At 54.7% G+C, this 55,799-nt stretch carries 57 protein-coding genes (1 of these 57 running past the window's edge); 31 read left to right on the top strand and 26 right to left on the bottom strand.

The window, feature by feature from the left end:
- Positions 1–588: the 5' portion of an NAD(P)H-quinone oxidoreductase gene (locus tag ACN0VD_RS13040; protein ID WP_417594936.1), read on the bottom strand. 423 nt of this gene lie to the left of the window's left edge; the window shows 588 of its 1,011 coding nt (coding positions 1–588); it begins with the start codon at positions 586–588; the stop codon falls past the left edge of the window.
- Between the two features lie 99 nt (positions 589–687).
- Between ACN0VD_RS13040 and ACN0VD_RS13035 the strand changes: the two genes are divergently transcribed.
- From ACN0VD_RS13035 to ACN0VD_RS12975, 13 genes are all read left to right on the top strand, one after another.
- Positions 688–885, top strand: coding sequence for a DUF1192 domain-containing protein (locus ACN0VD_RS13035; protein ID WP_417594934.1), 198 nt, complete (start codon positions 688–690; stop codon positions 883–885).
- Between the two features lie 269 nt (positions 886–1,154).
- Positions 1,155–3,473, top strand: a complete 2,319-nt coding sequence (clpA, locus tag ACN0VD_RS13030) for an ATP-dependent Clp protease ATP-binding subunit ClpA (protein ID WP_417594932.1) — start codon at positions 1,155–1,157, stop codon at positions 3,471–3,473.
- 155 nt (positions 3,474–3,628) lie between these two features.
- The gene (locus ACN0VD_RS13025; protein ID WP_417594930.1) at positions 3,629–4,246 is read left to right on the top strand and encodes a TetR/AcrR family transcriptional regulator; all 618 of its coding nucleotides are present in this window, start codon (positions 3,629–3,631) and stop codon (positions 4,244–4,246) included.
- A 27-nt stretch (positions 4,247–4,273) separates the two neighbouring features.
- Positions 4,274–4,759, top strand: coding sequence for a VOC family protein (locus ACN0VD_RS13020; RefSeq protein WP_417594928.1), 486 nt, complete (start codon positions 4,274–4,276; stop codon positions 4,757–4,759).
- The gene (locus ACN0VD_RS13015; protein WP_417594926.1) at positions 4,756–5,394 is read left to right on the top strand and encodes a glutathione S-transferase family protein; all 639 of its coding nucleotides are present in this window, start codon (positions 4,756–4,758) and stop codon (positions 5,392–5,394) included. Before ACN0VD_RS13020 ends, ACN0VD_RS13015 begins: the two co-directional genes overlap by 4 nt.
- Before the next feature lie 15 nt (positions 5,395–5,409).
- The gene (locus tag ACN0VD_RS13010) at positions 5,410–5,868 is read left to right on the top strand and encodes an SRPBCC family protein (RefSeq protein WP_417594924.1); all 459 of its coding nucleotides are present in this window, start codon (positions 5,410–5,412) and stop codon (positions 5,866–5,868) included.
- A gap of 69 nt (positions 5,869–5,937) precedes the next feature.
- On the top strand, positions 5,938–6,609 hold the full coding sequence (locus tag ACN0VD_RS13005; protein ID WP_417594922.1) for a glutathione S-transferase family protein: 672 nt from the start codon (positions 5,938–5,940) through the stop codon (positions 6,607–6,609).
- A gap of 13 nt (positions 6,610–6,622) precedes the next feature.
- Positions 6,623–7,297: a glutathione S-transferase family protein gene (locus ACN0VD_RS13000; protein WP_417594920.1), complete on the top strand. Its 675-nt coding sequence runs from the start codon at positions 6,623–6,625 to the stop codon at positions 7,295–7,297.
- A 23-nt stretch (positions 7,298–7,320) separates the two neighbouring features.
- Positions 7,321–7,704, top strand: coding sequence for a DUF1428 domain-containing protein (locus tag ACN0VD_RS12995; protein ID WP_417594918.1), 384 nt, complete (start codon positions 7,321–7,323; stop codon positions 7,702–7,704).
- Between the two features lie 12 nt (positions 7,705–7,716).
- A complete protein-coding gene (locus ACN0VD_RS12990; RefSeq protein ID WP_417594916.1) occupies positions 7,717–8,508 on the top strand; it encodes a VOC family protein in 792 nt (263 codons plus the stop codon).
- Between the two features lie 105 nt (positions 8,509–8,613).
- Positions 8,614–8,988: a VOC family protein gene (locus ACN0VD_RS12985; protein WP_417594914.1), complete on the top strand. Its 375-nt coding sequence runs from the start codon at positions 8,614–8,616 to the stop codon at positions 8,986–8,988.
- Complete coding sequence (locus ACN0VD_RS12980; protein ID WP_417594912.1) at positions 8,988–9,707, top strand: helix-turn-helix transcriptional regulator; 720 nt, start codon at positions 8,988–8,990, stop codon at positions 9,705–9,707. The genes ACN0VD_RS12985 and ACN0VD_RS12980 overlap by 1 nt, the downstream gene beginning before the upstream one ends.
- A 1-nt stretch (position 9,708) precedes the next feature.
- Complete coding sequence (locus tag ACN0VD_RS12975) at positions 9,709–10,323, top strand: glutathione S-transferase family protein (protein ID WP_417594910.1); 615 nt, start codon at positions 9,709–9,711, stop codon at positions 10,321–10,323.
- 77 nt (positions 10,324–10,400) lie between these two features.
- On the opposite strand, the gene ACN0VD_RS12970 is transcribed toward ACN0VD_RS12975, so the two are convergent.
- The 4 genes from ACN0VD_RS12970 to ACN0VD_RS12955 all read right to left on the bottom strand — a co-directional run bounded on the left by ACN0VD_RS12970 (position 10,401) and on the right by ACN0VD_RS12955 (position 13,327).
- A complete protein-coding gene (locus tag ACN0VD_RS12970) occupies positions 10,401–11,120 on the bottom strand; it encodes a hypothetical protein (protein ID WP_417594908.1) in 720 nt (239 codons plus the stop codon).
- 135 nt (positions 11,121–11,255) lie between these two features.
- Entirely contained in the window at positions 11,256–11,999 is a 744-nt protein-coding gene (locus ACN0VD_RS12965; RefSeq protein WP_417594906.1) for a Bax inhibitor-1/YccA family protein, read from the bottom strand.
- Positions 12,000–12,244: 245 nt separating this feature from the next.
- Positions 12,245–12,739 (bottom strand): low molecular weight protein-tyrosine-phosphatase, encoded by a 495-nt coding sequence (locus ACN0VD_RS12960; RefSeq protein WP_417594904.1) that lies wholly within the window; start codon positions 12,737–12,739, stop codon positions 12,245–12,247.
- Between the two features lie 36 nt (positions 12,740–12,775).
- The gene (locus ACN0VD_RS12955; RefSeq protein ID WP_417594902.1) at positions 12,776–13,327 is read right to left on the bottom strand and encodes a superoxide dismutase family protein; all 552 of its coding nucleotides are present in this window, start codon (positions 13,325–13,327) and stop codon (positions 12,776–12,778) included.
- Between the two features lie 118 nt (positions 13,328–13,445).
- Here ACN0VD_RS12955 and folK point away from each other — a divergent pair, with 118 nt between their 5' ends.
- On the top strand, positions 13,446–13,934 hold the full coding sequence (folK, locus tag ACN0VD_RS12950) for a 2-amino-4-hydroxy-6-hydroxymethyldihydropteridine diphosphokinase (RefSeq protein ID WP_417594998.1): 489 nt from the start codon (positions 13,446–13,448) through the stop codon (positions 13,932–13,934).
- An 842-nt stretch (positions 13,935–14,776) separates the two neighbouring features.
- On the opposite strand, the gene ACN0VD_RS12945 is transcribed toward folK, so the two are convergent.
- From ACN0VD_RS12945 to ACN0VD_RS12920, 6 genes are all read right to left on the bottom strand, one after another.
- The gene (locus ACN0VD_RS12945; RefSeq protein WP_417594900.1) at positions 14,777–15,466 is read right to left on the bottom strand and encodes a lipoyl protein ligase domain-containing protein; all 690 of its coding nucleotides are present in this window, start codon (positions 15,464–15,466) and stop codon (positions 14,777–14,779) included.
- Positions 15,466–15,696 carry a biotin/lipoyl-containing protein gene (locus ACN0VD_RS12940; protein ID WP_417594898.1) on the bottom strand — a complete coding sequence of 77 codons (231 nt, stop codon included), beginning with the start codon at positions 15,694–15,696 and terminating at the stop codon, positions 15,466–15,468. Before ACN0VD_RS12940 ends, ACN0VD_RS12945 begins: the two co-directional genes overlap by 1 nt.
- Positions 15,693–16,742 carry an alpha-ketoacid dehydrogenase subunit beta gene (locus tag ACN0VD_RS12935; RefSeq protein WP_417594896.1) on the bottom strand — a complete coding sequence of 350 codons (1,050 nt, stop codon included), beginning with the start codon at positions 16,740–16,742 and terminating at the stop codon, positions 15,693–15,695. Before ACN0VD_RS12935 ends, ACN0VD_RS12940 begins: the two co-directional genes overlap by 4 nt.
- The gene (locus tag ACN0VD_RS12930; protein ID WP_417594894.1) at positions 16,729–17,712 is read right to left on the bottom strand and encodes a thiamine pyrophosphate-dependent dehydrogenase E1 component subunit alpha; all 984 of its coding nucleotides are present in this window, start codon (positions 17,710–17,712) and stop codon (positions 16,729–16,731) included. Before ACN0VD_RS12930 ends, ACN0VD_RS12935 begins: the two co-directional genes overlap by 14 nt.
- Positions 17,709–18,494, bottom strand: a complete 786-nt coding sequence (locus ACN0VD_RS12925; protein WP_417594892.1) for a glucose 1-dehydrogenase — start codon at positions 18,492–18,494, stop codon at positions 17,709–17,711. Before ACN0VD_RS12925 ends, ACN0VD_RS12930 begins: the two co-directional genes overlap by 4 nt.
- Before the next feature lie 111 nt (positions 18,495–18,605).
- Positions 18,606–19,580, bottom strand: coding sequence for a helix-turn-helix domain-containing protein (locus ACN0VD_RS12920; RefSeq protein ID WP_417594890.1), 975 nt, complete (start codon positions 19,578–19,580; stop codon positions 18,606–18,608).
- 240 nt (positions 19,581–19,820) lie between these two features.
- Between ACN0VD_RS12920 and ACN0VD_RS12915 the strand changes: the two genes are divergently transcribed.
- The 4 genes from ACN0VD_RS12915 to ACN0VD_RS12900 all read left to right on the top strand — a co-directional run bounded on the left by ACN0VD_RS12915 (position 19,821) and on the right by ACN0VD_RS12900 (position 24,999).
- Positions 19,821–22,052 (top strand): TonB-dependent receptor, encoded by a 2,232-nt coding sequence (locus tag ACN0VD_RS12915; RefSeq protein WP_417594888.1) that lies wholly within the window; start codon positions 19,821–19,823, stop codon positions 22,050–22,052.
- A gap of 26 nt (positions 22,053–22,078) precedes the next feature.
- Entirely contained in the window at positions 22,079–22,474 is a 396-nt protein-coding gene (locus ACN0VD_RS12910; protein WP_417594886.1) for a 2,4'-dihydroxyacetophenone dioxygenase family protein, read from the top strand.
- A 10-nt stretch (positions 22,475–22,484) separates the two neighbouring features.
- Entirely contained in the window at positions 22,485–24,353 is a 1,869-nt protein-coding gene (locus ACN0VD_RS12905; RefSeq protein ID WP_417594884.1) for an AMP-binding protein, read from the top strand.
- A 319-nt stretch (positions 24,354–24,672) separates the two neighbouring features.
- The gene (locus ACN0VD_RS12900) at positions 24,673–24,999 is read left to right on the top strand and encodes a DUF423 domain-containing protein (RefSeq protein ID WP_417594996.1); all 327 of its coding nucleotides are present in this window, start codon (positions 24,673–24,675) and stop codon (positions 24,997–24,999) included.
- A 216-nt stretch (positions 25,000–25,215) separates the two neighbouring features.
- On the opposite strand, the gene ACN0VD_RS12895 is transcribed toward ACN0VD_RS12900, so the two are convergent.
- From ACN0VD_RS12895 to ACN0VD_RS12885, 3 genes are all read right to left on the bottom strand, one after another.
- A complete protein-coding gene (locus ACN0VD_RS12895; RefSeq protein WP_417594882.1) occupies positions 25,216–25,989 on the bottom strand; it encodes an SDR family NAD(P)-dependent oxidoreductase in 774 nt (257 codons plus the stop codon).
- A gap of 430 nt (positions 25,990–26,419) precedes the next feature.
- On the bottom strand, positions 26,420–27,490 hold the full coding sequence (locus tag ACN0VD_RS12890; RefSeq protein WP_417594880.1) for an AI-2E family transporter: 1,071 nt from the start codon (positions 27,488–27,490) through the stop codon (positions 26,420–26,422).
- Between the two features lie 9 nt (positions 27,491–27,499).
- Complete coding sequence (locus ACN0VD_RS12885) at positions 27,500–28,669, bottom strand: L,D-transpeptidase family protein (protein WP_417594878.1); 1,170 nt, start codon at positions 28,667–28,669, stop codon at positions 27,500–27,502.
- An 87-nt stretch (positions 28,670–28,756) separates the two neighbouring features.
- Between ACN0VD_RS12885 and ACN0VD_RS12880 the strand changes: the two genes are divergently transcribed.
- On the top strand, positions 28,757–29,398 hold the full coding sequence (locus ACN0VD_RS12880) for a murein L,D-transpeptidase catalytic domain family protein (protein WP_417594876.1): 642 nt from the start codon (positions 28,757–28,759) through the stop codon (positions 29,396–29,398).
- A gap of 130 nt (positions 29,399–29,528) precedes the next feature.
- Here ACN0VD_RS12880 and ACN0VD_RS12875 read toward each other — a convergent pair whose 3' ends face one another.
- The gene (locus tag ACN0VD_RS12875; protein WP_417594874.1) at positions 29,529–30,122 is read right to left on the bottom strand and encodes a CC0125/CC1285 family lipoprotein; all 594 of its coding nucleotides are present in this window, start codon (positions 30,120–30,122) and stop codon (positions 29,529–29,531) included.
- 223 nt (positions 30,123–30,345) lie between these two features.
- Between ACN0VD_RS12875 and ACN0VD_RS12870 the strand changes: the two genes are divergently transcribed.
- Both ACN0VD_RS12870 and ACN0VD_RS12865 read left to right on the top strand, forming a co-directional pair.
- Positions 30,346–30,789, top strand: coding sequence for a host attachment protein (locus ACN0VD_RS12870; protein WP_417594872.1), 444 nt, complete (start codon positions 30,346–30,348; stop codon positions 30,787–30,789).
- A 33-nt stretch (positions 30,790–30,822) separates the two neighbouring features.
- Complete coding sequence (locus ACN0VD_RS12865; RefSeq protein WP_417594870.1) at positions 30,823–32,121, top strand: acetyl-CoA hydrolase/transferase family protein; 1,299 nt, start codon at positions 30,823–30,825, stop codon at positions 32,119–32,121.
- A gap of 43 nt (positions 32,122–32,164) precedes the next feature.
- Here ACN0VD_RS12865 and ACN0VD_RS12860 read toward each other — a convergent pair whose 3' ends face one another.
- Positions 32,165–32,611, bottom strand: a complete 447-nt coding sequence (locus ACN0VD_RS12860; RefSeq protein ID WP_417594868.1) for a hypothetical protein — start codon at positions 32,609–32,611, stop codon at positions 32,165–32,167.
- Positions 32,612–32,687: 76 nt separating this feature from the next.
- On the opposite strand from ACN0VD_RS12860, the gene lptB reads away from it, so the two are divergent.
- From lptB to ACN0VD_RS12845, 3 genes are all read left to right on the top strand, one after another.
- Entirely contained in the window at positions 32,688–33,467 is a 780-nt protein-coding gene (gene lptB, locus ACN0VD_RS12855; RefSeq protein WP_417594866.1) for an LPS export ABC transporter ATP-binding protein, read from the top strand.
- 227 nt (positions 33,468–33,694) lie between these two features.
- Positions 33,695–34,507: a universal stress protein gene (locus ACN0VD_RS12850; protein ID WP_417594864.1), complete on the top strand. Its 813-nt coding sequence runs from the start codon at positions 33,695–33,697 to the stop codon at positions 34,505–34,507.
- A 34-nt stretch (positions 34,508–34,541) separates the two neighbouring features.
- Positions 34,542–36,092 carry an MBL fold metallo-hydrolase gene (locus tag ACN0VD_RS12845; protein ID WP_417594862.1) on the top strand — a complete coding sequence of 517 codons (1,551 nt, stop codon included), beginning with the start codon at positions 34,542–34,544 and terminating at the stop codon, positions 36,090–36,092.
- Between the two features lie 383 nt (positions 36,093–36,475).
- Here the strand turns inward: ACN0VD_RS12845 and ACN0VD_RS12840 are convergent, their stop codons facing one another.
- The 7 genes from ACN0VD_RS12840 to ACN0VD_RS12810 all read right to left on the bottom strand — a co-directional run bounded on the left by ACN0VD_RS12840 (position 36,476) and on the right by ACN0VD_RS12810 (position 43,784).
- Positions 36,476–36,991 (bottom strand): Hsp20/alpha crystallin family protein, encoded by a 516-nt coding sequence (locus ACN0VD_RS12840; RefSeq protein WP_417594860.1) that lies wholly within the window; start codon positions 36,989–36,991, stop codon positions 36,476–36,478.
- Positions 36,992–37,236: 245 nt separating this feature from the next.
- A complete protein-coding gene (locus ACN0VD_RS12835; protein ID WP_417594858.1) occupies positions 37,237–38,925 on the bottom strand; it encodes a hypothetical protein in 1,689 nt (562 codons plus the stop codon).
- A gap of 117 nt (positions 38,926–39,042) precedes the next feature.
- Entirely contained in the window at positions 39,043–39,543 is a 501-nt protein-coding gene (locus ACN0VD_RS12830) for a PAS domain-containing protein (RefSeq protein WP_417594856.1), read from the bottom strand.
- A gap of 328 nt (positions 39,544–39,871) precedes the next feature.
- Complete coding sequence (locus ACN0VD_RS12825) at positions 39,872–40,804, bottom strand: PilZ domain-containing protein (protein WP_417594854.1); 933 nt, start codon at positions 40,802–40,804, stop codon at positions 39,872–39,874.
- Complete coding sequence (locus tag ACN0VD_RS12820; protein WP_417594852.1) at positions 40,804–41,421, bottom strand: hypothetical protein; 618 nt, start codon at positions 41,419–41,421, stop codon at positions 40,804–40,806. Before ACN0VD_RS12820 ends, ACN0VD_RS12825 begins: the two co-directional genes overlap by 1 nt.
- A gap of 14 nt (positions 41,422–41,435) precedes the next feature.
- Positions 41,436–41,810, bottom strand: coding sequence for a hypothetical protein (locus tag ACN0VD_RS12815; protein ID WP_417594850.1), 375 nt, complete (start codon positions 41,808–41,810; stop codon positions 41,436–41,438).
- Between the two features lie 570 nt (positions 41,811–42,380).
- Positions 42,381–43,784 carry a glutamate ligase domain-containing protein gene (locus ACN0VD_RS12810; RefSeq protein WP_417594848.1) on the bottom strand — a complete coding sequence of 468 codons (1,404 nt, stop codon included), beginning with the start codon at positions 43,782–43,784 and terminating at the stop codon, positions 42,381–42,383.
- A 34-nt stretch (positions 43,785–43,818) separates the two neighbouring features.
- Between ACN0VD_RS12810 and ACN0VD_RS12805 the strand changes: the two genes are divergently transcribed.
- A complete protein-coding gene (locus ACN0VD_RS12805) occupies positions 43,819–44,676 on the top strand; it encodes an LD-carboxypeptidase (protein ID WP_417594994.1) in 858 nt (285 codons plus the stop codon).
- A 63-nt stretch (positions 44,677–44,739) separates the two neighbouring features.
- On the opposite strand, the gene ACN0VD_RS12800 is transcribed toward ACN0VD_RS12805, so the two are convergent.
- Positions 44,740–46,650 (bottom strand): polysaccharide biosynthesis protein, encoded by a 1,911-nt coding sequence (locus ACN0VD_RS12800; protein ID WP_417594846.1) that lies wholly within the window; start codon positions 46,648–46,650, stop codon positions 44,740–44,742.
- 309 nt (positions 46,651–46,959) lie between these two features.
- Here ACN0VD_RS12800 and ACN0VD_RS12795 point away from each other — a divergent pair, with 309 nt between their 5' ends.
- The 3 genes from ACN0VD_RS12795 (at position 46,960) to ACN0VD_RS12785 (ending at position 50,165) form a co-directional block, all read left to right on the top strand.
- On the top strand, positions 46,960–48,267 hold the full coding sequence (locus ACN0VD_RS12795; RefSeq protein ID WP_417594844.1) for a UDP-glucose dehydrogenase family protein: 1,308 nt from the start codon (positions 46,960–46,962) through the stop codon (positions 48,265–48,267).
- A gap of 148 nt (positions 48,268–48,415) precedes the next feature.
- The gene (locus ACN0VD_RS12790; protein ID WP_417594842.1) at positions 48,416–49,084 is read left to right on the top strand and encodes a class I mannose-6-phosphate isomerase; all 669 of its coding nucleotides are present in this window, start codon (positions 48,416–48,418) and stop codon (positions 49,082–49,084) included.
- A gap of 13 nt (positions 49,085–49,097) precedes the next feature.
- Positions 49,098–50,165 (top strand): mannose-1-phosphate guanylyltransferase/mannose-6-phosphate isomerase, encoded by a 1,068-nt coding sequence (locus tag ACN0VD_RS12785; RefSeq protein WP_417594840.1) that lies wholly within the window; start codon positions 49,098–49,100, stop codon positions 50,163–50,165.
- Here ACN0VD_RS12785 and ACN0VD_RS12780 read toward each other — a convergent pair.
- Positions 50,162–50,539: a hypothetical protein gene (locus ACN0VD_RS12780; RefSeq protein ID WP_417594838.1), complete on the bottom strand. Its 378-nt coding sequence runs from the start codon at positions 50,537–50,539 to the stop codon at positions 50,162–50,164. The two genes, ACN0VD_RS12785 and ACN0VD_RS12780, sit on opposite strands and share 4 nt — an antisense overlap.
- Positions 50,540–50,689: 150 nt before the next feature.
- Between ACN0VD_RS12780 and ACN0VD_RS12775 the strand changes: the two genes are divergently transcribed.
- The 3 genes from ACN0VD_RS12775 to ACN0VD_RS12765 all read left to right on the top strand — a co-directional run bounded on the left by ACN0VD_RS12775 (position 50,690) and on the right by ACN0VD_RS12765 (position 54,303).
- A complete protein-coding gene (locus ACN0VD_RS12775) occupies positions 50,690–51,568 on the top strand; it encodes an HpcH/HpaI aldolase/citrate lyase family protein (RefSeq protein ID WP_417594836.1) in 879 nt (292 codons plus the stop codon).
- A gap of 98 nt (positions 51,569–51,666) precedes the next feature.
- The gene (locus ACN0VD_RS12770) at positions 51,667–53,121 is read left to right on the top strand and encodes a coniferyl aldehyde dehydrogenase (protein WP_417594834.1); all 1,455 of its coding nucleotides are present in this window, start codon (positions 51,667–51,669) and stop codon (positions 53,119–53,121) included.
- Positions 53,122–53,133: 12 nt separating this feature from the next.
- The gene (locus ACN0VD_RS12765) at positions 53,134–54,303 is read left to right on the top strand and encodes a CaiB/BaiF CoA transferase family protein (protein ID WP_417594832.1); all 1,170 of its coding nucleotides are present in this window, start codon (positions 53,134–53,136) and stop codon (positions 54,301–54,303) included.
- 1 nt (position 54,304) lies between these two features.
- On the opposite strand, the gene ACN0VD_RS12760 is transcribed toward ACN0VD_RS12765, so the two are convergent.
- Positions 54,305–55,678 (bottom strand): DEAD/DEAH box helicase, encoded by a 1,374-nt coding sequence (locus ACN0VD_RS12760; protein ID WP_417594830.1) that lies wholly within the window; start codon positions 55,676–55,678, stop codon positions 54,305–54,307.
- Between the last annotated feature and the right edge of the window lie 121 nt (positions 55,679–55,799).

Raw genomic sequence — 55,799 nt, 5'->3', positions numbered from 1 at the left:
ATCGGCGCCAATCTGCTTGGCAGCGGTGCATTTCTGATCGCTGCCACAGGTCACGACAACGTCCAGGCCAAAGAGCTTGCCGAGCTTGATCGCCATCGTGCCGATGCCGCTGGTGCCGCCGTGGACCAGTACGGTTTCGTCTTCACGGGCAAAGCCGCGGTTGAACAGATTGCCCCAAACCGTAAATAGCGTTTCAGGCAAAGCAGCCGCTTCGGCCATCGTCAGGCATTCCGGAACCGGCAAACATTGCGCCGCGGGCGCGACACAAAATTCGGCATAGCCACCACCATTGGTCAGCGCACAAACCTTGCGTCCGATCCATTCCGGTTCGACGCCGACGCCCAGCGCCACGACGGTGCCGGACACTTCCAGACCGGGCAGAGGTGACGCTCCGGGCGGTGCGGGATAAAGGCCCATGCGCTGGACCACGTCCGGTCGATTCACCCCGGCTGCAGCGACCCGGATCAACACTTCCCCTTCGCCGGCTTGCGGAACCGCGACGGTTTCCGGTTTCAAAACTTCCGGTCCACCCGGCTCGCTGATCACGACAGCGGTCATCTCTTTTTGCAACAGTTCAGATACAGACATTGATTATTCCCCCGGGAGCGAACGCTCCCCTCATTCCTGCCCCTTATTGACACCAAAGCGCGGGCGGTCAACATTACCCTGCAGGAGGAATGTCGATTCATGGATGATGACGAAAATTTACCGCGCAATGCCAATGATCCCGTGGCCTTGTTAGTCAAACAAGATCTTGATCCATTATCCGTGGACGAGCTGGATCAACGAATTTCCATGCTGAAATCTGAAATAAACCGTTGTGAAGCGAAGAAAAACTTCGCCGTAACGCATCGGGCGAGCGCGGAGAATTTGTTTAAAAAGTGATTAGCGCTGGCTTTCGCTAAAGCATTTGTTAACCTTGTTTAACAATAATTGGGTTCAGCCGATCCATATTGGACCGTATAGGAGAAGAGAGACGAAAAATTGGCAACTTTGGCTAATTGACTGCAGATCCATTGCCCACTGCTCTTGACGTTTAGGACATGGCTCACGATCTAGAGTATAAGCAATTAGTTAAAGCCCGAAACCCGATGGTACAGCACCAGGTTCGGCAACTGGGGCGGTGATGCCGTCCCAATATTGGAGTAAAATATATGCCATCATTCGCGGAATCGCTTGAGAAAACCCTGCATCAGGCGTTGAAAAATGCTTCTGACCGCAGCCATGAATATGCGACACTCGAGCATCTACTTCTCGCGTTGATCGACGATGGCGACGCTTCTCAAGTGATGAACGCCTGTGGCGTCGACCTGAGTGAGCTGGAAGATGCGGTCATTCTCTATCTCGACAGCGAATTGGATTCGCTGAAGGTCGAAAAGGCCATGGATCCCTCCCCCACTTCCGGATTCCAGCGGGTTGTCCAGCGGGCGATCCTGCACGTTCAATCCTCTGGCAAAGACGAAGTCACCGGTGCCAATGTACTGGTCGCACTGTTTTCCGAACGGGAAAGCTATGCGGTCTACTTCCTCCAGCAGCAAGATATGAGTCGACTTGATGCGGTCAGCTATATCAGCCACGGTGTCGGCAAGGGCGGTCAGACGATTGAACCGGCAGAATTGTCGGGCCAGGAGGGTGACGAGGAAAAGAAAGAAAAGAACAAGAAGGAGACCGCGCTCGACCAGTTCACTGTCAATCTGAACGCGAAAGCGGCAGAAGGCCGTATTGATCCGTTGATCGGACGGCAGGCGGAAGTTGACCGGACTGTCCAGATTCTGTGCCGGCGGTCAAAGAATAATCCGCTTTATGTCGGCGAACCCGGGGTTGGCAAAACCGCCATTGCCGAAGGACTGGCGCTGCGTATTGTCGAAGAAAATGTCCCCGACGTCCTGAAACCGGCGGTGATCTACTCGCTTGATATGGGCGCGCTGCTGGCCGGAACCCGCTATCGCGGCGATTTCGAGGAACGGCTCAAGCAGGTTGTCTCCGAACTGGAAAAAATGCCCGATGCGATCCTGTTCATCGACGAGATTCACACGGTGATCGGTGCCGGCGCCACCAGCGGCGGCGCAATGGATGCTTCCAACCTGCTGAAACCGGCTCTGTCAGGTGGCGTCATCCGCTGCATCGGTTCGACCACCTACAAGGAATTCCGCAATCATTTCGAGAAGGACCGCGCACTGCTGCGGCGCTTCCAGAAAATCGATATCAACGAGCCCTCGGTCGAGGATACGATCAAGATTCTCGCAGGCCTGCGCGGTGCTTTCGAAGAGCATCACAAGGTTCGCTATGCACCCGATGCGCTGAAATCGGCGGTGGAACTGTCCACCCGCTATATCAACGACCGGAAGCTGCCGGACAAGGCGATCGACGTGATCGACGAAGTTGGTGCCATGCAGATGCTGTTGCCGCCATCGCGCCGCAAGAAAATGATCACGACCAAGGATATCGAAGCCGTGATCGCGACCATGGCGCGCATCCCGCCGAAATCGGTATCCAAGGATGACAAGCAGACACTCGAACATCTGGAAAGAAACCTCAAGCGGGTTGTCTTTGGTCAGGATGAAGCCATCAACAAATTGTCGAGCGCGATCAAACTGTCCCGTGCCGGACTGCGCGATCCCGACAAGCCGATTGGCAATTATCTGTTCAGCGGCCCGACCGGCGTCGGCAAGACCGAAGTCGCCAAGCAGCTGGCATCGATCATGGGCATTCCGCTCAAGCGTTTCGACATGTCCGAATATATGGAACGCCACAGCGTTTCGCGCCTGATCGGCGCGCCTCCGGGCTATGTCGGCTATGACCAGGGCGGTCTGCTGACCGATGCGATTGATCAGAACCCGCATTGCGTGCTTCTGCTCGACGAAATCGAGAAAGCCCATCCCGACCTGTTCAACATATTGCTGCAGGTGATGGATAACGGCAAGCTGACCGACCATCATGGCAAGACGGTCGATTTCCGCAATGTCGTGCTGATCATGACGACCAATGCCGGCGCGTCCGACATGGCCAAGGAAGGCATCGGCTTCGGCAATATGTCCAAGGAAGATGCGGGCGACGAGGCGGTGAAGAAAATGTTCACCCCCGAATTCCGCAACCGTCTGGATGCGATTGTTCCCTTCGCCTATCTGCCGACCGAAGTGGTGTCGCGGGTCGTCGAGAAGTTCATTCTCGAACTCGAGCTGCAGCTGGCCGACCAGAATGTCCATATCACGCTGGATGACGATGCCCAGGCATGGCTCACCGAGCGCGGCTATGACAAGCTTTACGGTGCCCGTCCGATGGGTCGCCTGATCCAGGAGAAGATCAAGCAGCCGCTGGCCGAGGAATTGCTGTTCGGCAAGCTCAAGAACGGCGGCGAGGTCAAGGTGCATCTGAAGGACAATGGCTTGACGTTCGAAGTCACAGCAGCCGCTCCCAAGGCAAAGAAAAAGAAAGCTCCAGCCAAGAAAAAGGCCGACAGCGAAACGAAATAGCTTACCCAAGCCGGGCCTTGAAACCCAGAAAACTGAGAAACGGCGTGGTTGATCCCACGCCGTTTTTTTATGCCCAATCCACAAGGGAATGGGCTGCCAAACGCTATAAGGCCAGATTACCGGATTGACACATACCAACTGGTTGGTATGTTTTGATGATGAACGCGAGTCGATCCCCTGCCCCAGAACGCACAACAGCGAAAACCAAGCTGATTGATGCCGCACATGAACTTGTCCGCCGTCAGGGCTATGCCGCGACATCGGTCGACCAGATTTGCGCGGCTGCCGGAGTGACCAAGGGCGCGTTTTTTCACCATTTTCCATCCAAGGAGGATCTTGGTGTCGCAGCGGCAGCCCAGTGGACCACGCGTGCCGCCCCGCTATTTGAACTCTCGCCATACACCAAGCTGGATGACCCACTCGAAAGACTGCTTGGTCACATCGATATGCGTATGACCATGATCGAAGGCCCTGCAGAAGGTTTCACCTGTTTTGTCGGCACGATGGCACAGGAGACATTTGCGAGTAGCGAGGCACTGCGTGACGCTAGCGGAGCGAGCATTTCTGCCTATTGCGAGGCGCTGGCGGTGGATGTTCAGGCGGCAATCGACAGGCACGGTATAAAGGATGGCGTCACCGCCGAAAGCCTGGCGTGGCATGTTCAAGCTGTCCTGCAGGGTGCGTTTGTCATCGCAAAGGCGTCCGGTGACCCCGAAAAAGCGCGCGAAAGCGTTCGTCATTTGCGCCGATATATCGAGACGATTTTCAACTGAGCAAGCTGGGCGAGGAGGACAGGAAATATGACCGACAGGATTTCAATGTGTATCTGGTACGATTACGCTGCCAGAGAAGCAGCAGAATTTTATGCAAAGACTTTTCCAGACAGCCGGGTCGATGCCGTCCATCGCGCTCCCAGTGATTTTCCCGGTGGCAAGCAAGGCGATGAATTGACGGTTGAATTTACCGTATTGGGTGTTTCCTGCCTCGGCCTGAACGGCGGCCCAGCCTTTCCACAAACCGAGGCTTTCTCCTTCCAGGTCCATACCGACACGCAAGAGGAGACCGACCGTTACTGGAACGCTATTGTCGATAATGGCGGCGCTGAAAGCCAGTGCGGCTGGTGCAAGGATAAATGGGGGATCAACTGGCAGATCACCCCGCGCGCTCTGACCCAAGCGATGGCGCAAGGCGGCGATGTGGCAAAACGCGCGTTCGAGGCGATGATGCCGATGCAGAAAATCGACATAGCGACGATTGAGGTGGCTGTGCGGGGTGAAGTCTCGTGATCGAACTTTTTGGTCATCCCTTCTCCTCTTACACATGGAAAGCGTTGATCTCCTTGTGGGAGAAGGACATCCCGTTTGCATTCCGGCAACTCGACGATGACCATCAAAGCAATGGTGCGGAATTTGCCCGGCGTTCGCCAACCGGCAAGTTTCCGCTGCTGGCGGACGGCGAGCGAACCATCTTCGAAGCGACGGCCGTTATCGAATATCTCGAACTCATCCATCCCGAGCCGACGCTGATCCCGGACGGGATGGCAGGTGTCGAAACACGGATGTTCGACCGGATGTTCGACAATTATGTGATGAACGCGATGCAGCGTGTGGTCGAAGTACGGCTCGGTCGCGCCGATCCGGCAGAAACCGACAAAGGCTGTGCGATTCTCGACAAAAGCTATGCCTGGCTCGACGCGCATCTGGGCGATCAATGGGCGGTCGGGGATGCCTTCACCTTGGCCGATTGTGCCGCCGCACCATCGCTTTTCTATGCCGACTGGGTGCATCCGATCCCGGACGGACTGGAACGGCTCAAGGCCTATCGGTCGCGCCTGCTCGCACGGCCATCGGTCAGGCGAGCGGTGGACGAGGCTCGGCCCTATCGACATTTTTTCCCCGGCGGTGCGCCGGAGCGTGACTAAGCAGGGAGACAGGATATGACCGCGACACAAGAGAGCCATCACGAACTATCGATAACCCGCCATATTGCGGCTCCACCGGACAAGGTCTGGGATATTATGACCAACCATATCGAGCAATGGTGGTGCCCGAAACCCTGGCGGGCGGAGTTCGAGACGCTTGAGCGCCACGCTGGCGGGGCTTCGAACTGCACCATGTATGGCCCCGACGGCGAGGTTCATCCCCATCCCGGTCTGGTATTGGCGTGGGACGAGGGTCGGCGCTTTGCCTTTACCGACGCAATTGTCGGCGACCTCGAACCGGCTGGTCCGTTCATGATCGGGATATGGGAGATCGAAGCGGAGAATGGCGGCACCCGCTACACCGCCACTGCGCGCCACTGGACCAAGGAGGCACAGGCACAGCACAAGGAAATGGGTTTCGAGGAAGGCTGGGGAGCATGCGCAGACCAGCTGGCCAGCCTGTGTCAGAAGTAGGAAACCAATAATGCCCCGCCATCCTGACACAGCCCACGATCCGGTCGTGCAATCGCCCGGGATATTCCGATGATTCCCACCATCACTGCCTTTGAAAGCTCGCCCGACGAAGGCCGCGGACTGGCGCGCGACATGCCGGTTCGCTGGGCCCTCGAAGAAGTCGGCCAGCGATATGATGTGCGGCTTGTTTCATTCGCCGCAATGAAAGAAGCAGCGCATCGCGAACTGCAGCCCTTCGGGCAGATTCCGACCTATCAAGAAGAGGGTCTCGCCCTGTTCGAATCCGGTTCTATCGTGTTCCATATCGCTGAATCCCGTACAGGTTTGCTACCGGAAGATACGAACGCCCGCGCCCGCGCTATCACATGGATGTTTGCCGCGCTCAGCACGATCGAACCGCCGATTGTCGATCGCGAAATTGCTACATATCTGGAAGGCGACGAGATCTGGTTCGAGGATCGTTTGTCTCGCGTCGAAGAACGAATCCGAAACCGCCTGGCAGAGTTGTCCAACCGCCTTGGCGATGCCGACTGGCTCGACGGGGGGTTCAGCGCGGGCGACCTGCTGATGGTGCAGGTACTCCGCAGACTGACCGGATCGGGAATTCTGGAGGAATATCCCCGCATCTCTGCCTATGTCGCCCGTGCCGAAGCGCGGCCCGCCTTCCGGCGTGCCTTTGACGCCCAGTTGGCGGTTTTCAAGGCCAGATCAAACGGTGACGGCAAGAATCCGCAACATTGAAGGGAGAGAAAAAATGCATATCAATTCCGATCCGGACATCAGAATTTCCGCCTTCCAGTGGGTGCCCGATTTTGCCCAGGGCATGGTCCGCGATATCCGGATCCGCTGGGCGCTGGAGGAAATTGAACGGCCCTATGACACCAGCCTGTTCGACGCGACGCAGCCGCGCGATGCCGAATATCGCGAATGGCAACCCTTTGGTCAGGTGCCGGCCTTTGACGACGGCAATGTCCGGATGTTCGAAAGTGGAGCGATCCTGCTCTATCTCGGCGAACAGGACGAACGGCTGCTGCCAGGCAAGCTTCAGGACCGTTGGGAAGCGACGGCATGGCTGATCGCGGCGCTCAACAGCGTCGAGCCGACGTTGTCCACGATTGTCAGCTATGATAGATTTCATGCCGACAAGGATTGGGCCACGGCAGCGCGACCCGCAGCGGTCGAACTTGCTCAGGCGCGCCTGCAAAGCGTCTCCGATGCGCTTGGCGACAAGAACTGGCTGATCGGCCGTTTCACCATCGCAGATATCATGATGGTGACGGTGCTCCGGAACCTGAGGCACACGGACATCGTCGCGGGCTTCCCCACGCTTGCCGCCTATCAGCAACGCGGCGAGCAACGCCCGGCATTCCAGCGCGCTTTGAAGGCACAGACAGAACCCTTTGCCGAATACGAGCCACAGATGGCCTGACCGATCACCAAAGGAGAAGAATAATGAGTTATATTGACGGATTTGTGATCGCGGTTCCCACCGCCAACAAACAAAAATTTATCGACCATGCCAATAATGCGGACAGCATGTTCATCGAAATGGGCGCCACAAAAGTGGTGGAATGCTGGGGCGATGACGTGCCCGATGGCAGCAGCACCGATTTCCGCAAGGCGGTAAAAGCAACCGAAGATGAGAGTATCGCATTCTCATGGATCGAATGGCCGGACAAATCGACACGGGATGCCGGCATGGCGAAACTCGAGGCGATGATGGAAGATCCGGACAACGCCGATCCACGTATGGATCCGGTTAAAAATCCGATGCCCTTTGATGGGAAACGGATGATTTTTGGCGGCTTTCAGCCCGTCGTCACATTGGGACAATAAGGAGCAAGAAATATGTCCAACAAACATGGTGATTTCATCTGGTATGAATTGCTGACCAGCGACGCCGACGGCGCGCAGGATTTTTACGGGCCGCTGCTCGGATGGGATTTTGCCGATAGCGGTCAGGCCGATAAGGATTATCGAGAGATTTCGATGAATGGCAACGGGGTTGGTGGCCTGTTGCCGCTGACGCCGGAAATGACTGCCAATGGCGCCCAGCCCGGCTGGCTCGGCTATATCACGGTCGAGGATGTCGACCGGATGGCGGAGGCAATATCATCGGCGGGCGGGACCGTCCATATGCCAGCGCAGGACGTTGCTGATGTCGGACGGTTCGCGCTGGTCGCCGATCCGCAAGGCGCTCCATTCTATGTGATGAAGGCAGTTCCGCCCGCCGACAAGCCGGACGCCGCCAGCCTCGCCTTTGCAGCGACCGAACCAATGGTCGGTCATTGCGCCTGGAACGAACTTGCCACCAGCGACACGGCGGCCGCACTCAACTTCTATCATGACCTTTTCGGCTGGGAGAAGGACGGAGAGATGGATATGGGGCCGATGGGCACATATCATTTTCTCCGCCATGATTTCATGATCGGCGCGATAATGGACAAGCCCGATGTCATGCCGGTTTCCGCGTGGACCTATTATTTCCGCGTCGCCGACATTGATGAGGCGGTCAAAACCATCAAGGCCAATGGCGGCCAGATCACGCTGGAACCGACGGAGATTCCCGGCGGCGAGTTTCAACTCAACGCAATCGACCCGCAAGGCGCTGCCTTCGCTCTGGTCGGTGCACGGAAGTAGACAATCCGGCCAACTATCTGCAAATGTCGAAACCCTCCTGACATGATGCTGTCAGGAGGGTTATGATATCCGGTGCTTGTTCAATCAACAAGGAGGAGCAAGCAAATGACCGAGACAACACATGACAGACTGGTATGGGTGGAAATTCCCGCAACAGACCTCAACCGCGCCAAAGGCTTTTACGAAGCCGTGCTGGAGACGTCCCTCTTCGAAAATAATGATGGCCCGCAGACCATGCAGATGATCCCCAGCGTCAATGGCGCGATGTGCGGCCATCTCTATGAAGGCAAGCCAGCGACGGCCGGAGACGGCATCACGGCGCATCTTTCCGTTGCTGGCGAACTGGCCGGTGCGATGGACCGGATCAGGGCCAGCGGGGGCGAAGTGGTGTCGGAGGTCATCTCTCTCCCGTCGGGCGCGTTTTTCTACGCGAAGGATACAGAGGGCAACAGCCTCGGTATCTTCAAATATAACGACTGATGCGCAGAGCCGACCGCCTTTTCCAGATTGTGCAATTTCTGCGCGGTGGCCGGCTCGTGACAGCAGCCAGTCTGGCCGAACGCCTGGAGGTTTCGGAGCGCACCATCTATCGTGATATTGCCGATCTCCAGTCGACTGGCGTGCCGATCGATGGAGAGGCGGGTATCGGCTATATCATGCGCAGCGGTTTCGACCTGCCGCCCCTGATGTTCAGTCGCGACGAGATTGTCGCGCTGGTCACCGGCGCGCGGATGGTCAAGGCCTGGGGTGGCACGGCGATGATGGCAGCAGCGGAAGAGGCTTTGGTCAAGATCGAGGCGGTTTTGCCGGAGACCGAGCGAAGCCGCGTTGGCGGCACCAAAATATTCTCGCCCTCGATAGGATTGGCGGGTCAGGCAAGAGAATTGATCGACCGCTGCGAACAGGCCATCGATGCCCGGGAGATTGTGGCCATGGAATATAGTGATGAGGACGGCTCCACCACCAACCGTACCGTCCAGCCGCTCGGACTCTGGTTCTGGGGCAAGGTCTGGACTCTGGTGGGGTGGTGCGAATTGCGCAATGACTTCCGCGCATTCCGGCTCGACCGCATCGCCAGGTTCGCGCCAACCGGCAAACTCTACAAACCGGACCCGAAACGGTCGCTGGAAGAATTTTCGCGTCAACAGCGGGAAAAATATAAAAAATATCTGAACAAATTAAACCAGGAAGGAAAATGAGATGACCCTGAAATTCTACACCAACCCGATGTCACGTGGCCAGACTGCCCGCTGGGCGCTGCACGAAGCCGGCGCGGACTATGAGCAGGTGCTGCTGGAATATGACACCACGATGAAGGCGCCGGACTATCTTGCTATCAATCCCATGGGCAAAGTCCCGGCGATTGACCATGACGGCAAGGTCGTGACCGAAGGGGCTGCGATCTGCGCCTATCTGGCAGATGCCTTTCCCGAAGCCGGGCTCGCGCCGACGGCGGACGAGCGGGCGGATTATTACCGCTGGCTATTCTTTACAGCTGGTCCCCTTGAAGCCGCGATCACCAATCGGTCGATGGGTTTCGAGATTGAACCGGACAAGGAGCGCATGGCTGGTTACGGTAATTATGACCAGGTTGTCGAAGCCCTGGACAGCAAGTTCAAGACTGATGATTATGTCTGCGGCAGTCGTTTCACCATGGCCGATGTTTATGTCGGGGCACAGGTGGTATGGGGCACGCAATTCGACACCCTGCCCAAGCGAGATAGCTTTCTGGCCTATGCGGAACGGCTGACGGCGCGCGCTGCCTATAAAGCGGCCAAGGCAGTCGATGAGGCATTGATTGCCGAGAATGGCTAGGTACTGCGCCTGAACCGGACAGAAAAAAGGCCAGATGGTCCTCCCGTCTGGCCTTTTTCAATGGGTTTAAAGTCGTTTCATTCCCCGGCGGATGGCTCTTCATAACCGAGCGTCGGCTGAGTGACTTCCGTAGCGGGCTGCCCATATTGTGTGCGCCATTTCTCGAGGTCGCGTTCATATTCCTCATACGCGAGATAAAAGTCGGTAAACGGCTTTTCCAGTTCCAGTAAAGCCTGTTCCGCAAACGCGTTGAGGTCGGCAGATTTGGTCACAATGGCACGCTGGCTGATCTGTACGGCCTGATCACAAAAGGGTCGGCGCAGTGGCGAGAAGGACCAGTAATTATAGAGCCGGGTCTGGTGACTATCATGCTCGGCCTTGTAGCCGGCACCGATCTCGCGCTGGAATTTCCGGATGATTGCATTGTTCGCGTTGCGCAGCGTAGCGCTGTTGTTGGTGATGAACGCGTTATAATCATCGACGAGCCGGACATATAATGGGCCGGTGCAGCTCAGCGCCGCTACATTCATCGCTGCCCGGACATGCCACAGGGTTTCCAGCGGTCCCAGATCGCGGTTAATCGTGTCGCGCAGTCCGTCAGCCCGCAGCGATGGTATGATCGAAAGATGACTCGCACCAAAAGGAGGGGTCGGCGCGCGGGGCGTATATTGCGGCTGGACAACCGGAGCGGCCGGCGGCGGAGCCGGTGCCGTCTGACAGGCGGCAAGAAATGCCAGACCGCCAGCAACCAGTAATAGGCGTAAATCCTTCAAACGCGGCATCGTAACAATCTCCATGAACTACTGCCGTTTCTTTAGGATTCACGCCGACGCTTGTCCAGCACTAGCGGCCAAATCTCGACGAACCGTCAAACAAAAAAGCCCGACAGTTTCCTGCCGGGCTTTTACGCTATTCTGATGATGGGCCCGTGCCTAGTCCTGGCTGCCCATGAAGGTTAGCAGGAACTGGAACATGTTGATGAAGTCCAGATACAGGCTGAGCGCGCTCAGCACCACGGTCTTGCCAACCATGTCCGTCCCCGCAACATAAGCATACATGCTCTTGATCCGTTGCGTGTCATAGGCGGTGAGGCCGGCAAAGATCAGTACCCCGATCGCGCTGATGACAAAGTGCATCATCGTTGACTGGAGGAAAATGTTGATGACCATCGCTACCAGCAGACCGACAACACCCATGATCAGGAAGCTGCCCCAGCCGGACAGGTCCTTCTTGGTCGTGTAGCCGTAGAGGCTAAGGCCAAGAAAGGCAGCGGCGGTTGCAAAGAAAGTCTGCGCGATCGATGCGCCGGTGTAGACTAGGAAGATGGTCGACATGGACAAGCCCATCAGCGTCGCAAACCCCCAGAACATCGCCTGCAGCGTGGTGGTCGAAAATTTATTTTGCCCGAAGCTCATCGCGAATACGATTGCCAGCGGCGAGAGAATGATCAGCCATTTCAGCGGTCCGCCGCCGAACATGATATCCTGTGCCATGCCGGAGCCAGCAAACAACATGGCGACAATACCGGTGAGCAATACACCGCTCGCCATATAATTATAGACCTTGAGCATGTACGAACGCAGACCGGCATCAAACGCGACATCCGTCTGTGATGCGGTGCCCACAGGGGCCTGTCCGAAGGTTGTTCTTGGATCCTGCCAAGCCATAATATGCATACTCCTCAATTTAGCGAGCCGATAACAGGCTCTATGGCTACTAATATCGGGTAATAGTGAATATTTTTCAAGGGAAACCGGCAAGGCATATTAAAAATATACTGCAGAATTTGATAGATAAAATCTATTACACCATCTTGTCTCCACTCCAATCGCCCATTCCAAGCCTCATGCAGGTTACCGCCCCGGTCTCCCCGCCTGCATGACGCGATGTTGCGGTCAACCGCAGAAGGAGCGGGACGCGGTCACCTCTGCTTGAGTGGAATTGGTATATTATCTCCGGCTTCCAGCATTTTTCGAATATTTTTGGCTGCCTCGGTCACCACGGTCCAGGTCTCGTCAAAACTGTCATCATCCCCATAATAAGGGTCAAAGACATCCTCGCCCGCCCTGCCCGCAACATGGTCAAACAACAGCGATAAGGTCGCAACCGCATTTTGCGGGCGCCTTGCCATCAAATCCTGCAGATTCTGGTTATCCAACGCAATCATATGATCGAAATGCTGGAAATCCAGTGTTGTCACTTGTCGTCCCCGCAAATGACCGATTTCTACATCATTTTTCGTCGCCACCGCCTGCGCTCGCACGTCGGGCGGATGCCCGGCATGCCAGTCGCCGGTGCCGGCAGAATCGATGATAACATTCAACTCACTGTCAGCACATTCTTTACGCAGAGCGGCTTCGGCCAACGGAGAGCGACAGATATTGCCGAGACAGACAAACAAAACAGACTGGCCCATAAAAATACTCTAACAGCTAACTACAAGAAAATCGGTTCAACGACCGCCAACAAACACGCCGCAGGCTAATCGTCCGCCGCTTTCGCCGGATGGGTCGGTCTTCAGATCATCCGGACCTTCATGCACCACAAAAGCCGCACCATCCGCATCAAGCAGGGCATAGTCCCCGTCTTTGAGCTCCGCACCGGGGATCATGGCCTCCAGCGCACCGGTCCCGTCCTCGCCAATATCGAGATTGAAGAAATCGCCGGCATGCGCGCCTTGCGGATTGTCGAATCCATGTTGCTTCCCGCCGGGATTCCAGTGGCCGCCAGCGGATTTAAAATCGGGACCTTCGCATTTGCCAAATTCGTGAATATGAACGCCATGGGCGCCGGGTGACATGCCTTTCGCCTTTATATTGACGAGCAGGCCATTATCGCCCTGGGCGACGATGACTTCGCCATATTCAGTCTGATCCGCACCAACCAGCGCCGCCCGCGCGACATTGCCGCTTACTTCACCGGGAGACACGCCTTCCGAGCTACATCCGGCAGATATGAGAGATAACAGGACCGCGCCCGATAGAGTGAGATGATGGTGACGCACAAAGCTTCTCCTTGATTTCCTTGACATTCATTGCATGATAGCAGCCGATCCCCCTGCTTGGAACCATTTGTTCCGTTCTCGTCTTTTCCGAACCACACAGGAGCCAGTATTGCCGCATATGCATTACCTGATTGCTCTCGGCTCGAACCAGCGCCATCCGCGCTTTGGTTTGCCGCGTCGCGTTCTTGCTGCGGCAATCGATCGGCTTGCCGGGCAAGATCTGACCATTGCAAAAGCATCCGGCATGATTACCTCGCGGCCAATCGGCCCTTCCCAGCGGTCCTATGCCAACGCCGTCGCGATCATTGAAACGAATCTGCTTCCCCCTCGCCTGCTCGAGCGGCTCAAGCGCATCGAAGCGGAATTTGGTCGCCGGCGGGGTCAGCCCTGGTCCCGCCGCGTCCTCGATCTTGATATCCTGATGTGGAGCGGCGGAGCGTTTGACAGCGACACACCTGCCCTCACAGTCCCTCATCCGCTGATGCGGGAACGCAGCTTTGTCATTGGCCCGGCAGCCGAAATTGCCGGAGATTGGCAGGATCCCCTGACCGGGCTGACGATCGCCCAATTGCACGCTCGCCACCGGCGCCCCAAAAAGCGCCCCTAGAAAGCGCCAAAGCGGCTCGATCATGCAACAAAGCGCTCCCGGAGAAGCGCTTCCCGACTGTTTCTCGGCATGGGATCAGCCGATCAGGATGCCCATAGTTCAATCGGTAAAGCGTCCCACTTTTAATGCCCCGTCCTTTCAATAAATATTATCAATCAGATACTTGTTCCGCGCGGACAATGGATCTGGCCAATTTTCCGCCAGCCACACGAGGCTGAGAATATCATTGGCCTGCGCCCGGCACGCGAGAGCGTGGTAGCTGCGAACAAAAACAATGATCTGTGACAAATCCGTCAGGTTGGATAGCCCCATAAGTTTTACCCCTCCCTCGCCTAAGCGAAGAAGGGGTAATAATGGTGAGCCCTGCTGGGTTCGAACCAGCGACCTACTGATTACATACCCTCTACAGCTTTCGCTGCCGCCATATGGCGTTTGGAGTCTGGACTTTCTCTTCACCATATTGACCGAAGTCAATTTAGGCGGGTGCCGTCAAGTCTCTACACCTTCCGATTTTACTCGGCTTGGCTCGGGATTGCCAACGTCCTGAAACGTAAGGGTTCCCCGAATTTGACACCTTTTCATCAGACAGTTTCCTGTCCGCGCTCCCATCGAAAGTCAGTTGCTCTACCGACTGAGCTAAGGGCCCACAGCGGCGTCCTTATGGGAGGCGAATGCGTTATACAACCCATAGTTTTATTCTGAGGAAAAAAATTTTCATTCGTGCGGATACCTGTCACCTTCTTTAAGCAGAGAAAGCATAAAAGCGGCAAACGGGTCTCATCCACTCGAAGGTTGAGAAAGACCGACCGGCGATAACTGACAGTCGCAACGTCCCAGCCAGTTCATACAGGACTCAAACCCATTATATTCGCAAGACTTGTGTGGCTGGACGTCGCATATACATGATCCAGCCCTACCCCCCGCTCGAATTTGCTTATGAGGGAAATATCCCGCTCGGGCGAGCCATAGATTACTATGGACGCGTGACAGATATGGGCGGTTTGGTTCTTGCGGCGCACAATGCGCGATGCCGTTCCGGCGATTTTCCTGCCATGCAAGCACAAGTTGTAATTGCCGTCACAATAGGCTCCAACCACCGGACCAACAAAAGCCTCGAGATGCAATTTGTGGAAAGCAGTTTGCAATAATGCAGACAAGTCAGAATAGCTCGCATTGGGCTGCACTCGTTCTGCGCCGCCAGCAACTGCCAGCGAAACATTCAATATCCCGGGGCGATGGATCACCGTTGTTCCGCCCGACGACCGGACATGGACGGGCCAGCCAGATCTCGCGCTCAGCTTTGCCGCTTCGGCGAAATTTTCACGCCTGGCAATAGCACGTGTCGTCACCAGGCAGTTCCGATTCTCCCAGATTCTGAGGCGAGATGATCCGGAAGGCAGAGCAGCGACTTTTTCGAGAAGCGCGTCATCATCGTCTATTGCCTGCTGTCCCGAACAGCCTTCGACCCCAGTGTCGGCCGAGATCGCGTGGGCAAGGCGCCGGACCAGATCTCGTTCCTGCGTCGAGGCCATTATTTTATCGAACCAATCACCTGTCCCGGAGTTACGATTTCATCCTCCGCCACCAAAATGGAAAGCGCTCCGCTGGCTGGCGCGGGAATCTCGAAACTGGTTTTTTCGACCATTATTTCGGCGACGGTCACGCCTTCCTGCACGGCTTCTCCTTCGCCATAAAGCCAGGTTGCAAGCGCGGCTTCCTGATCCGGCTCCCACTGACCCTGCGGCACCACTATATCGGTCATTTCTTCTCTCCCAGCATGGCGATGACCCGGCTCTCGATCTTCCCGGCATCGGGCAGCAGAAAATGTTCCATCACCGGTGTGAATGGGATCGGGATATCGGGATGGGCCATGCGTTGCGGCGGACATTTCAGCGGGTCTGGCAACGCTTCGCAGACCGTGGCAATGACTTCTGCTCCGATACCGAAGCTGAGATAATCGTCGTCCACCACCAGCAGCCGTCCGGTTTTGGAAACCGATGCACGGATCGTCTCCCGATCAAGCGGCGCTATGGTCCTTAAATCTATCACTTCTGCGTCGATCCCCGCGTCGTGCAGATTCCGGGCGGCAGCGAGCGCCTGATGGACGGTGGCTCCAAGCCCGACAAGGGTGACATCCCCTCCCTCGCGAACGATCGACGCTTTGCCGATCGGCACGAGATATTCGCTTTCCGGCGTATCATTGATCGAGCCGGCCACCGTGCCGAGCCACCCCATGCCCTGCAACGCCTTGTGAAACATGAAGATGACCGGATTGTCGTCGCGGATGGCCGAAAGCATGAGGCCTTTCGCATCATGGGCATTGGACGGAATCACGACTTTCATGCCCGGAAGATGTCCGAATGTGGCGTAGAGGCACTGGCTGTGCTGGCCGGCATCACCATAGCCGCCACCGACCGATGTCATCAGCACCATCGGACAAGAAACTTTCCCGCCGGAAAAATAGCTTTGTTTGGCGGCCAGATTATAGATCGCGTCCATGCAGACGCCAAAAAAATCGACGAACATCAACTCCACAACCGGACGCATCCCCGATGCGGCCATCCCGACCGCTGCGCCAATGAAAGCGGTTTCGGAGATCGGGGTATCCCTCACCCGGTCCGGCCCGAACGTCTCGAACAGTCCGGTCGTCGTGCCGAAAACGCCGCCCATTTTCCCGATATCCTCGCCCATCACCAGGACGGATGGATCCCGTTCCATCTCCTGACCTATGGCCTCGCTCATTGCTTTGGCGATGGTGAGCCGGCGCTCTGCATTCGGCTTCTCGACGGTTTCATCAGGCAAAGACATGGTCAAAGGCCTCCTTCGGTTCGGGATAATCATTGTTGCGTGCGAACAAAAATGCCTGATCAACAATTTCGCGGGCTTCGCTTTCCGCGCGATTGAGTTCTGCTTCTTCGAACCCGTCTCCGACCAATCGGGCCCGATAGGCGGGAATGGGATCGAGTTCCTGCAATCGCTTGACCTCGCCCTTGGGGCGATAGCCTTCCGGATCGCCCATGAAATGGCCCTCCAGCCGGCTGGTTTCTATCTCGATCAGACTGGGCCCCGAACCGGACCTTGCTCTTTCGATCGCGATGCGCGCGGCTTCATATACCGCATCCGGGTCGTTGCCGCTGACATGATGGCCGGGCATGGCATAGCCAGCCGCTCGATCCGCGTTTTTGGCAACCGCGGTGCAAGCGCTTTTCGGGACGGAAATACCATAGCTATTGTCTTCGATGACGAATACCACCGGCGCTTTCCACACCGACGCGAGATTGAGGCATTCATGAAATGCCCCCTGATTGGCGGCACCTTCCCCCAGAAAAGCAACCGCAATGGCATCGCTTCCCCGCATCCTGGCTGCGATGGCAGCGCCGACCGCCGGGCCCATTCCCTGAGCGATGATTCCCGAACAGGAAAAATTCACCGCCGGATCGAACAGATGCATATGCCCGCCGCGTCCGCCCGCCAGACCGTCTTTCTTGCCAAATATCTCGGCGGCCATGGCATTGAGATCTACGCCCTTGGCGATTGCGATATGATGCGGCCTGTGGGTAGCGGTAACGCTATCGTCGGGACGCAGATGCGCGCACACGCCCACGGCGCAAGGTTCCTGGCCATCGGACAAATGCATCTCGCCCGGCAGCGGTCCTTTCGCCATATTGAACACCGGCGTCTTGCCTTCAAAATAGGCGGGCTTGATCAGATTTTCAAAATGGCGGCTCTTGACCATCTGGGTATACATCCAGAGGCGCGTGCTGTTGCTGCTGCTCATCGGGCCACCCATCCGCCATCAATCACCAGCTCGATGCCGGTGACAAAGCGGGACTCGTCCGATCCCAGATAGACAGCGCCCAAGGCGATATCTTCGGGCGTGCCAACCCTGTTCAGCGGGCATAGCGAGGCAATTGCTCCCCATGGATCATCGGCTGGAACCGAGCCATTCTCGACCCATCCTTCGACCGCCATTTCCAGCATTGGTGTGCGGATACAGCCAGGGTGAATGGAATTGCAGCGGATCGCGTCGCCATGCGCCGCCCATTCGATCGCGAGACTTTTCGACATGTGTCTGACGGCGCCTTTGGACGTATTATAGGCCAGTTGGTCCGGGTAGCCGACAATACCCGCAATCGAGGAAATATTTATAACCGAGGCGGAAGACCCGGATTTCCCTGATTTACTGAGCAAAGCCTCTAGCGTCTTGCAACCGAGGAAAATGCCGTCGACATTGACGGCCATGACGCCGCGCCAGTCTTCCAGACTGTGATCCCGCATCGGTTTGACAAGTTCCAGTCCGGCGTTGTTGACCAGAATATCAAGCTTCCCGAAACGCTCGCTGATATGAGCTGCCAGAGCCTGCCAGTCCTCCTGCGATGAAACATCCAGATGCAGGGCAGTTGTACCAATTTGAGCGGCGAGTGACTTGGCACCGTCGTCATTGACATCGCCAATGATGATCCGCGCGCCTTCCTTCGCCATGGTTTCCGCAATTCCCGCCCCTATTCCTTGGGCCGCCCCGGTGATACACACGACCTTGTCGTGCAGTCGTCCTGTCATAATCCCATCCTCTTTTCCTGATTTTGAGGAATAGTCCAACGCTTGCCAGCCCGCTTGTGTCAGCGGGGCAACAAAGTTGATTCTGGGCGAACTTATGACGGACCGATTGGCTCAGTGGCCGGTGTCGTTGCTCCGGCAGGACTGCTTGAACTGTCGCGGGGACTGTCCAAATTCTTTCTTGAACGCATGGCTGAAGTGCGAGGCGTCCGCAAAACCGCGTTGCATGGCAATCTGGGTCACCGATAACCTGCTTTTTGCCGGTTCGCATAGATCCGCCTTGGCGGCATGCAATCGCCGTTTGCGAATCCAGCTGCCGGCGCTCTCGTCGGATTCCTCGAACAGACGGTGTAAATAGCGCGGACTGAACCTGAAGGCCGCTGCAACCGATGCCGGGGAAAGGTCGGGTTCACCGAGATTTGCTACGATATATTCCTGAACCCTGTTCAGCACGGCCTGCCGAAAAGCTGTGCTCGAACGATTGGCACTTTCCGGCTTAAAAGCGGCCGCAACCAGTTCCACCGTCGCCCGCAACACGGCCGGTCGATCTTCCGGCTCCACCAGTTCGATAGCCTGGTGAATCTGTACAAGATGGGAATGCAGGATCGAACCAAGCCCCTTGGTGCCATCGACACTCAAGCCACACATATCTTCGATTCCGGGGATCATGATTTTGGCATTGTCGCGCGGGATCAATATTGAATATTGCGTCAATTGGCTGGTATTTTGAAATTTTGCCGGACGTGTGCTGTCCCAGATCGCGATTTTGCCATCCGAAACAACCGTTTCATTGGCGCCTTGCGCGAGAAGACATTCACCTTGCGTGAAGAATAGAAGGCAGAAATAGGCTTCATTGCTTTTCTTGATATCGTCCATCGACCGAAATCCGGTCACCGGGTCCGCCACGATATGGGTAAGCATATAGTCATTCACGGCCCGGCGACGCACTTCGGCTATATATTGATCTTTGCGATCCGATTTCAGGTCCCAGTGGAAATGGGTGCGATCGAGCACTTCTTGAAAACCGGGCAATTGCTTTGTCGGAGGCAAGCAGGTCGACTGCCAGCTTTCTTCCTCAATTATTCTCATAATCCCTCTCCTGAGCCAATGCTACGACGGCAAGGCGACATTCGCAAGCTAGTGTAGATTGCGGGCACGGATTGCCAAGTTTGGTGTCCTTCTGGAACAAATGTGGACAGATCGGTTCACCAGAATACAAAAATGACGCCGTTTCCAAGCAAGAAATGCCGAACCGCTCCAAGCTAGTTAGTACCCAGTAAATCGGGAAGCCGCATGCAAGACGGCTCACCGTTCAGGAGGAGGAAAACAATGAAAATTATTTGTCGCGCAACCCTAGTCGGAGCCCTTACATCGGTTTCCTTGCTCGCACACGGAACCGCACTGGCGCAGGCAGTGCCCGCCAATGCAGAGACGGAAGACCAGAGCGGTGGCGTCAATGTCATCGTCGTCACAGCGCAAAAACGGGCGCAGAATCTGCAGGACGTACCGGTGTCCGTCTCTGCATTTGATACCCGGATGATCGCGGATGCGGGTTTTACCAACAGCCTTTCGATCGGCGACCAGGTGCCCAATCTTGAAATCAAGACATTTGGCGGGGTGCCGAACATCTTCATTCGCGGCGTCGGCAACAATGATTTCAACAGTTCGTCAATCGGTCCGATCAGTGTGTACCGGGATGATGTTGTGGTCGCATCGACCGGCAGTCAGATATTTTCACTATTTGATCTGGAGCGCATAGAAGTAGTTCGTGGGCCGCAGGGTACCCTGTTTGGTAAAAACGCCACCGGTGGTGCGATCCAGTTTTTCTCCAAATTGCCTGACGACCGTTTCGAGGGAAATGCTCGGTTCGGCTACGGCCGTTTCAGTCTGTTTGAAGGGGAAGTCGCGGCGTCGCTTCCGATCACGGACGGATTTTCGGTTCGGGTAGCAGGCATGGTCCGCAAGCGGGATGGCGAAAAGTTCAACCGTTTTGACGGCACCGACGCGATCAATGTCGACGAAGCCGCAGCCCGGGCGATTTTCCGGTTGCGCCCCGGCCCCGACACCGATCTCCGGCTGACCGTCGGCGGTGGTCGGGATCGCAGCGACTATCTGGAAAACAAACCGGTGGGTACGATCAACGGAGCCGATCTGTTCGGCTATACGGATCCATTCCCCGACGACGAGCGCTTGCTCAATTTCAATGGTCCTTCGCAGAACCACTCCGACAATGTCTTTGTCAATTTTGTGGCTCAGCATGATTTTGGCAACTGGTCGGTCCGTTCCTTGACCGGTTATGACAAAAGCGACGTCGACAATGGTGTGGATGTCGATGGCGGGCCTTTCCGGATCGACGAAATTACATTTCAGACAAATGCGGAACAATTTACGCAGGAACTTCAACTTTCCTACGATGACGGCACATTGAACGCGATTGCCGGCCTCTATTATTTCTACGAGGATTTCAACGCGCAAAGCAGTGCCGACCTGGTTGGGGAATTGACATTCGCTCAGGGTGCTCTGCCGCTGATCACGCAAGCTACCCGCAAGAACAAGGCCTATGCTGCATTTGGTCAGGCGACCTATGCCGTCGTTCCGGAACTTCGCTTTACCGTCGGCGCCCGGTACACGATCGACAAGGTGCGGGCCACCCATCAAGCGGATTTGATACCCGGATTCTTTGATGCCGATATTGCCAATGGCGCGCCGGTTCCGCTGGTTCCATTCGCCAGACTGCGAGATTCCTACAAGTCTTTCTCGTGGCGGCTCTCGGCGGATTATGACGTTGCCGATGACGTGCTTGCCTATGTCAGCATCGACAAGGGTTTCAAGGCTGGCGGTTTCAACATCGGAATCATCACGAGCGTGGCGGAGCGTACACAGGTTGATCCGGAAACACTGATTTCTTACGAAGTCGGCTTCAAATCGACCTTGTTTGATCGAAATCTAAGGTTGAACGTCGCGGCATTTTATTATGATTATAGTGATCTCCAGGTCTTGTCGGTCAACACCCAGGCGGGCAGCACTGTGCCGACTTTGGGCCTGGACAATGCCGCCGATGCGACAATCAAGGGCGTTGAAGTGGAAGCCTTTGCGACGCCTATCGACTGGCTTGATCTCGGTCTGAATTTTGGCATTCTGGATGCCAAGTTCAAAAATTACCTGTCTGGTGCGATTGATCCTGTTTCGGGTCTGCCGCGGGATTTCTCCGGCAACAGCATGCCGGGAGCACCAAAATTCACTCTCTCGGCCAATGCGCAGGTCACCGTGCCGGTCGGACGCTTCGAAACACGCTGGCGAGCGGAATATAATTATACCGGCAAGAAATATTACAATAATGCCCAGGATCCGCTGATCAGTTCCGGCGAAGGCTATGGCCTGCTCAATCTGCGTGTCTCGCTTTCCGATCCCGACAATGGCTGGGAAGTGGCGGGCTGGGCCAAGAACGTCACCAACAAGGCCTATATCGTCGATGCGACCGATCTCCGCGGTTTCGGTTTCGTGCCCCGTTATTACGGCGAGCGCGCCACTTACGGTGCCGAACTCAGGCTACAATTCTAAACAATGAGCAAAGATAGGATACAAAAATGAATGCAGTACAGGAACGGCTAACAACCCCCGACGACATTGCCTGGTTCGATCTGGTCGAGGGGATCGAGTTCAAGCTTTTCTTTGCCAGCAAGGAGACGGGGCGTTGGACAGTGTTGCTGCGCTGTCAGCCAGGCAGCTCTTTTCCCCGACACCGCCACCTCGGCGCAGGAGAATATTATGTGGTCAAGGGCAAGATGGAATATCGAATGGGCGTAGCGGTTGAGGGGACCTACGGCTATGAGCCGCTCGATGTCATTCACGAACATACGGCCTTTTCTGAATATACAGAATTATATTTTACCAACCACGGAGCCGTTGTTTTTCTGGACGACGAGGATAATGTGACATCAATATTGGATCATTCGCTGTTAACCGAGCTGTCGAACGGGTAAGCTGCTGCCTATGCATGATTATGAAAAGTCGACTGTTGAGAGTCTCGCTGACCCGGATCGTTTCTGGCTGAAAGCTTCGTCGGAGATTGCCTGGATAGAAGCGCCCAGCATTGGCTGGGATGAAGGCAGCAGCAGCTGGTTCCCCGACGGCCAGCTCAACAGCTGTTATAATGCCGTTGATCGCCATGTCGATGGCGGCAGGGCCGATCAGCAAGCTATCATCTATGAAAGTCCGGTCACCGGGCAACGGCAAGTCTTTACTTACCGGGAATTGCAGACAGAGGTCGCAAAAACTGCAGGCATGATCGCGGCTCAAGGCGTGCAGAAGGGTGATCGCGTCATCATCTATATGCCGATGATACCGCAAACCGTGTTTGCGATGCTCGCCTGTGCCCGGATCGGGGCGGTCCACTCCGTCGTCTTCGGCGGTTTTGCTCCGCCTGAACTGGCAAAAAGGATCGACGACGCCGAGCCGAAATTATTGCTGACCGCTTCCTGCGGGATCGAGGGGAAAAAGGTCATTCCTTACCAGCCACTGGTGGCCGATAGCCTTGCGCTGGCCGCGCATCAAGTGCCTGCTGTCATTCTGTTCCAGCGGAAAACTCTACCTGCAGATATTGCGGATGGATGGGCGCAGGACTGGTCGGAACAGCTGGCCAAGGCTGATCCTGCCGATTGCGTCCCCCTGATGTCCTCCGACCCGCTCTATATCCTCTATACGTCGGGCACGACAGGAACGCCAAAAGGGGTGGTACGCGACAATGGCGGGCATGCCGTGGCGCTCAACTGGAGCATGAGGCATGTTTACGGTCTGATGCCCGGCGAATGTTTCTGGGCCGCGTCCGATGTCGGCTGGGTCGTCGGTCACAGCTATATTGTCTATGCTCCGCTTTTTGCTGGTGCCACCCTGATTCTGTATGAAGGCAAGCCGGTAGGCACTCCCGACGCCGGCGAATTTTGGCGGATTATTGATCGCAATCAGGTTGCGGTATTTTTCACGGCTCCGACCGCTATTCGCGCCATCCGAAAGAAAGATGAAAATGGCGAACTTTACCCCGCAAATGATTTGCCATCGCTGAGAGCAATATTCCTCGCCGGTGAACGCGCTGATCCGGACACGATACAATGGCTCGAGAATCGCTTGGGTCGACCGGTCATTGATCATTGGTGGCAAACCGAACTGGGCTGGCCGGCTCTGGCAACCTGCATGGGGCTCGGCGACGTGCGGCGAAAAGCCGGCAGCGCCGGTTTCCCGGTGCCCGGCTACCAGTTTCATGTACTCGATGACGATGGAGAGGCCGTCGCCCAGGGACAAGTAGGAAATATCGCGATAAAATGTCCATTGCCGCCCGGCTGCTATCAGAGCCTCTGGGGCAATAAGGAAGGCTATCAGAAAGCTTTCCTGTCCTATCCCGGATATTATGAAACCGGAGACGCAGGCTTTTGTGATGCGGACGGCTTCATGCATGTGATGGGCCGAACCGACGACATCATCAACGTTGCCGGACACAGATTATCAACCGGCCAGATGGAAGGGGCTCTGGCAGAGGTCGACGGCGTTTCCGAATGTGCCGTGATCGGGGCGGACGATCCGCTCAAGGGGATGATTCCTGTTGCTTTTGTTGTCGCTTCTGCACAGCAAAAAGAAACCGAACTGGCGGCAGAATGCATAGCTCATGTTCGTTCGGAAATCGGGGCAGTCGCATCGGTGCGGACGATCCATATCGTTGCTGCGTTACCCAAAACACGCTCCGGCAAAATCCTGCGTTCTTCCTTGCGCGCGATCGCAAATGGCCATGAAGTAACGATGCCTAACACGATCGAGAATCCGGAATCGATCGCCGCCATTCTTTCTAAAGTGGAAAACACAAACCGATAGCGGTTTGGTCATTTGATCGGCACCAGGCTGAAAACTGCCAGCCCCTCGCATGATCGACAGCATCGCCGGTTGACTGGCCGCGATCAGCGTCGGGTCAGCATCCGCATGCACGGTCGCATTTTGTTCGAGCTTGAGCTTTGATTTGCCCCAAGAGTGTTCCCTTGTCGATATTCGGCTTCTATGGTCGGGGTCTGATGTTTAAGATGGTTCAGAAAATAGGGACGACCGCTTTGGATCAATCAGGCAGCGCCAAAATATACACGCAGCATTTTGGCCGAATTGTGTTTCCATCGTGCGGGACAGAGAAGGAGCAGATATGCTGATCGGATTTTTTGCGGCTGTTTCGGCAGCAGTGGCAGTCGCGGCAGGTGCTTTCGGGGCGCATGCTGCGCCCGGACAACAGGAAGCGGAATGGTTGAGAACGGGCGGGCTATATCAGTTGCTTCATGCCGTCGCCGCATTCGCGATCATGGGCGTCGCCAGAGGTCCCGCGACCGTGCTTCTTGCCGGATCTGCCGTTTTCGCCCTTACATTATATGCGATGGCATTTGGCGCGCCACGATGGCTGGGCGCCGTCACGCCAATAGGAGGAACCCTGCTGATTGGCGGCTGGCTATGGGCCGCATGGATATTTTACCGCGGTTAGATTTACATTCAATATGATGCAGTTTCCAGTTCCCTTGGCACCAGCAAGGCCGAAGCTGACGGACTTAGGATAGCTTCGGCATCTGCCGATGACGCCATCGGTAAAAGCCTGTTGTTGACGTTTCCGACTGGACAAAAATCGATTCTGCGGCGCATCCCTGTTTTCCGATCGGAAACCAGCACCTATCCGCGATATCTGGTCGGCGACTCTATCCCTCTATTGGGCTGTGTAACCGCCATCGATAACCAGTTCGGCGCCGGTCACAAATTTTGACTCGTCCGAGGCAAGGTAGAGAATACCATAAGCGATATCGTCCGGTGCCCCGGTATGGCCGATGGGATGGCGGCTATCGAGCTGTGCCTTGAACGCATCGGGGCCTTCGGGCGAATCGTTCGCCAGCGCCTCGACCAAAGGCGTCCAGATGAAACCCGGATGCACCGAATTCACCCGGATATTATCCTTCGCATAGGTCAGGGCGTCATTCTTGGCCATCAGTCGAACCGCGCCCTTGGAGGCGTGATAGGGCGGTAAATCTGCAGCGCCCACGAGGCCGTAGATGGACGACAGGTTGATGATGCTTCCCCCTGATGCTTTTTGCATGTGCGGAATGGCGTGTTTGGTACAAAGGAAAACACCGGTGACATTTATGTTCATCAGCGTCTCCCACTCCTCTCTGGATATTTCATGGGTGGGCTTGTTGATCCCTGCAATTCCCGCGTTGTTGACGAGAATATCAATCGATCCAAATGCGTCAGCGATTTCAGAGAAAACCGTTTGAACATTATCCTCGTCGGACGTGTCGAGATGCCAGAATTTCGCTGTGCCGCCGGATTGTTCGATTTCATCGACGACTTGCCGGCCATCAGCATCATTCACATCGGTCACAGCGACTTTGGCACCATGCCGAGCCAGAAGCACCGACGTCTCCTTGCCAATTCCATTGGCCGCGCCTGTAACAATTGCTGTTTTCTTATCTACTCGTTTCATCATGACATCCTTTCGATTTGATAGCTGGCCGGATCATTTATGGGTTAGGTCCTTACTCAAACCACGCACGAGCAGCTTGCGGCATGGCTTGCGCTCTCCCGGCATCGGTCCTTTGAGGAAAGGTTTTGGGACTTCCCCGGTAAAGGGGCTGGTAGACGCACAGGGCAAGACCTTCTCCTTTTCTGGACCCACGCTCAATCTTGAAAACGCCAGGCAGATGCGGAACGTGTTGGACGGGCTGAACTGAATGTTAAGCGGAACGGGCCGGGCGGTGAATCCGTAGTCTTGCGGATGTGGATTCTACTTAGGCAGATGTGCCTGTTTCATAGCAGATGAAGTCTTTGCTGCTGCGGGCATCGGCTTCAAACTTCAGAGAGATTTTACGTTGTGAGCGGCAGCGGGAAGCCATGGAGAAAAGCTAGGCTGCCGGAGTTCAAGAGGGGACCCTCTGTTCGTCCATCCGTCGACGCGCAATCAGCAGCAGGCTCTGCGAAATCGCGAAAATAACCGGACCGAGAACAATTCCCGAGGGACCGAACAGTCCCAACCCACCCAGTATCGCGATGAAGGAGACCGCCGAATGAAGACGAAGCCGGCGACCGACCAGGATCGGATAGAGAATATTGTCGATCAGCCCGACAACAATCGTGCCCCACGCCACCAATATGATTGCCGATATCAGATTACCGCTGAACGCGAGAATGATGGCCGTGGGCACCCAGATGACAAACGCGCCCAGAAAGGGAACAACAGCGAGCAAACCCATGATCACGCCCCAGAAAAATGGTGATGGCAGATCGAGCCACCAGAACATCAAGCCCCCGAGCGCGCCCTGGATCATGGCGACAACGATGGTGCCATAGACGGAAGCAAAAACCGTATCGGTTACCCTGCCCCGCAATATCGCGAATTCAGAAGCGGTAAACGGAAGCATCTCCTCCATTTGCGCCATCACTATTTCCCGATCGCGCAAGAAATAGAACAGGAAGAAAAAGGTGATCAGCATCGTGATCAATCCCTTGATCGACCCCTGAATGACATTTCCGCTCCAAGCGGAAAGCGAGGACGCCATATTGTCGAGCAGAAGCGAAAAATCGAGCCAACCGCTGATCTGATCAACCAAAGGCATCAGCGTCTGGTTATCGTCCAGCAGATATGCCCATGTCTCGGGTTTGATAATATTTGCCATCTGAACCGCTCCGTGCATTGCTTCATTGAGCAGCAGCCCGGTTATGATCACCGACGGCACGACCACCACCAATGCCCCCAGAACGACGGACAGACAGGCCGCAAGGCTGGGCGAGCGAACCAGATGTTCGAGACGGACCTGAACCGGTGTGAAGAGCAGTGCCAGTGTAACCGACCAGACGATGGCGGGCAGAAAAGGTGCGGCGATCAGGTAGCAGAGCACCACTCCGACCGTGACCCCGGCAATCAATATGATGGTAGACGCTGTAGGCCGAAACCCGGCCCGTCCGGAACCGCTGTTACCATCCGCAGTCATTGCAAGAGCCTATGCAGCACATGGGGTCGTTGGCTCGCTCTGCGCCAGTTCCAATCTATCCCGTTTATAGACGTCGGGAAAATAGCGGACACTGCCGTCTTCCGCGCCCTCAGCTGTAAAATAGGCGATATAGATCGGGATCGGCTTTTCCATCAGCAATTTGGTGGTTTTCCGGCTGGCCAATATCTGATCGATCTTGTCGGATGTTGCCACCCCCTCGAGCAATGTCTTGTCGAGATCGATAGCACCGCCGACCCGAACACAGCCGTGGCTGAAGGTCCGCACCGTTTCAGAGAACCGGTTCTTGTTCGGCGTGTCGTGCAAATAGATGGAGTAAGGATTCGGCATGACCAGCTTCATCTGGCCAAGTGCATTGCCCGGGCCGGGGCGTTGACGATACCGTCCGCCTTCGAGCACGTAGCCCTTGCGCCGCGCAGCCGCCGGATTGTTGCGCACCATCGATCCGATGCCTTCCGCAACAATCGATGTCGGGATTTCCCACCAGGGGTTCAGGATCACTCCGCTAACCACCGTATCAAAAACCGGTGTCGGCGTTCCGGTCTTGCCGACAATGACCGGCCAGGTTTTGCGCTTTTCGTCATTTTCCCACAGAGTCACTTCGAAACTGGCAGCGTTTACCAGAAGATATTTGGGGCCCATAACCAGCGGCATCCAGCGCCAACGTTCCATATTGATCGCCAATATCGCGCGTTTCTCTGCATCATTTTCTGCAATATAGGCCGTGCGCAGTGCCTGATATTGCGGATTTCTGGGTCGGAGTGCGTCGAAATAGGCCGTAAGATCATTGCGAACCAGCGCCTTGAGCAGCAATTGCTGCGTATCAATATCGCGGTCATCGCTCCTGATCCGCCAGTTCGCCCGCGCCGATGCCGGAGAGCATCCCTCCAGATAAGCCATCATCAGTTCATTCGCGGCAATGGTGGCGAGACGCGACCGGCGGTAGGGATCCGTGGCGGAATTGGGCTGACTAAAATCGGTTATATTGCAATTCTCCAACCCCTCGGATGCTCTCGCATCAACCAGTTGCTGCAATTCGGCCATCTGGCCTTCAGTCCAGATCAAATGGTTTTCAATCTCTGCCGTGACCGGGGAAGAGGCAGAAACAGAGGATGAGGCGGAGAGCAGCATTCCGCCCAAAATAGCTATAAATCTTCTCATCTGATCCCTCTTCAGGCAATTTGCCCACCGGGCAATAAGTATTCATACTTAATCCCGTGTACAGGGTATAGCTGCTATAGATACACGATGAAGAGAAGAAATTTTATCACTGCCAGCCTGCTCGGTATTACGGGTGTTGCTTATGGCCTTGGCTCCCGTTCACGCGCCGCCACCAAAAATGTGATGTCAGTGCCGGCACGCCCAAATAAGGTGGTGCCCCCCGGTCCGCGCGGTCTTATCGACCGCGCCAAGGCGGCGATGGCCACGCATCAGGATATATTGTTGCACACCGACAGAATCGGGATTGCCGATTATTCGCTGCATTCTGCAAAAAAGCGCTTTCATATCGTCGACCTGGCCAACGGGACAAGCCAGTCCTTCCTGGTCGCCCATGGCAAGGGGTCCGATCTCAGACATACTGGCTGGTTGCAGAAATTTTCAAATGTCCCCGGATCGGAAGCCTCTTCGGGCGGCAGCTACATGACCAGCGAAACTTATGTCGGCAAACACGGCACGTCCCGACGTCTGAAAGGTCTCGACCCGAGCAACAATATGGCAGAACCGCGCGCCATCGTGATCCACGGCGCATGGTATGCGGAACCCGAAATGATTGATTCATACGGCAAACTTGGTCGCAGTCAGGGCTGCTTCGCCTTTTCCGAAAGCGATCTCGATATCATATTGGAACGGCTGGGACCCGGGCGCCTGCTCTATGCGGACAAAATATAGTCGCTGAGCCTCCGGGCGGAGGCAACACTTCCCTTCGCAGCAAGACAATCCAGCGATAATCGTTCCCGCATCCTGTCCGCATGCATCCGTGACAATGTGTTTCGCATCCCGCCAGACGCCATCGGTCTGGCTAGCTCTCGTCGGGCCATTTGATCGTAGGACCAAGATCCTCCAGAACCTTTCGTGCATCGAAAGCTCGAGACGCGTCTTCATCCATCGCGCCACTATGCATGACGATTTCCGCTTCCGCCTCGTACCGCTCTACCGTTCGCACGCTTGTGTCATAGGACCAGAAGGGGTCAGGACCATAAGGATGCCATGTTGACCATATGCCACCGCGATAATAGCGCCAGTGCGGACGCCAGTTCAGATAGGCAGAACCATACCAGGGTTCGTATCGCGGATATCGTTCCACATAAGTTTGCCGATCGGCTGCGGTAGTATGGTCGGTAATCTCGAACCAGTCATAGCCGTTCTGAACCGTGAGTTCCGCAGCCCGATAGAGCAAATAACCTTCTACAGTTTCGCGGGAGGTTAGCGTGTTTCCAGCGAAACGGACCCGATATCGCGTGTCATCCAGACGGGTCTCGGAATAACCTCCCGATACACGCTGCCCCGCTATTTCCGGTTGATAGGGAGTGGCCGTGGCACAGGCGAGCAGCAGTAAAGTCATAAGAAGTGCCGCTGTAGTGGACGCGTGTTTGGCAAAAAGGGTCTCGCGCATGATGATCGGTCTCTCGCTTAGGTCGCCGGTATAACGGCTATTCGAAGGGCATTCTCCCGGTTCGCCAATCCTTTGTCGCTACGTAATGATTCGTAGGGCTGGCTGGCACGGCGCAACCGTCATTGGGTCGTCCGGATCGCGGAGTCCGTAACAATACCTATCGCCGCCAGCCTGCTCTCCTATTAAAAAGTCTGCGGGCAAAAAAATATGATGGGAAAATGATATGCTGGTACGCAAGGATAGCAAGGTGATCGCGGTTGACGGTTCCCGCATGGCCATGTTCAAGAATATCGGCGAAGCCTTTGCACCGGTACTGGAACTGATTGAAGAGCATAAAAATCCTGCGTTCCGTACCTCGGAGCTCGGAACCGACAAGCCAGGACGCACTTTCCAGAGCGCTTCTTCACGCAGGGCAGCGCATGAGCTTACAGATTTGCAGCAACTGGAAGAAGATCGCTTTGACACGGAAGTCGCGCAGCGGATCGAAAAAATCGTCTCGGAGACGAAAGCGGGTGTCATCCTCGTTGCAGCTCCGCGGGCGTTGGGTGTTATCCGAAAACATATGGCCCCAGAAACCAGCGCACGATTGCTTGCTGAAATTCCCAAGGCATTTGGAGCGGATGATTCCGTGCCACTCGCAAAAATGCTTGCCAATCATGACGTCTGAGGACCTGATTCCTTACCCGGTTTCAGTTTCGCGGTGACGCATAGAAACGAATATCGTTCCCGGCTTAAAACCGCCGAGGAGGCCGTTCTGGGATTGAAATCCGGCGCGCATATGGCGATGGGCATGGCTACGGCGGAGCCGCCGGCGCTGCTCGGTGCTCTTGCCGATATGGCGGAAAGCGGATGCGTCGACGATCTCAAGCTCTGGTATTTCCACTCGATGGATCATGCGGGCGATACGGTTTTGCGGTCCGATCTTCTGGGGCGCATTCGCCCACGTTGCATGTTTTTGAGTTCGATTGAACGCAGATTGCTGAGCGCCCAGGCGCCGGGTAAAAAAAGCCCGATCGAATTTGTACCGGTCGCTTTCAGCGCTTCTCCGGACTTATTTGCGAAGGAGGTTTCGCTCGACCTTTTCGTGACGACTGTGTCGCCAATGGACAAACATGGCTGGTTCACCTTTGGCACCAGCAATGATTATTCGACCACTGCCGCCCGCAATGCAAAAAAGCTGGTGGTTGAGGTCAATCCCAATATGCCGCGGGTATTCGGAGCTTCCCTGCTCCACATTTCAGAGGTCGATGCGGTTGTCGAGAATACTGTACCCCTGGCCGAGGTTCCCGAGCCGGACATATCCACAGTCGACGCAAAGATTGCAACCACCATCGCCGACATGATCGACGACCGGGCCTGTTTGCAAATGGGTATTGGTGCACTGCCCGGAGCGGTTTGCGCCCTGCTGGAAGACCGCCGGGATCTGGGCATCCATACTGAATTGATGACCCCTGCCCTCGCCCGCCTCGTCCAGTGCGGTGCGGTCACCAATCAGGCCAAGACCACCTATCGCGGTCGCAGCGTCTTCACCTTTGCCATGGGTGATCGGGCTTTCTATGATTTTCTGGATGACAATCCGGCGATCCACAGCGCGCCGGTCAATATTGTCAACGATCCCCGGCACATTGCGAAGAATAATAATGTGGTTTCGGTCAACGCCACGCTCCAAATCGATCTCAGCGGCGCGTGCAATTCGGAACATCTGATGGGCCGCCAGTATAGCGGTTCGGGCGGTCAACTGGACTTCGTGCGCGGTGCCACGGCCTCAAAAGGCGGCAAGTCAATCATCACCTGCCAGTCCACGGCCCGCAACGGCACCGTCTCGCGCATCGTCCCGCGACTGGATGGACCGGTAACGACCCCGCGGAACGACACGCATATCGTGGTCACGGAATATGGTGCGGTTGACCTGAAAGGCAAATCACTCAGCCAGCGCGCTGACGCCCTCATCGGGCTCGCGCATCCCCGGTTCAGGGATGAACTGGCCAATGGCCTGTGATATCCATTTCATGCAACCAGTGACGGGAAAATGTCGTTCGATCTCATCGTTCCGTCCTGCGCTCCGTATAGCATTGTATCACCGGAAACAGAGCAAAAGCGATCTGACCGCCAAGTCCGATACGATTTTCCGGCAAATCAAATGCCATTAAAAAATCTGTCAGGCTTCGCTGTTGCAGGAAGAGTGCGATCAGCATCTCACCTGCCATCAAACAGGCAAAGGCAACCAGCCCCATCACCAGGCGTTCATATGGTTCGGGCGGAATTGCAAATCGTCTGGTCAGCATCCGACAGAAGAACCAGGCAAAAACAAGCATTACAGGGACTTCGATCAGGACCGCCACCACCGGCCCGGCATATGGCACCAGGAAGAGCATGCGCAACGCTCCCAAAACAAACCCCAGCATAAAAACACCGAGACAATAAAAGATACCGGCTTTCAGGACATTGGCCATGTTCCTGTCTACCGCGATGGCAGAAAATGGAAACATACGTAAACTTCCTGATATTATTACGCCGCCTCGCCATTTACCATTTCTATTTTCCAATTGGGGGCAATGTGAGCCATTGAAGCATAACATTCTTCCGATTTTTCAGCGGTTCCCAGAAACAGCAGCGCCGGAACGAACCGGCCTATCTGTTGTCTCGATCAGCAAGAAATTTGGTCGAAGAAAGGTCCTGAAGGACGTTTCACTCGAAGTCGGGCAAGGCGCAGTTGTCGGCCTGCTCGGCCGGGATGGCGCGGGCAAGACGGTGACCTTCTACTCGATACTAGGATTGCTGCGGGTGAGCTCCGGCCATATTTTCCTCGATGGCGAAGATATAACGAATTTGCCCCTCGATCAGCGCGCCCTGCGCGGGCTGGGTTATTTACCGCAAGAAGCCTCGATTTTTCGCGGGCTGACGGTGGAAGAGAATATCATGACCGTGCTCGAACTGTTTGAACCGGATCGGGCTGCACGAACGCAGAAACTGGACGATTTGCTCAAGGAATTTCATATTGATTATGTCCGCAAGACACCGGCGCGCGCATTGTCGGGCGGCGAACGGAGGCGCTGCGAAATTGCCAGAGCAATGGCCGCCAATCCGACTGTCATGCTGTTTGATGAACCGTTTGCCGGCATCGATCCGCTTTCGGTCAGGGATATCAAGGCAATGATTGCAGATCTGGAAAGGCACAATGTGGGCATTTTGATCACCGATCAGAATGTGCGCGAAATGGTTGATTTTCTCGATCAGGTCTATGTTCTCCATGAAGGCCGGATCGTGTTCAGCGGCACACCCGATGCCATGCTGGACGACAAAACCGTGCGCCACCTTTATCTCGGCGAGAAATTCCATCATTGAGTTCTATACGGCTTCTGCGCCCGCTCGATTATTGATTGAGATTCCGCAGCCTGATCCCGACACCGGTCGCCCCCCTTATTTGGCAGGATTAATCGGGCGATCATTTTTCATTAGCGATAATCCGCTGATAATATTGCTCATATCCGTATTATTCCTGATACAGCGCACCGCCATATAAGAGCAAGACGTGGAATTAGCTTGAGAGCTGTTCGAACTGGAGAGACAAGATGAAATCCGTGCTGCTTTATGTAAATGACGATTCCGGGCTTGATGCACGTTATCAGGCGGCGCTGGATTTGACCCGTGCGCTCGAAGGGCATCTCCATTGCCTGCGTCCCAATCCCTATCTTCCGCAAATGGCATTTGATGGCATCACCGGTATGTCGGTCGTTTACGACATGAGCAAATATGCACAGGAATCCGACGTGAAATTGAGGGCGGAACTGGAAAAACGGCTGGCAGTCGAAGATGTGCCATGGGACTATCAGGCAATCAATGCGGACCCAGCAAGAGGATTATCCCGTAATTCGGCATTGGCCGACATAACGGTCCTCAGTTCGTGTAGCGGCATAAAAGACAATACGATGCCCCTCGGCATTTTGGGTGACGTGATTTTTAACACCAATATTCCGGCGGTCGTCCAGCCGGACAACATGAAAAAGTTCGACGTCGCTGGCCCGGCAGTGGTCGCTTGGAACGGCAGTTTCGAAGCGGGCAACGCCTTGCGCGGAGCCGTGCCTCTGCTTCAGTTGGCGAGCGACGTACACATTGTTGTCGTCGAGGAAGACAAGGACCATGACCTCCCTCCCCTCAACGCATCAGAATATCTTTCCAGATATGGCATAAAGTCCGAAATCCATGAGATCGCGGCCAGCAAGTCATCGGTCGAGGCGGTTCTGCTTTCAACCGTTGATACATTGAACGCCAGCTACATCGTAATGGGAGCCTATGGCCACAGCCGGGCCCGGGAATTCTTGTTTGGTGGTGTAACCCGCAACCTGTTCCGCGACTGCCCGGTGCCGCTGGTGGTCTCGCATTGACCTTGGAAATCTGTTTTCCGGGGGGAAGAATTGAATGAGTGGTGTAAATATAACATTTCACGGGGCGGCAGGAACGGTCACCGGATCCTGTTTTGAAATCGAGGCATCCGGTAAGACAATATTGGTCGATTGCGGCATGTTTCAGGGGACGCGTTCGCTCGAAGCCTTGAACCACGAAGACCTGCCTTTTGACCCGAAAAAAATCGATGCGGTGCTGCTGACTCATGCGCATCTCGATCACAGCGGAAGGCTCCCCTATCTTTATGCTTGTGGTTGCAAGGCCAAGACATATTGCACTGCGCCGAGCGCGGACATTATCAAGCCTCTTTTGCAAGATGCCGCCAAGTTGCAAGCCGCTGATGCCGAGCGGCGCAATCGCCGGGCGGACCGAGCCGGCTTGCCCCCGTTCGTCCCTCTCTATGATGACGGGGACATCGCGACACTCCACAAAAATATCCGTACGGCCGCCTATTGTGAAGAAAACCGCCTCGACGATGACGTGTCTTTCCGCTTCTGGAATGCGCGTCATATCGTTGGATCGGCATCGATTGAAATCAATATCGCTGGCCAGCGGTTGCTATTCTCCGGCGACATCGGGCCAGGGCGAGCGATCAATTGTACCGCATCGGAAATTGGTGGCTATGATCATGTTATCTGCGAATCCACTTATGGTGATCGCGATCGCAAACCGGTGCTGGTAAGCGAAAGGCGCGAGACACTGGCGCGCCATGTCGAGGAAGTGATTTCAGCCGGCGGCAACGTGATGATCCCTGCGTTCGCGCTGGAACGGACTCAGGCGATCCTTGAGGATTTCGATGCATTGTTTGCATCGAAACGTCTTGGGCCGGTCAATGTTTTTCTGGATTCCCCGTTGGCCCAGAAACTGACGATGGCGGTCATGCGCTACCGCGATAGCGGAACGGACATGTTGAAGCGCACCAATATCCGGTTCATCGAGAGCGTCGCGGAATCCAAAAAGCTGAATCGCATGACCGGGATTGTCATCATAGCGGGTTCGGGCATGTGCGAGGGCGGTCGGATAAGACACCATCTGATCCGCAACCTGCCGAACCGTAGATCGCGACTCTTGTTTTCGGGTTATCAGGTCGCCGGCACATTGGGATCGGTGCTAAGGGATGGTGCAGAGCGTGTTCGCATTTCCGGCCATGATGTCATCGTGAAGGCGGAGGTTGCTTCGCTTAGTGGCTATTCCAATCATGCCGACCGTAGTGGACTGGTGGAATGGATCAAGGATCGTACGCCGATTAGCGGATCGCTTTTTCTGGTCCACGGTGATCCATCCGCACTCGAAAGCTTTTCAGAAATTCTGGGAGAAAGTCCGGATTTGCCCGCCGCTATTGTTCCCGCGTTGGGCGAGACATGGACGCTCTCTCCAGCCGAAGCGGCCACACGCAAATCCGCTGGCCGACCGGATGCCACCAGCCTTACCGCCGCACGCGACTGGGTATCAAAGCTCGCGGCATTGCGGGCCGAGGTCGATCAAAAGATACTCGAACAGCCGACCCAAGAAGGCCGGGAAAAAATGCTCGCTGCGCTCCGGCGGGCGCTCGATAGCATGGCCTGATGAGGATATTAGGTTCTTTCGCGGACCATCCATACATCTTCCCTGATCCAGCCAAGCATATGCCTCACATTGCTTCCCAATGATACATAAGGTTGCGCGCAATATGATCCATGCGAACCAGCTACTGTCATATTCCTGATAGGCAAGTAGCAGATGGCTATCCGGATAGGGAATTATGCGGCTGCGACGATCAGAGCTTCCAACGAACGATCCAACAGATCGGAGGCGAGAAGAATTGCTTTTCCGCTCATGATATCGAATACCCCTTTGCGTTGCACTCATCTCAGCCAAAGTCGCGAACCACCTCTGGCTTTCGCCTTGCACGGGGGGGGAGGTGGGATAGTCGGAAAGCCAGAAGTGGCCCGCTAGGCTGACGCGCTGGACTAGCTCGCGCGAATAGGAATTTTGCGTTCTTTCTGAATTGCTTCAGCGCTTTTTGGAATATGGACTGTCAACAATCCATCCTTCGTGTCAGCGCTGATTTTTTCTTCGTCAACACCGTTCGGCAATTTGATTGCACGTTCGAAACTGCCGTACCGCCGTTCGGAAAACATGAAAGTCTCGCCCTCTTCTTCATGGGATTCGGACTTTTCACCAGAAATCCGCAACATCCCGTCGGACAGTTTGATTTCAATCTCGTCACTATCCATGCCAGGCACTTCAGCGACCAGCTCATATTCGCTTTTCTTGTCGCGCAATTCCACTAGCGGGTCGGCATTCTCGTAGAATTTATGCATCCACCGGGAAGTCAAGGCGTTGCCAGGCCTGTCATCAAACATCCGATCAACTTCATCACGCAGTCGCGAGAGCGGCGCCAGCACATCATTAGCGATCATAGGGCTAAGCTGCCGCCGGGGTGATGCTGTTTCAACTGGAACACTTGATTTTTTCTTGCTCATCTTTTTTTCCTCAGCTTGGTTTCGAATCACCGTTCCCCCTTGCTGAAAATATTATGGTTTTCACTGCATCGACAAAATCAGTGGAGTTCCGTACGTAATTTTACTAAATGGCGACGCGTACCCGGACAGCGCGATTTATAGACAGGCGTCCGCATGGCAACGCCCCGATATCCGCCCAGCCTGTTTTGGTGAAGAGACGGATGACCAGCTTTTAAAATTGAGCGACCAGTCCCCGACGAAGGCAATCAATCGAGCGGGACTTGCGCAAAATCAGATTCAAGCTGGCGGATTAACAGAGGATTGGACATCCATTTGCCAAGCACTTCCCCCGGCGAAGCCGTTGCTGGCAGATTGGATCGCTTCGCAAGTTGCCGCCAGGCCCTTCGCGCTTCCTCTTTGTCACCAAGCGTCGCTGTCGACAGAATATAGCTGATCTCCAGCCCCGGCGTTGGGCCCGGCGCCAAATCCATATATTGCGATGCCAGTTGCTGAGCCGCCTTGGCATCCCCGCGCCGCAGTTTTTGCATCGCCAAGGTCGCCACTATTGTCAAATCTGCATCGGGATCGATTTGCAACGCCCTTGTCGCATGTGCTTCGCCTCCGGGCATATTGCATGCCAGCATATATAATCCCAAATATCCCATTATTCTGGAATTCAGCGGATTGAGTCGAACAGCCCTCTCTCCCCATGCTAAGCCTCGGTGACAGTCGCCCTCGAAAAATGCGCTCTGCGCAACTGCAAATGTTGCGGATGCACTATCATCGTTCAGCGTCGCCGCTTTCAGCGCAAAGTCCTTGCTCACGCCGTCTATTTCATACTGATCGCCATATTGTTTGGAGATATTTTTGGCGACGACAAGCATGCTCATCAGATAAGCGTCATCGGGAAACTGTTTCGCCGAAATCTCCATACATTGCAACGCGGGCTTCAACATCGCCCTGTCCTGATACCGCAAAAATTGCTGAAACTGGAGCAGACACGGATAGCCGGAAGAATAATCGCCACGATATTTTGACAGGTCATGCTGTGCAATCTTTCCATGAAGGCTTGCGATAGCAATGACAGCCCGATCCAGATCCGCCTCGAGTTTATTGTTGCCCTCCAATTTAATCGGACTCGACCAGATCACTTCCCGGGTAGCTCGGTCGATGAGACGAAGCTGAATTCGGTCTGCTGTTTCGTTCAGAAGCGACGTTTCGAGCACATATTGCGCCTTCTCTCCGGTATCCGCATCGTCACTGAGAACGCGCAATTGGTCGAACCTCTTCAGCGCCCCGATCAGATAGCTGTGAGTCATTTGAATTTTTGCGCGGGACGAAGACATGGTGACATCTTCAGGCCCGGTTACGGTTATCGATGGATAGGCGATTGAGGATTGGTTCAGGCCTTCGGTCCGTTGCGAATAATAGAGAGCGCCGATTGCCGCCAATATAAGCACAAGAAGAGCTGCCATAATACGACCGTGACCAGCCGACAGGACGCTTTTCGCCGAACCTCCGTCAGTAGCAGCAGCAAATGACGCGGTGGCGAGGTCATCGGGTGTTTGGGCATCCGTTTCAGGCCTGCCAACCATATTGTCCGCGCCGTCAACCGGTTCATTGGGACGGACGAATATTTCATAATGATTATAGGGGATGGCAAGCCGGTTCTCACTCGGTTCGCGGAGATAGAAATGGTCCAGCATCCGGCGGAGACGGCCGATTTGTACACGGGGGTAACTGTCTATCTGGGTATCAAACCCGTCGTCGCGCCCGAGAGCGTCAACGGCAATGGTATAAGCCGTCAGAGGCTTGCTTTCTTCCAGCAATTTATGATCGACAAGAAATCGGAGCAGTTTGCTCATCGTCGGAGAGCGTGCAAATTCCGGAGTGCAAAGCAGCCGGTCCCGCTCCAGGCAAAGTTGTAGTTTTTCGTCTTCATTCAAAACTGGCAAGGCCCTTTCCTGGTCGGTGGCGGTCAGCCGGCTTAAGCGTTGAGCAAGCCCGTTGCTCTCGCTCTATCTACGCACGTCTCCTTAGATGGTTGCTGAACATGCCGAAAATATCGAAAATCAGGCGACTTGTCGGTCCTCGGGTGTACTCAAATCAACGACACATCCGAATATTCCCAACACCTTACCATTCACACCGATCTGACAGGTGCCGCGGGCCAGAACAGGCAGTTCTTTTCCCTGTTCGGTAATGATTCGCGCCCGGAACTCAAAATCCTCGCCCTGCTCTATGGCAAGCTGAACGGCAGATTCCACGATCGGTCGATCCGTCGGATGATAATAATTGACCGCTTGTTCGAGCATCGGGTCGCCGAGTGAATGTCTGCGTTCGTGCATGTCAAAGACATAATCTGACCATTTCACGATATTTGTCGTCACATTCAGGTGCCAGGAACCAAAGCGGCCCACATCCTCCGAAATTTCAAGAGTCAGCTTGCAGCGTTCAAGCTCCAGCGCCACAGCACGCAAGTTTGCACGGAGTTTCTGCAACCCGTAAACCAGGACCACAACGGCTATAACCAAGGCGAATATCACTAGGGATAAAAAATAAACTGACAACATGCGGCGACCATACCCTTGCGTCTTAACAGGATCTCTCATCCCATCACAAATAATTCGCTGTGTGCTACAGTATGTTTCATCAACCGACGAGCACCGTTTCGGTTAATTTGCAAACCATATAATATGACCATCATTATTAAAAATGGTTAATAATGATAAGGCCTATCGATATTAATTCATGACATGAATAGATTAATAAAGCAAAATTTACCGAAATTATTGCAAAAAATTGTTTCAGCCAGCTGTCCGAAATGGAGAAAAATCTTCCTCACGATTTCTGGTCAACATCTTGATCTCGGGAGGGATAATAGCAAGAAAGTCGCAATGTTCAGCCAAGTTGAGATTTGGCTGTTCCTCCTTCTTCTTCATAGGCGCGCAGGACAATTTCTCCGATCGACAGTGCAACATTGTCCGCATTGCGGATGCTTACCTTGGAAAAGAACTTCGACGTCGCCTTGAACTGAACGAGAGCGTCTGTCGCCGAATCCACTTTCTCGATCAAAATTTCTTTATCCCGTTCATCATGTCCGATGACCTGATAGGGCAAACAATCCGATGTCGGATCGTCAGAACCCGTCTTGTCTTCGGCCTTGTCGAGCGCAACAAGCCCCCCGCTATGGATTCTGTCAGCGTTATGGAAGGTGGACAGCCAGATCATCATGTCATCCAGCGGAAGCCGCTGAGAGAATACAATTCCGACCCGGTCACCCGATTGCCAGCGCACTACACCTTGTATATCCTGTAATTCTGGCACTGACAGCTTCAGACTTTTACCAACCTCGAAGCAATAATCTGTTCTTACACAAATACCTGCGGGCGAAATATCGCATATATTGGCAGGGATGATCTGCGATCCGTGATACAGATTGACCGGATGCTGCATCTCTATGCGCGGCAGGCGCGGGATCCATCCCGACCTGATATAATCTGGTTTGGCAAGTATCTTCGCGACATCAATGGGTTCGGAAAACTCGACACCGGCCCGCGACTGTTCGCGCCACCGCACGATGCCGCTCAGTTCCTGCTCTTCATTCAAAGTCGCAGAGATTCTGTTCCCCAAATCAAAACCGGAATGCACTTCAACCATCATTCCGGTGGCTGAAAGATTTTTGATAAAGCCCCATCCCTCGCCGAATTCCGCCTTTATCTTGGCAAGACGAAGCATCGCGATATGGCGATTTTGCCGCCTCCGGTCTGGTGCCACCTGACCAATGTCGATGGATTCCGTCGAGGGTGCACTAGGCTGAACAGCATTTTTCATTATTTCACTTTCATTCTATAGCCGATGGAGAAACGCTCATATTCGTGATTGGCCGGCCGCAAAGGGCCGTGCGGGCGGAGTTTGATATGGGTGACATTCTGATCAAAGCCTTCGGCATCGGCGACCGGGACATAATCATAAGTCTTGCCGCCATTGCCCGAGAATTCGATTGAATCTGTCTCGCTTGCAAGTCCGTCGAAGCGGAACATCAAGCCACTGTCCTTGTCCATGAACAGGGCCGGCCCCGTGCCCGCCTGCGCCAGATCACCCACAAAAAGCGACATTTGATCGGGAATCCTGTTGGTGATTGCAAAAGATGTTACCGGTGAATCCGTCGCGATCGGCCCCGTCACCGCAACAGAAAACTCGACCACAGCGCCCGGTACGACCCGGGCATCGTCCCCCGTTCCAAGCGGACTTGCAACAATGCTGCTCGACAGAGCGATCGCAATGTTTTCGCCCGTGGCGGCATCTGCAAACAAGGGTGCCGGCACCGCGAAAGCGATCAATGCTATCCCCGCTGAAAATCCACCAGACATCGCGACAAGACGACGGCGCAGGCATCCAGGTTTCAGCTTTGCCACGGGATATTTCATGGTGGATGCCAGCATTTTCATCCCAGATCTCCGGTTCATTGTAATTCTACCAAACGCAATTCACACGCTTCAGCTACGCCACGATTTGGGTCAGCGGGCAGCATAGCCGAGCAAGAACGCGTGACCGTGCGACGCAAAACAGAGATTCCGTCGTCATGTGATTTGGTTGCCGCCTGAGCAGTCGCAATCATCGAGAACGGTTTGATCACGCGCACCCGCGAGACAGCCGTCGCCTCGCCGCTGCCATTCGGGGTCTGGACATGCTTGGGTTCCGGCGCCTCCGACGCCGACGCCGGTAAAATGCTGTTGGTAACAGCAAATAATATCGCCAGCGGAACGATTTTCACACAGCAGAAAAGTCGCAAGAAAACGACTTTTACCTCCACTGATATGAGACCGACTGACTGCATGAATTTTCCCACAACTTATTTGCAAGCGGGAGGCAATCAGACATATGCCCGATGGTGAAACGAGCAAGTTTCTCACTCGCTCCACCAAAAACAATCACTACGATATCGACCAGAATAACGCACCGACGTCAGGACAACTGTGGCAAATTATTCGGGTTACCACAGGCAAGATTGGGATTGCCCCCGCTTGCCCATCCTTTGTGCCCGGCGATGAGGTTAAATGTCAGTTAGACACGGCAATTGATACAGTATGTTACGTTGGTAAATTCGTGATCGTTTGTATTAAAAGGATAATTTCAATAATATCCCTGTGCTGTATCAAGGACATTAACTCTTTCCTCACATAGATTACCAATGCCTTAACCCTCATCCAGGTCGACCGATGCCGTTTGAAGGTCGCTTAGAGTCTATTTTCGAGAATCAATCGGGAGATGAAATTGACGAGGGATGACATCCGATTGACCGATGCGATGCGGCGAGGTCGTCCGTGTCGATTTGCTGTTGGCCTGATCGGGACCGTGGGATCGTGCGCGAAATCATCTCCCGCAATGCGTATCGAATCTCGCTGCCCTAGGATTGACCCTTGGTGACCGCAGCCAGAACGGATTGTGCAAAGCTGTGCAATGTATCGTCGCGTGCCCCCATGATGATGATCCGGTCACCCGCTTTTGCGATTTCGACCATTCTGTCGCCGCAATCCTGCCGCGCGGCGAAATATTCTGCCTCACCCCCTGCTGCGTTGATCGCATCGACAATGGACTTGCTGCCCAGTGTACGATCAACCGTACCGCCAAAATAGACCGGATCACACAGGATGACGCGATCATCGCCATTGAGATTTTCGGAGAAGACTCCGGCAAGCTCTGTCCCCATTTTTTTGATCGGACCAAATCCATGCGGCTGAAAGAAAGCCACAACCCGACCAGGAAAAGCCTTGAGGGTCGCAAGCGTCGCGCCAATTTTATCGGGATTATGGCCAAAATCGTCGATCACCGTAATCTCGTTTCCGGTTCCGATAATATCGAATCGGCGAGCAAGGCCAGCAAATGATTCAATCGCCGCTATGGCCTGCTCAACCGGAACACCGATTGCACAAGAAGCCGCTATCGCCGCCAGCGCATTGGCGATATTGTGCCGACCTGGCACTTGCAGCAAAACCCCGAAGTCCGCGTCACCAGTTCGCAACACAAAACTGCTGCCAAGAGATTTTTCCTCGACTTGCAATGCCCGATAGTCGGCGCCTTCGGAAAATCCGAAACTGGACGCCTTTGACAGATGGCGGGCACCGACAAGTGTCCGGGATTCCTCATCATCATGATTCCAGATTGCGTGTCGCGATTTGGCGATAAAATCACCAAACAATATTCTCAGCTCTTCCAGGCTTTTATGATCGAGGCTGACATTATTGAGAACCGCTATTTCGGGATCGAACAGAGCGATGGACCCATCGCTTTCGTCCACCTCGCTCACCATCAACGCACCCGCACCCACACGGGAACTGGCAAACGGGGCGTCATCATTCACAAAATTCTTCATCACGGCACCGTTCATGATCGTCGGATCACGGCCCGCTTCGGTCAGTATCCAGCCGATCATTCCGGTTACGGTAGACTTTCCGCTGGTTCCGCCGACCGCGATGCTGCACGGCACGGCGTTAAAATGCTCGGCCAAAAGCTCAGCCCGCGTCATTCGCCGGCACCCCAATGCGATGGCCTGTGCGACGTCGGGAACATTATCCTCAATTGCCGCGGAAGCGATCAATATCTGATTGCCGTCGACGAGGCCACTGCCATCCTGTTTGAACAGCCTGATTCCATGATCTTGCAGCCATTGAAACTTGTCGGCCAAGCGCCCCTGGTCCAATGCGCGGTCCGATCCGGCGACCCGGGCGCCAGCCGCTTTGACAATCATTGCCAGAGGCAACATTCCGGAACCGCCGATTCCGCAAAAATAATAGGATTTGTCTTCACTCATTTTTTCGCGCTATTGCTTCTCTCCCTATTTGGCAATGGCGCAAGGAACAAAATCAATCTCTTCACCAGTCCGCATCGGCATTTGTGCGCCCTCGACCCCTTTCTCAAGAGAAGGTGCTGATCGCGTTATCGCGCTCGCCGCCGAAACCCATCCACAGGCCGAATTGATCTTCGAAGAGCAATGTTTTCTCGAGCACGGGCATTTTGCCGGTAGCGACGGACAGCGCGCCGCCAGTTTCGTCGCCCTGGCCAACGACCCGACAATCGATGCGATATGGTTTGCCCGCGGCGGCTATGGCGCTGCGCGTATAGCGGCTACCGCCATTAGCCGGCTGGACAGTAGCGCAAAACGCAAAACATATCTCGGCTATAGCGACGCAGGAAATTTGCTGGGCGCGCTCTATCGCGCGGACATCGGCGAGATCGCTCATGGTCCGATGCCTACTGACATTGGGAGAATGGACGGCGACAAGGCTATTCAACGGGCTCTGGATTGGCTCGTGGATAGACAACCCGATACGCTTGCGCCTGACCTGATCAACGGCGAAAAACACGCTGCATTCAATTTGATGACGATCGCCATGATGACCGGAACGAATCTGATGCCGGATCTGAAAGGCCATATTCTGATCGTCGAGGAGATAGCGGAATATCTATACGCCTTTGACCGCGCGATGTTTCACCTCTGCAGCAACCTGGCAGGTCATGGCCTGTCCGGGCTGAAATTGGGCCGCGTCAGCGATGTCCCCGAAAATGATCGACCCTTTGGGGAAAGCCCCGAGGCGATTGCCCGGCGCTGGTCGGAAGCAAATGGCATTCCCTATCTAGGCCGTTCGGATATCGGGCATGACGCGCAAAATCGAATTGTGCCCTTCGGGCTTTTCAAACGCTGAAAGTGCATTTCGCGAAAAACCGGTCGGGGAAGACCGTTTCCGCGGACAATCGAAATCCTGCGCTCAAGAAGCCTGTTCCATTTTAACATTGTCTCGTTCGTGCATAAATTCGGGGACCAGGGCCTTGAGCAATGTAATAGCAGCCTTCGGATCGCGGCAGTTCGTCAAACTCGCAATCAGTTCATCTAGCCTGTCCGCCGCAAGATAGGATTCGTGAGCCTTCATTATGCGTGCGTGCTGGGTGGTCTGTGGATCACTGCCGATAATCAACTCTTCATAGAGTTTTTCACCCGGGCGCAGTCCGACTTCAACAATTTCTATATCGCCATCAGGATTATTGTCGCCGCGCACGGTCAGCCCCGAAAGGCGAACCATTGTCTCCGCCAGATCCAGAATTTTTACTGATTTTCCCATATCGAGCACAAATACTTCACCGCCCTTTGCCATGCCGGCGGCTTGAATCACCAGTTGAGCGGCCTCCGGTATCGTCATGAAATAGCGTGTAACCTTGCGGTCGGTCAGGGTAATCGGGCCACCTTGCTCGATTTGCTTGCGGAACAGGGGAACCACCGAACCACTGGAACCAAGGACGTTACCAAATCGGACCATGGAAAATTTCGTCACGCCGCCCGCGTCAGCCAAATTCTGGACCACCTGTTCAGCCGCTCGCTTGGTCGCACCCATTATATTGGTCGGACGCACTGCTTTGTCCGTGCTGATCAGAATGAAATCCTTAACCTGTGCCGCCTGTGCAGCGGCAGCGAGCGTTTTCGTTCCTAGAATATTGTTTCTAATCCCCTCTATCGGGTTGGCTTCTACCAGCGGGACATGCTTATAGGCAGCCGCGTGGAAAACCGTGTCCGGCTTCCACATTGAGAATATTTCAGCCATCTTGGCGCCATCAACGACCGAGCCCAGAACCGGTATCAATTCCAGCCCCGTGATATTTTGACCGGCTATTAGATTTTTCAGCTCTTTCTCTATTGCGTAGAGAGCAAATTCGGACAGATCCAACAAGATCAGGCGGCGTGCCCCGGATTTCGCAATCTGTCGGCAAAGCTCTCCACCAATTGATCCCCCCGCTCCGGTCACCAATATGGTCTTTCCGACAATGGTCCTTCCGAACAACAATTCGTTGGGTAAAACTGGCTCACGACCAAGCAAGTCTTCGATGTCAAGTTCCCGAATATCGCTGAACGAAATCTTGCCGGAGATTATTTCCTGCATATTCGGCAAGGTTTGCACGTGGACTTTGAACTCGCGGATTTGGTCCACAATTTTACGACGTTTTTTACGGTTGATCCGTGGCAAGGCCAGCAGGATTTCGGTTATATTCCGCTCATCAATCAACTTCGGAAGATCGCCACTCCAGTAGACTTTGTCACCGTCCAGCCTTTGCCCATTCAGTCGCCGATCATCATCTACATATCCGCACAATCGCATGGCAGGTTGTGATCGCATTGACGCTGCAAGTTGCTGTCCCGCACTGCCCGCCCCGTAGATCAGAACATTTTTTACTTCGCCGGCGAACCGGTTTCGGCCCAGAATATCGATCATCAGATATCGTGCGGCGGCTCGGACAAAGCCGACCATGATGAAAAACACAACCGGCTGTATCACCCCGATTGTGCGGGGCACTCCATCTACCCCCACTATGATGAATACAAAGCCGACAACGACCGAATATATGATGAACGCACGAACCAGCGTTTTCATCATCCCGGTGCCCGCATAGCGGAAAATCGCCTTGTAAACGCCGCTCAGGATAAAGACAGGAATCATCGTCAACAGGCAGACCAGTACGATCTTCTGAACGGCGATATCCCAAAGGACCCAAACACCGATGCGGAGGGAGTAAGCGATCCAGATCGACTGGACACAGAGCAGCAGATCGACCAGAAACACGATCGTCTTTTTTTGCCAGCGAGCCAACTTGGCTATTTTTTCCAGCAACGACGTCGCAACTGTTGTCATATTTTCAATCATTTATTTCTCAAAGCTGGCATTCGATTTTAGGACTGCCCCCCTGTCTGGTATATTTACCCGTCAGTATCGGTTTGGCCAAGCACTTTCAAACATAGTGTTTCACCGGCTATTGTGATTATTTGACGATAAGGGAACAGGATTGACCCGCCTTCATTTATCAATTGATGAAAGCATTTCGCAAATGAATGGAAAAGCCTTTAAACACGGTCCGATTTCTGCAAACTTGACCTATGGTCGCCCCCGGGCCAAAAGCCGCGAGATTTTTACGGCAAGACGCCGACTATTCGAGGAAATTTAATGAAACTTGCAATGATAGGTTCCGGTTATGTCGGCCTGGTCTCGGGTGCCTGCTTCGCTGATTTCGGCCATGAAGTGGTGTGTGTCGACAAAGACGAGCAAAAAATCTCGGATCTGAACAAGAATATCATGCCCATTTTCGAACCTGGGCTGGCTGACCTTGTCGAACGCAATGTTGCCGCAGAGCGTCTGTCCTTTTCGACCGATCTGGCCGGTTCGGTAAAAGATTGCGATGCAATCTTTATCGCAGTGGGGACGCCCTCCCGAAGGGGCGATGGCCATGCCGACTTAAGCTATGTTTATGCCGCCAGCGAAGAAATCGCGGATTCCATCACCAAACGGACCGTGATCATAACCAAATCGACCGTTCCCGTCGGGACTGGTGACGAAGTTGAACTTATAATCGAGAAGAAGCAGCCACGAGACCGTTTTTCCGTGGCTTCCAATCCCGAGTTCTTGCGTGAGGGAGCCGCCATTCGTGATTTCAAACGTCCCGACCGTATCGTCATCGGGACAGAGGATGACTGGGCAAAAGACGTGATGACCGAAATTTATCGCCCGCTTTTCCTCAATGAGTCACCAATATTATTTACCGGACGACGCACGGCGGAACTGATCAAATATGCTGCAAATGCATTTCTGGCGACAAAAATCACGTTCATCAATGAAATCGCCGATCTATGTGAAAAAGTTGGCGCTGACGTTCAGGAAGTTTCCCGGGGCATCGGACTGGACAACCGGATCGGATCAAAATTCCTTCACGCCGGTCCGGGATATGGCGGCAGCTGCTTTCCCAAGGATACGCTGGCTTTGATGAAAACGGCGCAGGACAACGATAGCCCGGTTCGCATCGTCGAAACGGTGGTGCAAGTGAATGATCAGCGCAAACGCGCCATGGGCCGCAAAGTGATTCATGCCCTCGGCGGTGATGTGCGCGGCAAAAAGGTGGCTTTGCTGGGCCTCACATTCAAGCCCAATACCGACGATATGAGAGACGCTCCTTCCATCACTATCGCACAGACCTTGATCGATGGTGGAGCGCAAGTGACAGCCTATGATCCGGAAGGCATGAAACTGGCGAAAAATATTTTACCGGACGTTGAAATGGCAGACAGCAGCTATAATGCTGCAAAAGAAGCGGACGCAGTTGTCATCGTGACCGAATGGGATGCGTTTCGTGCGCTGGACCTGAAGAAGCTCGCTCAGGCCATGAAAGGAAATGTGTTGGTCGACCTGCGGAATATTTACAACCCGACGGAAGTCGCGCAGTCCGGCATGGTATATACGAGCGTGGGACGAAACCAATGATTCCTGAATCCTGATCATGAAGCTGAAGCGGAAATTTGTTGAGAAACCATGGGGGCAAGAGCTTTTGCCTGATATTTTCAACCACAAAAGTGACAAGAAAATTGGCGAAATCCGGTTTCAGGCCCCTAAGGGGATAACGCCTCAACTTATGACCAAATATCTTTTCACCAGCGAAAAGCTGTCGATACAGGTGCATCCCAACGACCGACAGGCACGCCGGATCGGGTTACCACATGGCAAAGCTGAATGCTGGTATATTTTGGATGCCGAACCAGATGCGCGTCTGGGCCTGGGTTTGAAAAATCCTGCAAGCGCTACCAAGCTGAAAACGGCAGCAATATTAGGAGAAATAGAGCAGCTTATTGACTGGAAGCCGGTCAAGAAAGGCGATTTCTATTACATTCCCCCGGGAACGATCCATGCCATTGGACCAGGCATTTCACTGTTAGAAGTCCAGCAAAATGCTGATATCACCTATCGTATTTATGACTATGGACGTCCGCGCGAACTTCACCTCGACGAAGCAATGGCGGTTGTTAAGCTGTCATCTTATGATATGAAATATAGCCAAGTGGTCCCGACCGACGCATCAAGCCGCCTCTCGCTTGGCTCACCGTTTGAATTGTTCCAGATTGTTGGCAGTGATGACACGCTATTGTCGCAAACCGCCAGCAAGGAATGGCAAGTCATCCCACTGGAAGGGTCTGTCACCGTCCGCGGCAAACTGATCAAGCCGGGAGAATGTGGAATCTGCCCGCAATTGTCCGATATCGATTTGTCCAAGAACGAAAAATCGTTTATCGCCTGCACGACATAATGAGTTTCTGATCATGCCGCAACAAGCCCGCATTACCCCCGTTATATTATCCGGTGGCTCCGGGACCCGGCTATGGCCGCTCTCGACCCGAGAGAAACCAAAGCAATTCCTGAACCTCCTTGGTCCGCTGAGCATGTTTCAACTGACGTTCCAGCGCTGCGCGGACCAGGGACTTTATCGCGATCCGATCATTGTCGGTTGCTCCAACCATATCGAAATCATGCAGGAACAGATGCAGGAGGTCGGCGCAACGCCCGGCGCGATCATATTGGAACCCTGCCCGCGCAATACCGCCCCCGCCATCGCGCTTGCTGCGCTTGCCGCCGAGAACCCGACCGACTTGTTGCTGGTGATGCCGAGCGACCATATCATCAAAAATGTCGCGGCCTTTCAAAAAGCCGTACAGGAATCAATTTCCGTCGCGCAATCCCGCTGGCTGGTGACATTCGGCATTGAACCAACCGAGCCGGCAACGGGTTACGGATATATCCAGCAGGGCAGTAAGATTGTCGGCAGCAGCAAAAGTCTGGCTGCAGACAGATTTGTCGAAAAACCCGATCAGGAAAAAGCCGAAAAAATGCTGGTGAATGGCGGCTACTGTTGGAACGCGGGGATATTTTTGTTTCGGGCAGACAGCTATTTGACGGCCATGGAAAAACACGCCCCCGAAATGCTCGATGCGTGTCGATCGGCGATGAGCGGGAAACGGATGGAAAACGAGATTTGTTATCCGGACCCGGACGCATTTGCTTCATCGCCCTCTGATTCGATTGACTATACGATCATGGAACGAGCGGAAAAAATTGCGGTTACCCCCGTAAATCCGGGCTGGTCTGATGTCGGAAGCTGGGATTCCCTGTTCGACATCTCCGACAAGGATCAAAATTCGAATGTCATTTTTGGCAAGGCCGAGACAATCGATTCACACCGCAACCTGATCCATAGTCACGATCTCGAAGTCGCCGTGCTCGGTGTAGAAAATCTGATCATCGTTACCCACGAAAACAAGGTCGTGGTCTTGCCGCGCGGGCAATCCCAAAATGTAAGAAAAATAGCTCAGATGCTCGACGAAAAGGACTAGATTGGCGGGGAGGTCTCCGCCGGTTTATCCATTTCCTTGTCCGCAGGGTGCTTGCCGGTCAGCCAGGTCGGCCAGAATTTTGCAATCAGCAGAAACAATGTGGGCAGCAGCAGAGTGTTCCAGATATCTCTGATCGCTTCCTCGTGATAATATTTCGAATATTTTTCGAACGTCTCCCCAAGATGGGTATAATCATAAAATTCGTTGGCGAACGCAGCAGCGACGACGACGAGCCACGGAATCGGGCTGGCAAGAGAGCGACGGCAGAACAGAGCGACCGCCAACTGAATCCCGACACCCGCATAAATGTGCAGAGAGTCACGATCCAGTCCGATTGATGATTCCAGCCAGATTTTGATTTCAAACCATTGCATGGAAGTCCGATTGGTCTAGCCGGAAGCCGGGGTCAATGCTTTTCAAGCATCGATGGTGAACCGGCCGATGCCCATCTGATCGCGAAGGAAAATTCCGTCGTCTGTTCCAGATCGGTTTGCACGGCGCGCCGCATTGGATATAGCGCCAATATGACCCAAACAACATTTCGCCCCCGCCGATCCTGCCTGTACATGCCCGCATCCAACGAACGTGCGCTGGAAAAAGCAAAGACCCTCCCCGCCGACACGATTATTTTCGATCTGGAAGATGCCGTCGCACCGGACGCCAAGGATGACGCGCGAGAAAATGCCTGCGCTGCCCTGCAATCCGGGGAATATGGCAACCGGGAGCTGGTCGTCCGGATCAATGCGATGGAGACAGTCTGGTTCGCCGATGATCTCAGGCAAGCCTGTCTCAGCAAGGCAGACGCCGTGCTGGTACCCAAAATATTGAGCGCAGAGGATATTATCCGGATCGATGGTATCATCGATGATCTCGATGCGAAGCTGACCACCAAATTATGGGCAATGATCGAGATGCCGCAGGCCATATTGAATCTTGGAGCCATTGCAGCTCTTGGTCCGAAAACACGGCTGACGAGCTTTGTGATGGGATTCAACGATCTGGCGAAAGAGATGCGGGCGTCCCATGATCGTTCAATTTTCGCCCCCGTCATGACGCAATCGGTTATTGCGGCGCGCGCTTATGGACTGAATATCATCGACAGTGTCTATAATGACTTCAACGATCCCGCTGGTCTTCAAACGGAATGTCAGGAAGCGCAGAAACTCGGCTTCGATGGCAAGTCCCTGATCCATCCAGCACAGATTGAAACCGCCAATCGGGTCTTTGCTCCCCATCCCGATGCCATTGTCGAAGCCGAGGCGATAGTCGCGGCATTCAACGCCCCGGCCAACGTCGGTAAAGGCGTTATCGTGGTAAACGGGAAGATGACGGAGCTTTTGCATCTCAAGCAAGCAAAACAACTGATAGCGACCGCCGCAGCAATTGATCTCCTGGTGCAATAGCCGGTTCGCTCTCGACAAGTCGTCAATAATCCTTTTAGTTAGCCAATTGAAATGGATTTTGACAGGGCGACAAAGCCCCCGTTCTTTGGAGAGCAGAAATGGAAGCATTGGAAGCAGCAGCCGGTGAAGTCAGCAAAGACGAGATATTGAGGCTCTTTGACTCACAGCGAAAAGCCTTTCATGCCGAATTGCCGGTGAGCTATGAAACGCGGATGGACCGGATCAACCGGACCGCGCAAATGATTATCGATCACCAGCAAGCTTTATGCGAAGCGGTCTCTAATGATTTTGGCCATCGTAGCGCGGTGCAGACCGTGATGACCGACCTGATGTCCGTTGTCGGCCATGCCAAGGACCACAAGAAGCATCTGAGAAAATGGATGCGCCCGGAAAAGCGCAAGATGGATTTCCCGCTCGGCCTGCTCGGCGCCAGCGGTCAGGTGGAATTTCAGCCCAAGGGCGTTGTCGGTGTCATTGCGCCATGGAATTTCCCGATTAATCTGGCATTTGACCCGGCCATCGGAGCCTTTGGTGCCGGCAACCGGGTGATGATCAAATTTTCCGAATTCTGCCCGGAGACTGGCGAACTGGTTAAAAAACTCGTTGCCGAATATTTTGCACCGGAGGAAATGACCGTGATCACCGGCGGCCCGGAAACCGGCAAGGCCTTCTCCGAAATCCCGTGGGATCACCTGATCTTCACCGGCGGTGGCGGAATCGCAAAACATGTGATGGCGGCTGCCGCGCAAAATCTGACACCGGTGACGCTGGAACTGGGAGGCAAATCGCCGACGATCGTCGGTCCCGATGCCGATATCGAAAAGGCAACCCAGCGGATCGCCATGGGTAAAATGATGAACGCCGGCCAGATTTGCCTGGCGCCCGACTATCTGCTGGTGCCGCAGGACAAGGAAGATGCGGTTGTCGAAGGCATTGCAACGAATGTCGCGGAACAATATCCAACGCTGATCGCCAATGACGACTATACCTCCGTGATCAATGGCCGGCACAAGGAACGCTTGCAGGGATTGATCGACGACGCCGTTAAAAAAGGCGCAAAGCAGACCGTGGTCAATCCCGGCGACGAGGATTTTTCCAACACCAACAGCAACAAGATGCCGCTGACCGTACTGCAAAATGTCAATGACGACATGCGCGTGATGCAGGAAGAAATTTTCGGCCCGGTACTGCCGGTCAAAACCTATCGCAATCTCGATGAAGTGATCGACTATGTGAACGACCATGACCGGCCGCTCGGCCTCTATTACTTTGGCGAGACGGAAAGCGACAAGCGCAAGGTGCTGGACCGGACCATTTCAGGCGGCGTGACCGTCAACGATGTGATTTTCCATATCGCCCAGCATGACCTGCCGTTCGGCGGAGTCGGACCATCCGGCATGGGGGCTTATACCGGGCCGGACGGCTTCAAGGAATTCAGCCATGCGAAAGCGGTTTATCGCCAGCCGAAAATCAATATTGCCAAAATTGCTGGTTTCCTTCCCCCTTATGGCGCGACTACGGAAAAGACGATGAAACAGCAGATGAAACTCTGACGTCAGGAGAATATGACAGATTTTCCCCTAGCAGGGCTGAAAGTCCTTGATTTTACCCGCGTGGTTGCAGGCCCTTATGCGACACGGATGTTGTCGGATCTTGGCGCAGATGTGCTCAAGATCGAGCCGCCGGAAGGCGATGTCACGCGCAAGCTCGGCAATCCGGTTGAAGGAGTCAGCGGCTATTATCTGCAACAGAATATTGGCAAACGGAATATCTGTGTCGACCTGAAAGCGGATGGTGCGCGCGCGCTGATTCTGAAACTGGCCGCCGAGGCCGATATCGTCACCGAGAATTTCCGCCCCGGTATCATGGACAAATTCGGTATCGGATGGGATGATTTGAGCAAGGTCAATCCCGGACTTATCATGCTCTCCATTTCAGGCTATGGCCAAACCGGTCCAGACCGGGAAAAGGCAGCCTATGCGCCCGTCCTGCACGCAGAAACCGGATTGATTGCGCGGCAGCAGCAAATAGGAGGCGGGCAAGCGACCGATATCCAGCTCGCGGTTGCGGACAGCTATAGCTCGCTCCACGGTATTGTCGCCATATTGGCCGCCCTGCGCGCCCGGGACCAAACGGGTGAAGGACAGCATATTGATCTGGCGATGATCAACGTGCTCCATTCGGTCGACGATTATGCTTATTGGGCGTTAGAGGACGCATGGCCGAAGCCGGAAGAAAATAGCGTCTGGGATGCGCCCGATAATCGCAAGATACTGATCACCGGTGATATGAAATGGATTTGGGTGATATTCTCGACCCGGGACGGCGTTGCCGATCCGACACCGGAGGGAGCGGATATTGAAACCAAGGTTCGGATGCGGCGCGAGACGATGGAAAAGCATATCTTGGGACATGAAAGCTTCGCGGCGCTCACCGCCACGCTCGACCGGCTCAATCTCGCCTGGGGCGAAGTCCATCCCTTTGGGCCTGCAATCTACGAACAGCCCAGCGTGAAAGCGAACGGTGTGGTCGTCGATGTGACCGATGATGCGGGAAATCCACGCCGCACCATACAATCTCCCTATCGCTTCTCGAAATCGAAAAGCGGCATCGACACCGATACCAAAACCGCAAAGCGCGGCGAACATAATGTTGCCGCGCTTCAGGATTGGCTGGATTTGAGTGATGAGGAAATCAGCGCGCTTGCCGACGGCAAGGCGCTAATCTCCGCATAGATCAGGCATCGGCTTTGCGGGCCTGTCGACGCTTGAACGATTTGGCGCCGTTGTTCCAGTGCTTGGGCCCGTCGCTCTTCGCATTCGAGCCCGGACCACCACGACCGGAACCACCGCCGCCCGGGCGCCCCTTGCGCGAACTATGCTTGTTTTTCGGCGGTCCGCTGCGCGTCGGTTTCGCACCATATTTCTTGGGCTTCTGGCCATAGATGCGCGGTGCCACCTCTTCGCGTGGCGGTTCGTCATAGCCTTCCGGAAGCGCGATGACGTCGGGCTTCACACCGGTCAGCTTCGCCACATCGCGGAGAAACTGGCGCTCGTCAGGCGCAACCAGCGAGTAAGAAATACCGCTCGCCCCTGCCCGCGCCGTCCGGCCGATCCGGTGAACATATTGTTCCGCCACATTGGGCATGTCGAAGTTGATCACATGGCTGACGCCGTCGACGTCAATACCGCGCGCCGCGATATCTGTAGCGACGAGAATGTTGATCTTGCCCTTGCGAAAATCGCCCAGAGCGCGTTCGCGCTGCGGCTGGCTTTTATTGCCATGGATCGCGGCGGAGTGGATACCGACCGCCATCAGGTTTTTCACGACCTTGTCGGCGCCATGTTTGGTCTGGGTAAAGACCAGCATGTGATCGGGATTTTCCTTGTTGATGAAATCCTTCAGCAGGCGTTGCTTGTCGTCCTGGTTGATATAGGTGACCTTCTGGTCCACCCGCTCTGCCGTGGTCGATTGCGGTGCAACCGATACCTGGACAGGATTGGTCAGGAACTGGTCCGCCAGTTGAGAGATTGTCTTTGGCATGGTCGCCGAGAAGAACAGGCTCTGGCGCTGTTTTGGCAGCAACGGAACGATTTTCTTCAACGGTACAATGAATCCGAGATCAAGCATCTGGTCGGCTTCGTCGAGCACCAATATTTCGACCTTGCTCAGGTTCAGGAAGCGCTGGTCAACCAGATCGAGCAGACGGCCCGGCGTGGCCACAAGCACGTCGACACCGCGTTCAAGCACGCGTTTCTGCCGGTTGATCGGCACGCCGCCAAAGGCCGAGGTCACATAAATGCCGAGCCCCTTGGAATAGCCGATCATGCTGTCGGCAATCTGCCGCGCCAGTTCCCGGGTCGGCGCGAGCACCAGCATGCGGCATTCAAAGCGGCCGGCACGTTTCTTGTTGTTGAGCAGATGATGGATCGACGGCAGCGAGAACGCGGCGGTCTTGCCGGTTCCGGTCTGCGCGATGCCGAGAATATCCTTGCCTTCCAGCGCCGGGGGAATGGCTTGCTGCTGAATCGGAGATGGAGTGGTGTAGCCGCCTTCGGCCACGCGTTTTTGAATAGGTTCCGCCAATGCGAAATCAGAAAATTTAGTCAAATGTAATACCTTGTAATAGCAGCAAGTTTCCAGCGCACAGCATCGAAGCTATACGCGTGTTCGCCGTCTGTTAAGACGACCCGCGTGATCAGGCTGCCGGAAAGAAAGAAGCAATGAAGGC

The sequence above is a fragment of the Parasphingorhabdus sp. genome, from assembly GCF_048267785.1.
Taxonomy (GTDB): Bacteria; Pseudomonadota; Alphaproteobacteria; order Sphingomonadales; family Sphingomonadaceae; genus Parasphingorhabdus.
The sequence above is the reverse complement of the archived record's forward strand: the minus strand, read 5'-3'. Positions and strand labels throughout refer to the sequence as shown.

What these genes read in the sequence shown, in the direction of transcription:
- ACN0VD_RS12870 (WP_417594872.1), top strand. Translation starts at nt 30,346, where the DNA reads ATGCTGGTACGCAAGGATAGCAAGGTGATCGCGGTTGACGGTTCCCGC.
- ACN0VD_RS12965 (WP_417594906.1), bottom strand. Translation starts at nt 11,999, where the DNA reads ATGCATATTATGGCTTGGCAGGATCCAAGAACAACCTTCGGACAGGCC.
- ACN0VD_RS12790 (WP_417594842.1), top strand. Translation starts at nt 48,416, where the DNA reads ATGACCAAATATCTTTTCACCAGCGAAAAGCTGTCGATACAGGTGCAT.
- ACN0VD_RS12830 (WP_417594856.1), bottom strand. Translation starts at nt 39,543, where the DNA reads ATGTTGTCAGTTTATTTTTTATCCCTAGTGATATTCGCCTTGGTTATA.
- ACN0VD_RS12935 (WP_417594896.1), bottom strand. Translation starts at nt 16,742, where the DNA reads ATGTCTTTGCCTGATGAAACCGTCGAGAAGCCGAATGCAGAGCGCCGG.
- ACN0VD_RS13035 (WP_417594934.1), top strand. Translation starts at nt 688, where the DNA reads ATGGATGATGACGAAAATTTACCGCGCAATGCCAATGATCCCGTGGCC.
- ACN0VD_RS12895 (WP_417594882.1), bottom strand. Translation starts at nt 25,989, where the DNA reads ATGATGAAACGAGTAGATAAGAAAACAGCAATTGTTACAGGCGCGGCC.
- ACN0VD_RS12875 (WP_417594874.1), bottom strand. Translation starts at nt 30,122, where the DNA reads ATGCGCGAGACCCTTTTTGCCAAACACGCGTCCACTACAGCGGCACTT.
- ACN0VD_RS12905 (WP_417594884.1), top strand. Translation starts at nt 22,485, where the DNA reads ATGCATGATTATGAAAAGTCGACTGTTGAGAGTCTCGCTGACCCGGAT.
- ACN0VD_RS12925 (WP_417594892.1), bottom strand. Translation starts at nt 18,494, where the DNA reads ATGACAGGACGACTGCACGACAAGGTCGTGTGTATCACCGGGGCGGCC.
- ACN0VD_RS12975 (WP_417594910.1), top strand. Translation starts at nt 9,709, where the DNA reads ATGACCCTGAAATTCTACACCAACCCGATGTCACGTGGCCAGACTGCC.
- ACN0VD_RS12765 (WP_417594832.1), top strand. Translation starts at nt 53,134, where the DNA reads ATGACAGATTTTCCCCTAGCAGGGCTGAAAGTCCTTGATTTTACCCGC.
- ACN0VD_RS12805 (WP_417594994.1), top strand. Translation starts at nt 43,819, where the DNA reads ATGGCGCAAGGAACAAAATCAATCTCTTCACCAGTCCGCATCGGCATT.
- ACN0VD_RS12940 (WP_417594898.1), bottom strand. Translation starts at nt 15,696, where the DNA reads ATGACCGATATAGTGGTGCCGCAGGGTCAGTGGGAGCCGGATCAGGAA.
- ACN0VD_RS12980 (WP_417594912.1), top strand. Translation starts at nt 8,988, where the DNA reads ATGCGCAGAGCCGACCGCCTTTTCCAGATTGTGCAATTTCTGCGCGGT.
- ACN0VD_RS12990 (WP_417594916.1), top strand. Translation starts at nt 7,717, where the DNA reads ATGTCCAACAAACATGGTGATTTCATCTGGTATGAATTGCTGACCAGC.
- folK (WP_417594998.1), top strand. Translation starts at nt 13,446, where the DNA reads ATGCATTACCTGATTGCTCTCGGCTCGAACCAGCGCCATCCGCGCTTT.
- ACN0VD_RS12810 (WP_417594848.1), bottom strand. Translation starts at nt 43,784, where the DNA reads ATGAGTGAAGACAAATCCTATTATTTTTGCGGAATCGGCGGTTCCGGA.
- ACN0VD_RS12995 (WP_417594918.1), top strand. Translation starts at nt 7,321, where the DNA reads ATGAGTTATATTGACGGATTTGTGATCGCGGTTCCCACCGCCAACAAA.
- ACN0VD_RS12770 (WP_417594834.1), top strand. Translation starts at nt 51,667, where the DNA reads ATGGAAGCATTGGAAGCAGCAGCCGGTGAAGTCAGCAAAGACGAGATA.
- ACN0VD_RS12890 (WP_417594880.1), bottom strand. Translation starts at nt 27,490, where the DNA reads ATGACTGCGGATGGTAACAGCGGTTCCGGACGGGCCGGGTTTCGGCCT.
- ACN0VD_RS12915 (WP_417594888.1), top strand. Translation starts at nt 19,821, where the DNA reads ATGAAAATTATTTGTCGCGCAACCCTAGTCGGAGCCCTTACATCGGTT.
- ACN0VD_RS12840 (WP_417594860.1), bottom strand. Translation starts at nt 36,991, where the DNA reads ATGAGCAAGAAAAAATCAAGTGTTCCAGTTGAAACAGCATCACCCCGG.
- ACN0VD_RS12930 (WP_417594894.1), bottom strand. Translation starts at nt 17,712, where the DNA reads ATGAGCAGCAGCAACAGCACGCGCCTCTGGATGTATACCCAGATGGTC.
- ACN0VD_RS13005 (WP_417594922.1), top strand. Translation starts at nt 5,938, where the DNA reads ATGATTCCCACCATCACTGCCTTTGAAAGCTCGCCCGACGAAGGCCGC.
- ACN0VD_RS12775 (WP_417594836.1), top strand. Translation starts at nt 50,690, where the DNA reads ATGACCCAAACAACATTTCGCCCCCGCCGATCCTGCCTGTACATGCCC.
- ACN0VD_RS12850 (WP_417594864.1), top strand. Translation starts at nt 33,695, where the DNA reads ATGAAATCCGTGCTGCTTTATGTAAATGACGATTCCGGGCTTGATGCA.
- ACN0VD_RS13010 (WP_417594924.1), top strand. Translation starts at nt 5,410, where the DNA reads ATGACCGCGACACAAGAGAGCCATCACGAACTATCGATAACCCGCCAT.
- ACN0VD_RS13025 (WP_417594930.1), top strand. Translation starts at nt 3,629, where the DNA reads ATGATGAACGCGAGTCGATCCCCTGCCCCAGAACGCACAACAGCGAAA.
- ACN0VD_RS12960 (WP_417594904.1), bottom strand. Translation starts at nt 12,739, where the DNA reads ATGGGCCAGTCTGTTTTGTTTGTCTGTCTCGGCAATATCTGTCGCTCT.
- ACN0VD_RS12880 (WP_417594876.1), top strand. Translation starts at nt 28,757, where the DNA reads ATGAAGAGAAGAAATTTTATCACTGCCAGCCTGCTCGGTATTACGGGT.
- ACN0VD_RS12800 (WP_417594846.1), bottom strand. Translation starts at nt 46,650, where the DNA reads ATGACAACAGTTGCGACGTCGTTGCTGGAAAAAATAGCCAAGTTGGCT.
- ACN0VD_RS13020 (WP_417594928.1), top strand. Translation starts at nt 4,274, where the DNA reads ATGACCGACAGGATTTCAATGTGTATCTGGTACGATTACGCTGCCAGA.
- ACN0VD_RS12780 (WP_417594838.1), bottom strand. Translation starts at nt 50,539, where the DNA reads ATGCAATGGTTTGAAATCAAAATCTGGCTGGAATCATCAATCGGACTG.
- ACN0VD_RS12860 (WP_417594868.1), bottom strand. Translation starts at nt 32,611, where the DNA reads ATGTTTCCATTTTCTGCCATCGCGGTAGACAGGAACATGGCCAATGTC.
- ACN0VD_RS12785 (WP_417594840.1), top strand. Translation starts at nt 49,098, where the DNA reads ATGCCGCAACAAGCCCGCATTACCCCCGTTATATTATCCGGTGGCTCC.
- ACN0VD_RS12825 (WP_417594854.1), bottom strand. Translation starts at nt 40,804, where the DNA reads ATGAAAAATGCTGTTCAGCCTAGTGCACCCTCGACGGAATCCATCGAC.
- ACN0VD_RS12945 (WP_417594900.1), bottom strand. Translation starts at nt 15,466, where the DNA reads ATGGCCTCGACGCAGGAACGAGATCTGGTCCGGCGCCTTGCCCACGCG.
- clpA (WP_417594932.1), top strand. Translation starts at nt 1,155, where the DNA reads ATGCCATCATTCGCGGAATCGCTTGAGAAAACCCTGCATCAGGCGTTG.
- ACN0VD_RS12795 (WP_417594844.1), top strand. Translation starts at nt 46,960, where the DNA reads ATGAAACTTGCAATGATAGGTTCCGGTTATGTCGGCCTGGTCTCGGGT.
- ACN0VD_RS12920 (WP_417594890.1), bottom strand. Translation starts at nt 19,580, where the DNA reads ATGAGAATAATTGAGGAAGAAAGCTGGCAGTCGACCTGCTTGCCTCCG.
- ACN0VD_RS12910 (WP_417594886.1), top strand. Translation starts at nt 22,079, where the DNA reads ATGAATGCAGTACAGGAACGGCTAACAACCCCCGACGACATTGCCTGG.
- ACN0VD_RS12970 (WP_417594908.1), bottom strand. Translation starts at nt 11,120, where the DNA reads ATGGAGATTGTTACGATGCCGCGTTTGAAGGATTTACGCCTATTACTG.
- ACN0VD_RS12985 (WP_417594914.1), top strand. Translation starts at nt 8,614, where the DNA reads ATGACCGAGACAACACATGACAGACTGGTATGGGTGGAAATTCCCGCA.
- ACN0VD_RS12845 (WP_417594862.1), top strand. Translation starts at nt 34,542, where the DNA reads ATGAGTGGTGTAAATATAACATTTCACGGGGCGGCAGGAACGGTCACC.
- ACN0VD_RS12820 (WP_417594852.1), bottom strand. Translation starts at nt 41,421, where the DNA reads ATGAAAATGCTGGCATCCACCATGAAATATCCCGTGGCAAAGCTGAAA.
- ACN0VD_RS12815 (WP_417594850.1), bottom strand. Translation starts at nt 41,810, where the DNA reads ATGCAGTCAGTCGGTCTCATATCAGTGGAGGTAAAAGTCGTTTTCTTG.
- ACN0VD_RS12885 (WP_417594878.1), bottom strand. Translation starts at nt 28,669, where the DNA reads ATGAGAAGATTTATAGCTATTTTGGGCGGAATGCTGCTCTCCGCCTCA.
- ACN0VD_RS13000 (WP_417594920.1), top strand. Translation starts at nt 6,623, where the DNA reads ATGCATATCAATTCCGATCCGGACATCAGAATTTCCGCCTTCCAGTGG.